The organism is Sphingobium aromaticiconvertens (assembly GCF_037154075.1).
Lineage (GTDB): Bacteria > Pseudomonadota > Alphaproteobacteria > Sphingomonadales > Sphingomonadaceae > Sphingobium > Sphingobium aromaticiconvertens.
In genome coordinates, this window is sequence record NZ_JBANRJ010000001.1 from 3,862,272 (window position 1) to 3,917,697 (window position 55,426).

Consider the following 55,426-nt stretch of genomic DNA (forward strand, 5'->3'; position numbering starts at 1 on the left):
GCAAGAAGTTGCTCAACCGGGCTCTGGTTGGTCGCTTGGAACGAAGCGTCGAATTCGCTTGCCTGCGCAGGCTGGAATGGTTCTGAGTCGTCAATCATTGCCTTCCAGACTTTAGCACGGATCGGTTCGCCAATTCCGACGTGAACTCGTTGTTTGCTCTCACCGCAGCTGACAGATTATGGCGCGGATAGAGGCTGTGGCGCAGATGTTGTGAGGAGCTAGGCCCTTTCAGCAGGGCTCCTCGGCCGACTTGTCGCCAGGGTTGAGGTCCGGATGGAGCTTCTTCGCGAGCTTGCGATACGCTTTCTGGATATCGTCCCCGCTCGCGGACGCGGCGACGCCGAGAACTTCATATGGATTGCTCACCTGCTACGCCTCCTGGTCGCGCTGAGGATCGGCGCGAACCCTTCCGCAGCATTCGCCGTCAGCCTCGGTATATCCATCTCCTGGCCGCATCCCCTCGTCACGCGGACTTCAGCCGCCTCAGGCCAAAGGCAAGTGAGATAAGGAAAACACCGCGGAAGAGAAAGCTGAAGCCGATGATCGCCGCCACGAAGGCAAGCCCTGCCAGCGGGCCGCTGATCACCAGATAAGTACCCAGCCCGATATCGATGACGCCGAGCAACAGCCTCCATCCCTCGTCATGCGTACCTTTCAGCCCAACCTTGGGAAGCACGCGTGCGATAAGCATGTTGAGACCAAGCTCCGTCACCGACATGGCCATCACCGAACAGTTCGTCCGTTTTAGTGCGCGCGCTGGCTTATATATCCCTTCAATCTCTGCCGCCATCGTCTCGCTTGCTCCCGCGCGAGGGAAATGACCATGTTTCGATTTCTTCCGCAAACATTTCCCCGGGCGCTCTGCCAAGAGAGACGATCAATCTTTCAAAGCGGATTATACCATCGCCGGCCATGATGTGGTGGATCGGGCGGGCATCTCTTATAACTCGGCATTCCGCCTCGCTCAGATCGCCATGGGCCAAACCACGGGTTACCCCGCCACCCTGATAGAATGCAGCACAAACCCCGCCGAATAGTCCCGCCAGGCCTTCAGCCCCTGGTCTCCGCCCAGTTTGGCGCCGGATACGAACGAGATCATGGGGCTATGGGCGAACCACGTCGTCACCATGCTGAATATGGTCCAGAAAAGGGCATCTGCATCGACGTCATCGCGAAAGATGCCAGCGTCCCGCCCGCGCGACACGATCTTTTCAAGGCCCTCGATCGCATTCTTTAAAACGTTCGCAAGCGAACTGCGTTTTCCCACATGGGCAAAACCATGCTGGGCCTCGTCCATCGTCATTTTGATGATCTGCGGTCGCCTAATATAGTCTGTGAAAATCCTGTCGATATACGCTTTGAGCGCGCATTCCGGGTCCAAGGCGTCCAGATCCCAATTTTCATTGAAAACCGTCGTTCCCACTGCGGCCTCTTCAAGGATCAGCGTGTACAGGTCCGCCTTGCTGCCGAAATAATAGTAGAGAAGTTGCTTTGATACCTTCGCTTTGCGCGCAATGCCGTCAACTGTAGCGCAGTCAAAGCCATGCGTGGCGAACTCCTCCTTGGCTGCGCGCTGAATATCGCCGATCGTATCTGCGGTTGATGGCCGACGTCCCAACGCCAGATCCTTTACCTCGTCGCCGCGGCCAACATCATCCGACTGAAAATTGCCCAACGCCTGTCTCCCACGGATCACGGCTCCCGCCCTGACCGAGCGGTGAATTATTGCCTTTGGCCATAATCCGCTCCGCTTCTAAGCACAACGGGCGCTCTTGGCGAGCGGCCTGGATTTCAACTGCTCGGCCATCGGCAAAATATGCCCGGGCCGCTCTGGGGGTGAAATTCCAAGCCTGTTCACAAGAGAACAAATGTTCGCGTGATGAGGATCTCTGATGTCCGAAATGACACTCTCCACCAAACCCAGGATTCCGCCGCTCGACGAAGCACGGTTTCTTGACGTCGACCTTTTCGGGCAGGAGCTGAAGGCCAACCCCGCTCCCTACTTCACCCAATGGGCAAAAAGTCCGCCCTTCTACGCGATGGTCCAGGGCCACGCCCATGTCGTCATCTCGCGGCACGCGCAAGTCCAATGGGCGCTGCGGACGCACGACATCATCAGCGCCGTGCCGCACAAGGGCTGGGGCACCGATCTGTTCGATTATTTCAACGGTTTGCCGCTGGTCGTCGATTATGATCCGCCAGAACATTCACGGGTGCGCAGGCTCATGCAGCCAGGGTTCACGCCGAGCCGGGTCGCCAAGATCCAGCCACTGATCGAGGGCATGGTCGACGAACTCGCCTTGGCCGTTGCCGAGAAAAAAACGTTCGACATGGTGACCGAGTTTGCCGGACCACTGATGTATCGCGTCTTGCTGGGCGGCGTGTTCGAATTCGATCCGGAAATCTGGCCGATCTTTATCAACCTGTCCAACGCCCTTGAACTGGTGGCAACGGTCCCGCCCGGTGCGCCCAAGCCGGCCGCATATATGGAGGCGTTCAACGCCGTCCATGACTTCTGTGGTCGACTGATCGAGGAGCGCCGGGTCGTGCCAAAGGACGACCTGGTTGGGACCGTCATCGCGGCGCACGATGAAAAAGGGTCGATCTCGATCGAAGAACTGTTTTCAACCTTGGTGCAGCTTTTCACCGCCGGTCTGGGCACGGTCACCGCCACCTCCAGCAACGCAGTGTTGCGCCTGCTGCGGCATCCCGATCAGCTGGCCCTGTTACGGGCCGACCCTTCGCTGCTGAACAAGGCGCTCGAAGAGTGCATGCGGATCGATTGCCTTGGCAATTTCCGCCATCGCTTCGTCGTCAAGGAACATGTGATCGACGGCACGCCAATCTACCCGGGGATGGTCGCGCACATGTCGCTCGGCGCGGCGAACTACGATCCGGACAAATATCCCGATCCTGCCCGGTTCGACATCACCCGCGACCCGCGCGACATCCTGACTTTCGGTTTTGGACCGCATCTGTGTCCCGGCAATATTCTGGCGCGGATGGTGACGCGTGCGATCGTCGGGCGTCTCGTCTTCGGGTTCCCCCATCTGCGCCTCGCCCATCCGGACGACGTCATCATTTATGGCGGGATGCCGACGGAACGCTTCCCGACGCACGTAAACCTGCGCGTCGATTGAATAGCGATCCGCAGCGGGTCGGGACGATCACCAAGAATAGTTCAATATTTGGGAGAGAAGCAGGATGTTGTTTGGAGATCTGAAAGGGCGCGTCGCGATCGTGACCGGCTCGGGCGCCAATATCGGCGAGGCATGCGCGCGCGCGCTCGCCGGAGCGGGCGCTGCCGTCGTGCTGGCCGACATCAATCTGACGGGCGCGCAGAAGGTGGCCGACGACATTGTCAGCGCGGGCGGAACGGCCATGGCGCACGTGCTCGACCTTGTCGACGAGGACAGCATCGCCGCCGTCATCGCCGCGACGGTGGCGCATTATGGCCGCATTGACATATTGCACAACAACGCCGCCGACACGCGCCCCGATTTCATGGCCCAGGACAAATCTTTCCTGGACATGACCTCCGAGGTCTGGGACCGGACCTTCGCCATCAACACGCGTGGACCGATGCTGATGATCAAGCATGTCGCGCCGCACATGATCGCGGGCGGCGGCGGATCCATCATCAACACAGGGTCTGGTACTGCGCTCCTAGGTGATTTGTTCCATCCGGCCTATGCGTCGTCCAAGGCTGCGCTTCACACGATGACCCGGAATGTCGCGACCCATTTCGGCCATCATAATATCCGCTGCAACGCCATCCTGCCGGGCCTTGTCCTGAGCAAGGGTGCCCGTGAGATGATGTCCGACGGTGAAATCGATTTCATCCAGCGCCATGTGTTGCTGCCGCGACAGAGCGTGCCCGAGGACATTGCAGGGCCGGTGCTGTTCCTTGCGTCCGATGCGGCCAGCTTCGTCACAGGCCAGGTGTTCAGCGCCGACGGCGGCATCGTCCACCATGTGCCGTTCTACGCCGACGTGATGGCGCAAATGAGCGCCAACTGAAACAGGATGGGAGAGCAGCTATGGCATCCTACATATTGAGCGTCATGCAGAAGCATGATCTCGAAAAATACGCCGAATATTCGGCTCAGGGCTTCGTGTCGCTCGACGGCATGGCGTTCGAGGTTACCGTCAGCGAAGGGATCGAGCCACTGGAGGGCACACCGCCGGGCAGCAGCGTCGTCATCATGAAGTTTCCCGACAATGACACGGCCATGCGCTGGTATCGCTCCGATGCGTACCAAAAGGCGATCCCCATGCGGCATGCGGCCGCCGATACCGCCTTCGTGGTTCATTTCACCGACGACAAATGATCAGAAACACGGGCTGCAACAGCAACAGGCTGGCGGCCGGGAGAGGAATGCGATGAGCAAATATACCCACATGTTCAGCCCCCTGAAGATTGGCGCGATGGAGATCAAGAACCGTGTCTTCATGTCGCCGCACGGCATGGTCGGCCTCGGCATCGGCACCGATCGGCAGGTCGGCTATTTCGAGGCGCGGGCCAAAGGCGGCGCGGGCCTGATGGTGATCGCAAGTTGCCAGGTCGTGCCTGCGCCATTGGTGCCGCCCGGCTGGTTCATCGAAGCCTATAATCCGGACCACATTCCTGCAATCCGCCGGATCGTCGATGCAGCGCACAAGCATGGTGCGAAGATCGCCGTGCAGGGCGTTTGGATGATGGCCGACGTCGATCAGGCGCAGGCATCGGGCATAGCCCCGCATACCGTCCTGTCGGACACGCAGCCACGTTCGATGACCACGATCGAGGTCGAGGCGCTGATCGAGGCCCATGCCGTGGCTGCAGCCCATGCGCAGGACGCCGGCGCCGACGGCTTCGAGTTTCCGATCAACGCGGGCGGCGGTCTGCAAAGCTTCACCTCCGAATTCTACAATGAGCGCACCGATCGCTTTGGCGGCAGTCTTGAAAACCGGATGCGCATCGTGGTCGAGATCCTTGCGGCCATCCGTCAGCGCGTCCGGCCGGACTTCGCCATCGGCATTGCGGTCAATGCCGATGAGTCCACGTTGGGCGCCAGGGGCATCGACGACGGCATCGCACAGTGCAAGATCCTGGAGGATACCGGCATGGTGGATTGGCTGCGCATCACTGCGCGCGGTCAGAAACCGCAAATGACGCAATATCACTATCCTTCTTCCTATGTGGTCAAGGAGGGGACGCATCTCGATGCCGCCGCTGCGGTGAAGAGGGCGGTTAAGCTGCCGGTCATCAGCGGAGGCCGCGTCCTGACCCCGGCCTTCGCGGACCAGGCGATTGCCGATAATCGATGCGATATGGTGTTCGTCGCCCGGTCCGTGATTGCCGACCCGGAATGGCCGAACAAATGCCGCGATGACCGTACGGCCGAAATTCGCGCATGTATCGGCGATCTGGAAGGATGCTTCCTGCGCTCCTGCTACGGTCAGCCCGTGGGCTGTACCGTCAATCCGGACATCGGCTTCGAGCACGAAGGCGATATTTTGCCTGCGGCCGTCGCAAAGCATGTCGTGATCGCCGGCGCCGGGCCTGCCGGCATGCAGGCGGCGATGGTCGCAGCGAAGCGCGGCCATACAGTCACACTGCTTGAGAAGTCGGATCAGCTTGGCGGCCATGTGACGCTTCAGGCGATGCTCCCTGGCCTTTCCGACCGAGCGGACATCATCCGCTGGCTCAAGCTCCAACTCGACAAGCTGGGTGTCGACATACGGATGAACACGGAGGCGACCATCGAGAGTGTCGCGGCGCTCAAGGCCGATGCCATCCTCGTGGCGACCGGCGCGCGCTATTCCAAGACGGGTTCCAGCAAGAATCAGCTACCGGGTGTTCCGGGCGCCGGACTCGATCATGTCTTCACGCCCGAGGAGGTGCTGCTCGAGCATGCCCGGCTGGGCAAGCGCATCATCGTCTACGACAATACGGCGTATGAGGTCGGTCCGGGCATTGCCGAATATCTTGCCGACCAGGGCAAGGACGTCACCTTCGTGACGATGGATTCGGCGATGGCCATGTCGGTGACAGAGCTTGGTCTCAACAAGCTTATCGCGCGCCGCGTCATTCCCAAGGTTCGATTTCTACCTTCGACCGAGATCGTGGAGATCGATCCCGCAAATGTCCGCCTGCGCGACTATTTCACCGGCGCTGAGACGATCCTCGAAGGCATCGACAACACCATCCTCATCACGTCCAAGCCGCCGCAGGAAAGCCTCTTCCATGCGCTGGTGGGAAGCGGGACGGATGTCCGCATCATCGGGGACGCGCGTGAGGCGCGCTGGAGCGTGTTTGCCACCGACGAGGCGATCAAGGACGGACGACGCGCAGGGATGGCGGTTTGATGGATTCTATGGATAGGAAGCCAACCGCCATTCTGGACATGGACGCTCTGCTGTGCGCGACTTTACAGGTGGCGTCAGCCCGCCGTGATTCCGTTGTCGGCACAATAGCAGACTCCATGCACCGACCGTGCCCGGTCGGAAGCCAGGAACATCAGTGGTTCGACAATGTCTTCGGGCTGGGAAGGTGGTCGTATGCCGATATAGCGCGCGATCAGACTCTGATCAGCAGCCGCGGGAAATTGCAGCGTCTGGACCATCTCGGTCAGCATGCCGCCGGGCGCCAGCGCGTTGATACGCACCGGTGCGTGCATAAATTCCATTGCGAGTGATTTGGTCAGGCTGAGCAGCGCTGCCTTCGTGGCCGCATAGGGCGCGGTATAGGCCTGCCCCAGGAACGCGGCCGTCGAAACGACGTTGACGACATTGCCCTTCGTTTCGATGAGATGGGGCATCGCCGCCTGAATCATGAAGAAGGGCGCAGTGACGTTGGCGGAGAACAGCCGGGCCCAGACATCGGCCGTGACGTCGGCGAGGGCATGGAACCGCAAGATGCCGGCAACATTGCACAGAACGTCCATACGTCCGAAAGCCTCGATCGCGGTCTCCACGGCCTTTGCGCAATTTGCCGCATCACCCAGATCACCCGCATAGATAACGCTTTCGCCGCCCGCTTCGGCAATGCGCCGCATCGTCTCAATCAGGCCGTCATTGTTGAGGTCGACCAGACACACTCTCGCGCCCTCCGCCGCAAAACGGATGCTTGCCGCACGGCCGAGGCCGGAGGCCGCTCCGGTCACTACAACGACCAGTCCCGCAAATTCGCCCTTGCTCATTTCATGCGCCCTTCGCTGCGGCGGCGACAATTGGCGTGATCGCCTCGTACATGTGGATGGCCATGTCCTCCATGGAGAAGGCCTCGCTCATTTCCATCTTTCCGGACTGAACGAGCGCGGTTAATTGCTCGACCGCAGCGCCGGGATCGTCGGTTTCCATTGTGTAGATGGCCATATAGCGCTGACGCGGTGCGCCCTCCACCGCGTCATCCATCAAACGGAAACGCTGCGCGGCAACGAAGCCAGGGACGGCGGTGACATCGGCCAGATGTCGGTTGCTGTACCAGTCGTTATATTCGTCTTCGCGGCCGGCGACGGGATTGCTGAGTACGACATAGGCAAATTGTGACATTGGCTTCTCTCTTGGCGATATATTGACTCAGGGATGCGTTGTTCGCTCTGACTTGGCGGCGAAGCGGTCCGATGCCATCCCTGCAGGCTGGTCAGCACCGGAGTCGCTTTCCCCGGCTAATATTCGGCAGGTGCCACGCGGACCACAAGGCCGTCCATCGTAGGATCGACGACGATCTGGCAGGACAGACGATAGCCTGACGGATCGTCTTCCAGCATCGAACCCTCGATAGCGCTCGCTGGCGAAATCTTGCCCTGATTGGCTTCATCGAGGATGATCTTGCAGGTGCCGCAGGAAGCTACGCCACCGCATTCGGCGCGTATGTCATCAATCCCGGATTCAATCGCCCCGCGCATCAATGTTGTGCCGACCGGAATGCTGGCGCGCATTTCGTCCCCGGAAGTCGTGATAAAGATAATCTCTGGCATGCAGACCCCTAATATGGCGGTTTTCGCCATGGCTCAGATGAGTGTTGGACGTGCGGGTAAAAATGGCCGGCACATGAGCTTTAAAGAAGCTTGGTCAGCGCCATGACCGACATGATGTCGCCCCTGACCTTGATCTTGCCTTTCACCATGGCAACCTGCGGATTCATTTCCTTGTTAAGGATCGCGACAAAGTCCTTGAGACGGGCACGGACAGTCACATCGATATTGCACGCGACAAGATCGACGAGCTTCGGCGGATTCACTGTTCCGTCGAGCAAAATCTGATCATCATCCAGATGCATCGCGATGACTTTGTTGAACGGCGCCAGCGAGCCCAATTTGGCCGAAAGAAACGACTTCACATCCTCGATCGACGGGCCGACACGTTTCTCGCCAGCCTGCGACACTTCGGCAGGCTGCGGCTTGGCGGCAGAAACCTCGCGACGCGAATTCCGCTCACCCCAGACGAGCGGCAGGTTTTTCGGCTGCAGGATTGGCCCCAACTCGGTGATAAGCTCTTCCCCCTCGGCGACGCGAAACTCAGGGATTGCCGCAAGCAGTTCTTCGATCGCCATGACCGATTCGCGCCGGGCCAGCGGCGCGCCGATACAGCGATGGATCCCGTAGGCGAACGTAATATGGCGAGGAGTCCGATCGAAATCGACGTCGAAGGGGCGTTCCCATGCCGCCGGATCGGTGTTGGCCAATGTCGTGGGCATGGCAATCTTGTCGCCCGGCATGATAGTGACACCGTGAAGGCTCGTTTGTTTGATACAGGTGCGGAAGGTCGTCACTGCGGCGTAGCGGCGGTACATTTCCTCAACCGCAGCGGGGATCAGGGAGGGATCGGCGCGCAGGCGGCGCTGGTCTGCGGGATGCTCGGCGAGATGACGGATCTGCCAGGCGATGTTGGTTGAAACGGTGTCGAGGCCGCCAATGAACAGGTTGAAACAGAGTCCGATCAGTTCGTCATCGTTGAGTTTGCGACCCTCGACCGTTGCAGTCACGGCGAAGCTGACCAGATCGTCGCCGGGATTTTTCCGGCGATCCTCGATCACTTCCCGCAGATAATCGACGGATAGTCGCGTTCCCCTGGCTACGTCTTCAATGTCCAGACTGTGGAGCAGCATGAACTCCCATTCGAGGAATTGCTCCATCCGCTCGCGCGGGAGCCCCATCAGATCGAGGAACACGATAATGGGAAACCGCAGCGCAAATGCGCCCATAAACTCGCATTCGTCGCCGTCCTTGAATTTCGCGATAGAGTCACGCGCCGCCTCGCGCACCCTGTCTTCCAGCGCGCGCATCCGGGCAGGCGTAAAAAGCGGGTTGAGCAGAGTCCGGTACATCGAATGCGCCGGCGGATCGATCTCGACCGGCACGAGACTCCAATTTTCACCGATCAGCATCGGGAAGGGAGAGAAGGCTTCACTCGAAAAATGTTCGGTGTCCATGTACAGGGCTTGCAGCGTTTCAAGACGCCGCGGGATCCAGGCCGGCTGGAAGCCCGGATAGAAGTTGGTGGAATAGATCAGGTCCGGGCCATCGTGCAGAGCGGGAACCATGGAGTTGAACGGATTTTGCGATGTCTGCCCCCCCATGATGAAAGGATAGGTCTCACGCACCAGTTCGCCTGGAACATGGGCGGGCACATCGCTGGCCATCATTTGGGTGTCACTCATGCAAATCCTCAATTCCGTCGACGCGATCGACCGTTCGCTGATAGGCACTGGTGCCCGGGGCGAAAATCCCCGTTCGTTGTAGTGTTGACCTAGCTAAGCGACGACGCAGTGGACGGCCCTCCACCGGGCGACATCAAAGGAAGTGTGCGATGGATGATGTGGCCCCGATTGACCGGCGGACACGACGCAAGTCGAAAAAGGAGGGTTTGAAACATATATTGACGGCAGCAACCAATGAGTTCTGCCGCGCGGGCCTTGCAGGCGCCAAGCTTGACGTGATCGCGATGGAGGCGGGCGTATCCAAGCAGCTGATCCACCATTATTTTCGGACAAAGGCCGAACTTTATGCGGCGGTCATGGAGGAGGTTTCGGCGCAGGCGATCCAGCAACTTTCAATTCCCGATTATGAATCGCTTGGCCCAGAAGATGCGATCAGGGTGTTTCTTGGCGGTGTGTTCGACCTTTTCGTTCGCTGGCCTTTTCTCTCCGGGCTTTTCAATGACCAAAGCCTTTATGGCGGAGAGCATATTCCCGAGTGCCGCGAACTCAAACGACGCAGTCCCCAATTGATGGCGCGTCTTTCAACCATCTTCCGCGCTGGCCAGAGCGCGGGGACCTTCCGCAAGGAACTGGAGCCGGATGCAGTCTTCGCCGTCGCAATCATGGCGATGATCGGCAATTTCACGGGTGGCAAAATCATCGCGGGCTTCATTCCAGCCGATTTTTCGGCTCCCGAGCGTCTTGGCTTCTGGCGAACGTTCGCAGCCGATTTCGCGTTGAGTGCGATAGTGCGGTAGCGTCGATCTGCGGTAAAGCCTGGTCCATCTGGATGGCCAACGACGAGTTCAGCGTGTGCCCCACAGCTATGCCTGTCACCGATCCGAGCGTTGGGCGATAGCGACCTCCAATTTCGGTTGCTGTCTGCGGAGCCGGTTTCTGATTCAACCGCCCACTGTAGCATTCGAGCCTGGGATGTCCGCTCTATGACAGCGATACGCGCGATTTCTACCGAATAGCCGAGCCCCGACCAGCTTTTGGTAGCGGACCACACTTGCGTCGCCATCAGCAGCGGTTTCGCCTATGTCGCAAATCTCCTCAATGCCCTGCTCCCGTCAAAGGCTATGCGATCGGCAAATCGAGCGGCGGCGTCCGCGGCCGGGACTTGTCCATCTAGCTAGGCCCTTTCAGCAGGACTCATGGCTCGGTTACGACTTGCGCCGCGGAGCCAGAATCGGACCCGGTTTGCGGCCTCGCGATCGCCGGATATCCCGGCGTCGCGCCGCCTGCGTTTCCGTTCGCATCTGTGCGAGCACCTGGCGAAGGCCATGCAATTGATCCACGAGGTGGAGCACGATGTCGACGCCTTCGTCGTTCACGCCGAAGTCTCGCTTCAGATCATGTATGAGGCGCGCGCGGGCCGCGTCCATGTCGGTCAGGACGATGGTCGTGGATCGGCGCTCGCCAAGGAGCCATTCGCGATCGATCCACTGCTCGAGCGAGTGGAGTTCGATCCCCGAGCGGGATAGAAATTCGTCCAAGTCTATCATCGCGAGGCCTCACGAGGATTGAAATTCTTGCCGGCTTCCCAAGTCGAAACGAATTGTATGAGTTCCGGATCGGCCGGCTTGGGCAGCACGATCCTGAGCTTCACGAATTGATCGCCACGACCGCCGCCCAGCCGAGGGGCACCCTTGCCTTTGAGGCGCAGCGTGCTGCCACTGTTCGAATTGGCCGGCACGGTCATCGTCACATCACCGGTTGGCGTGGGAACGCGGATCTTGCCGCCGAGGACGGCTTCCCTCAGCGAGATCGGAACGTCGATCGTGATGTCGTCGCCATTGCGGAGGAAGCGTGGGTCGGATCGAACCTCGATCTCGATATATGCGTCTCCTGGGCCGCCCTTGCCGGCGCCAGGTGCGCCCTTGCCCTTGAGGCGCAGCGATTGACCATCAACGACGCCCGCCGGGATCGTCACGTCGAGCGTGCCGCCCGCTGGCAGGGTTATCCGCTGTGAACCGCCGGTGATCGACTCCACGAAGCTGACCGAAAGGCGATAGTGCAGGTCCTGCCCGCGGCGATTGGCGCGCGCCTGTGCGCTGCGACGGAAGAGTTCGGCGAACGGATCGTCGCCTGCGGCAAAATCCGCAAAGCCAGCGCTACTCGAATAATGGCCGGGGTCCGACCCGGCATAGTCACGATAATATTGCTGTTGGGGCCGCTCTGCGCCGGTCTCGTCGATCTCGCCCGTGTCGTAACGCCTGCGTTTCTCCGGGTTGCTCAGCAGATCGTAGGCGCCTGCGACTTGCTTGAACTTGTCCTCGGCCGACTTGTCGCCAGGGTTGAGGTCCGGATGGAGCTTCTTCGCGAGCTTGCGATACGCTTTCTGGATATCGTCCCCGCTCGCGGACGCGGCGACGCCGAGAACTTCATATGGATTGCTCACCTGTTACGCCTCCTGGCCGCGCTGAGGATCGGCGCGAACCCTTCCGCAGCATTCGCCGTCAGCCTCGGTATATCCATCTCCTGGCCGCATCCCCTCGTCACGCGGACTTCAGCCGCCTCAGGCCAAAGGCAAGTGAGATAAGGAAAACACCGCGGAAGAGAAAGCTGAAGCCGATGATCGCCGCCACGAAGGCAAGCCCTGCCAGCGGGCCGCTGATCACCAGATAGGTACCCAGCCCGATATCGACGACGCCGAGCAACAGCCTCCATCCCTTGTCATGCGTACCTTTCAGTCCATAGAAAAGCTGGGAAAATCCTGAGACGAACAGCCACAGCCCGATCGCCCAAGCGAGCGATGCGGCACCCTGGAATGGATCGAACAGCACGAAGAGGCCTGCGAGTACCGCCACGACGCCGAGGAGCAACTCCAGCACCTTCGATCGGGTGGAAAAGGCTGACAGTCCAGCGACTATCGCGATGACGCCATAGGCAAGCAATATCGCTCCGAAGATCACGCCGGCGGCAAAGCCCGTCGCGAGCGGGTTCAGGAAAGCCAGGATCCCGCCCAGGATCAGGAGCACGCCATAGGTCAGAACCCATCCCCAACCGGTGGATGCCGGAAACGGCGAACCCCAGACCCCCTTATTTGCTTCGTGCGCGCTCATAAGCTTTCTCCCTAATTCGTTCGGGCAATCCTTCGTCAACTGCTGCTGTCGCCCAATTCAGTCCCACGCTATTCCAGGCGGCCATCGTAACTCTTAGCCTAGATTCAGCACGAGTGCTCCGTCACCCTCATCGATATGGACGGTCGATCCGTCGCGGATCTCGCCCTGGAGGATCAAGTCGGCGAGCGGATCCTGGAGAAAGCGTTGCACCGCGCGTTTCAATGGCCGCGCGCCGTAGACCGGATCATAGCCGGCGCGGCCGAGCCAGGCGCGGGCCGCATCGGTGAGGTCGAGCGTGATCTTGCGGTCCTGGAGCAGCTTGCCGACGCGGGCGACCTGAATATCGACGATGGGCGCCATATGGTCGGCGCCCAGCCTGTGGAACAGAATAATCTCGTCGAGGCGGTTGAGGAATTCCGGTCGGAAATGGCCGCGGACGATTTCCATCACCTGGTCCTCGACCTTCTCGACCGATTCGTCGTCGGCGAGGCCCGCAATATACTGGCTGCCCAGATTGCTGGTCAGCACGATGATGGTGTTGGTGAAGTCGACCGTGCGGCCCTGGCCGTCGGTCAGCCGCCCGTCGTCGAGCACCTGCAGGAGAATGTTGAACACGTCGCCATGCGCCTTCTCGACCTCGTCGAAGAGGACGACCTGATAGGGGCGGCGGCGAACCGCTTCAGTCAGCACGCCGCCCTCTTCATAGCCCACGTAGCCCGGAGGGGCGCCGATCAGCCTGGCGACCGAGTGTTTCTCCATGAACTCGCTCATATCGATGCGAACCATCGCGTTGTCGTCGTCGAACAGGAAGCCGGCGAGCGCCTTGGTGAGCTCGGTCTTGCCGACGCCTGTGGGCCCTAGGAACAGGAATGAGCCCAGGGGCCGATTGGGGTCCTGCAGACCGGCACGCGCGCGGCGCACGGCGGTCGACACGGCGCGGACCGCATCGGCCTGGCCGATGACGCGCTTGCCGATCGTCTCTTCCATGGCGAGCAGCTTCTCGCGTTCGCCGGTCATCATTCGCTCGACCGGAATGCCGGTCCAGCGCGCGACGACGCCGGCGATGTCCTCCGCTGTCACCTCCTCGCGCAGCATTGCGCCTTCGGCTGCGCCCGCCGCATCGGCCAGCTGCTTTTCGAGCGTGGGAATGGTGCCGTATTGCAGTTCGCCTGCCTTGGCGAGGTCGCCCGAGCGCTGCGCCTGGTCGAGCTCGATGCGTGCAGCGTCGAGCTGTTCCTTGATACGGCTCTCACCCGCGATCTTTTCCTTCTCGGCCTGCCAGCGCGAGGTGAGTTCATCCGATTGCTGCTCGAGATTGGCGAGATCCTGCTCCAGCGTCTCCAGTCGGTCCTTCGACGCCTTGTCGGTCTCCTTTTTCAGCGCCTCCCGCTCGATCTTGAGCTGGATGATGCGCCGATCGAGATTCTCGATCTCCTCGGGCTTGGATTCGACTTCCATACGCAGGCGCGAGGCCGCCTCATCCATGAGGTCGATCGCCTTGTCCGGCAGGAAGCGGTCGGTGATGTAGCGGTGGGACAAGGTCGCCGCCGAGACCAGCGCGCCATCGGTGATGCGCACGCCATGGTGCAGCTCATATTTTTCCTTCAGGCCGCGCAGGATCGAGATGGTATCTTCGACCGTGGGCTCACCGACGAAGACGGGCTGGAAGCGCCGCTGGAGGGCTGGATCCTTCTCGACATGCTTGCGATATTCATCGAGCGTGGTCGCGCCGATGCAATGGAGTTCGCCGCGCGCGAGCGCGGGCTTGAGCAGGTTGGATGCGTCCATCGCGCCTTCGCCCTTGCCGGCGCCGATTAGCGTATGCATCTCGTCGATGAACAGGACGATATGGCCCTCGGCGGCCTTCACCTCATCGAGCACACCCTTCAGCCGCTCCTCGAACTCGCCGCGATATTTGGCCCCGGCGATCAGGCTGCCCATGTCGAGCGCCATCAGCGCGCGGTCCTTGAGCGTATCGGGCACGTCGCCATTGGCGATGCGCAGGGCGAGCCCTTCGGCGATCGCGGTCTTGCCGACGCCGGGTTCGCCGATGAGGACGGGATTGTTCTTCGTGCGCCTGGCAAGGATCTGGATGGTCCGACGGATCTCCTCATCGCGGCCGATGACCGGATCGAGCTTGCCTTCGCGGGCCGCTTCGGTGAGGTCGCGTGCGAACTTCTTGAGCGCGTCGTAGCGATCCTCGGCCGAGGCCGTGTCCGCGGTCTTTCCCTTGCGCAGCGCGCTGATCGCCGCATTCAGCGCTTCTGCCTTCAAGCCCGCTGAGGCCAGGGACTTGCCGGCCGCGGTGTTTGAGGCCAGCGCTAGCGCAAGAAGCAGCCGCTCGACGGTGACATAGCTGTCGCCCGCCTTCTGCGCGACCTGCTCGGCCTGATCGAGCACCCGCACAGCATCATTATCGAGGCTCGGGGCCGATTGCGCGCCGCTGCCTGAAACCGATGGCACCTTGGCGAGCGCGGCGTCGGTCTGCCGCGTCGCCACGGCGGGATCGCCGCCTGCCGCGCGGATGAGGCCGCTTGCCATGCCCTGCTCATCCTCGAGCAAAGCTTTCAGAAGATGTTCCGGGCTTATCCGCTGATGGCTCATGCGGATCGCGACGGTTTGCGCGCTCTGGAGGAAGCCCTTGGCGCGATCGGTGAATTTTTCGAGATTCATTGATTCCTCGTTTTTCCGTTTGGCGTGAGTACCGATCGCGTCTCACCCCATTGTCGGTTCGACGTCGCACGTGATGGCCAAGGGTTATCGAACCGATTCCAACACGGCCGATGAAGGCCCTATCGATTGGTTCGGCAAAGTCGGAGATTTCTTGGCATAGCGTGTTCCCCCTCTCTCGTTCGCTCAGAATTCTTGGCGCTTATCTTTCAAGCCGAAGCCCAGAAATATACGGGATGTTCCGATGGGCGCGGAATTCAGCCAAGTCCGGACCGGCGATGTTCATGGCTATCTGCCGATCGGCTGCCGCCGGACATGGCTGGAGAGAAGAGCGCTTGTGCTGCCCACCTCTGGCGAAATGGCTGCGACATGGCCGTGCCTCCTTTCTATGTCGCTCCTTTCCCATTGATGCGGACGCGCCGCAGGTGAAACCGGCCCGGCCCGGCCCGATCTGATCGTCGTTCCGATTATGGCGACTCGCAGCATCGCCCGGGGGACGGGGGGCAAATCCAGCGTCCGGCTGGCGGGAATAGAACAGCCATAAGGCGCCAGACCCGGCGTTCTGGCCCAATTGCGGGCCTCACGCTATCGATCGTGACGTCAGGTCGTTCGCGGCATCGCGCTTGGCGGTCTCGGACTTGCGCTCAGAATATCGATCGACAAGCTGCTCGGCATGGCCTCGGATCAGAATGGTGAACCGGATCAACTCTTCCATCACGTCGACAATGCGGTCGTAGTAGCTGGAAGGTCTCAAGCGGCCTGCCTCATCGAACTCCTTGAATGCCATTGCGATGCTCGATTGGTTCGGGATCGTGAACATCCTCATCCAGCGGCCGAGCAGACGCAGCGTGTTGACCGCGTTGAAAGACTGCGAGCCGCCTGAGACCTGCATCACCGCGAGCGTCCTTCCCTGGGTCGGGCGCATACCGCCAAACTCCAGCGGCAGATGGTCGACCTGCGCCTTCATGATGCCAGTGATCTGGCCATGACGCTCGGGACTGCACCACACCATGCCCTCGGACCAGAGCGCGTGCTGACGAAGTTCATGGACCGCCGGATGGTCGTCCCCCCTGATCTGATCCGGCAGCGGCAGGTCGCTCGGATCGAAGATCCGCACCTCGGCGCCGAACAGGATCAACAGGCGCGCCGCCTCCTCGACCACGAGTCGACTGAATGATCGCTCCCGCAGGGATCCGTAAAGCAGCAAGATGCGGGGCGGATGTTCGAGCGAACCGAGGCCGACGGCGGGACTAGGTCTAACGAGCGACCGATCGAGCGCCGGCAGGTCATCAGGGTCGGCAAGGGAACGAAGGCGCGACATCAGGCTACCCGACGCTCATACCAAGGGCGTGTCGCCTTCACGATTCTGACCACGGACAGCATGACCGGAACTTCGACCAGCACGCCGACGACGGTAGCAAGCGCTGCGCCGGAGTTGAGACCGAACAGACTGATCGCGGCAGCGACCGCCAGCTCGAAGAAGTTGGACGCGCCGATCAATGCGGCGGGGGCGGCAACGCACCATGCCACGCCGAACCGACGGCTCAGCCAATAGGCGAGCCCTGCGTTGAAATAGACCTGGATGAGAATCGGCACGGCGATCAGCGCGATCACCAGCGGATGAGCTATGATCGCCTGCCCCTGGAATCCGAACAGCAGCACCAGAGTCGTCAGCAACGCGACCAAAGATACTGGGCCAAGACGGCTGAGCAGCCGGTCAAGCGCGGGCTGTCCGCCCGACGAGAGCACGGCACCCCGAATGACCTGCGCGACGATCACCGGCACGACGATGTAGAGTAGGACCGAGATCAGCAGCGTGTCCCAGGGTACGGTGATCGATGCGACGCCGAGGAGAAGGCCGACCAGCGGGGCGAACGCGAACACCATGATGGTGTCGTTGAGCGCGACCTGGCTCAGCGTGTAGGTCGGGTCACCATCGCAGAGATTGGACCAGACGAACACCATCGCCGTGCAGGGCGCTGCGGCAAGCAGGATCAGTCCGGCGATATAGGAGCTGATCTCAGCCTCCGGCAACAGCGGCCGAAACAGCCAGCCCAGGAACAGGGTGCCGAGCAGCGCCATCGAGAAGGGCTTTACCGCCCAGTTGATGAACAGCGTTATGCCGACACCCTTCCAATGCTGCCTGACCGAACCAAGCGCGCCAAGATCGATCTTGAGCAGCATCGGGACGATCATCAGCCAGATCAGAACCGCAACGATGAGGTTGACCCGCGCAACCTCGGTTGACGCAATCACGCCGAACAGGCCGGGCAGTGCATAGCCGAGTGCGATGCCGACGATGATGCAAAGCGCTACCCAGACGCTGAGATAGCGTTCGAATGTGCTGATCGCCGGCCTGGCCGGCGCCAACGTTCCAGCAGTGGTGGCGTTCATGATGCGACCCGCTGGCCGCGGTCATCGACAATGCGTTCGCCATCTTCCTTCGCGAAGGCGCCACGCTGATCGCTCGGCAGCAGATCGAGCACCTCCTCGGAAGGGCGGCAGAGCTTGACGCCGAGCGGTGACACTACGATCGGGCGGTTGATCAAGATTGGATGCGCCATCATCGAATCGACAAGCTGCCCATCACTCAGCGACGGGTTATCGAGCCCCAACTCAGCGAAAGGCGTGCCCTTCTCGCGCAGCAAAGAGCGCGTGGTAATACCCATGCGCTCGATCAGCCACATAAGCATCGACCGCGACGGAGGAGTCTTCAGATAGTCGATCACACGCGGTTCGATTCCAGCATTGCGGATCATCGCCAGCGTGTTGCGGGAGGTGCCGCAATCGGGATTGTGGTAGATTATGATATCGACCGGCATCAGGCTGCGTCCCCGCGACGGCTGCTCGCGCCTTCGCCATGCCCGATCTCACGGACACGGGCCCGCAAAGCCATGGCGTCGAGCCTATCGAAGGGCAACGCCGCGAAGAGCTTGATGCGGTTCTCAAGATAGCGCAGCGCTGTCACGAACGCGCGCTCCCGCTCGATCTGCGAACCCTGGACGTGGCTTGGATCCTCGATCCCCCAATGGGCGGTGACAGGATGACCTGGCCAGATCGGGCAGACCTCGCCCGCCGCGTCGTCGCACACGGTGAACACGAAATCCATCACGGGCGCGCCAGGCACGGCGAACTCGTCCCAGCTCTTCGAACGGAGACCTTCTGTAGGATATTCAATCCGCTCGAGCAGAGCGAGCGCGTCAGGGTTGATCGCGCCCTTGGGGTAGCTCCCCGCCGAAAAGGCACGGAAGCGGCCGCCGCCCAGCTTGGTGAGCGCACTCTCCGCAAGGATCGAACGGGCCGAGTTGCCGGTGCACAGGAAGAGGACGTTGAAGATGCGGTCAGACATGGCAAACTCCATCAGCAGCAGGGGGCGAGTTCGGCGATCAGCGGCGCGCACAGCGCCGCGTTGCCGCCACAGCAATCCTTCACGAGAAACAGGGTCAGCGTCTTCAGCTGGTCCAGCTCGACGCGATAGTTGACGACCCGGCTGCGCCGCTCGGATCGGATCAATCCGGCTCGTGAGAGCGTGGCCAGGTGAACCGACATGGTGTTCTGGGGAACGCCCAGCGCCTTGGCGATCTCGCCGACAGCGAGCCCATCGGGCTCGTGCCGGACCAGAAGCCGGAAGGCGTCAAGGCGGGTACCCTGCGCGAGAGCGCCCAAGGCGGCGATGGCTGAATCATTATCCATATATCTACACTAACGGACATATGGATAATGATCAACGACGACATTCACAGCGATTTACATGCTTTTCCAACATCCCCAGCCGGATCGCGGCCCCGCCGGGAGAGCCGCTCGGGTCGCTCAAGCGGCGCGAATCTCTTCGGCAGCGGCCTTCCCGACGGTACGGTCGTCCGCAACCGTCTCGAAGGAGACCTTCTTTAGGATCGGTCGCCGCGACGTCCAGCCTCTTGAGGACGCGTTCCCGGCGCCTCAGAGCGGCGGACGGCAGCCTCTTGCCTGGTGGATGCCGCGCAGGAAGCCCCGTCGCGCAAAACCCGCATCGATCGCGGTGTTGAGGCGACGCTGCGCCGGCGCCGCGCCGGTCGCCTCCCGCACCAGTCCCCGGAAGGGAATGAGCGAGTTCACCACCATCTGGCCGCCGGCCTCTGCAAATTTTCCGGCGCTGTTCTCTTGCTGTTTCGCACCGACAATGAAGTCCGGTCCAAGCACCGCGCTCAGTTCGGTTACCGCACGGGCCAGTTCGGTGCAGGCTCTAAGGCCGTCGAGGTTGTAGGGGTTCTCGCTCGCTCTTTCCAACACCGGCGGAATATTGGTCGCGGCCACACCGACGTCGCGAACCGGCTGGGTCACGATCTCGCCCGCCCTCCTGCCCGTCTGGTCTACCTTGCTTTCCGGCTGCGCGACGGGTGGCGCGGCTGCGCCGGTCTTGGGCGGCGGGCTATGGGGAATGCAGCCGGCCAGCAGAAGCGAAGCGATCAGCAGGGCGCAGAGCGGAACCCCGGCGGCTGCCGTCGACTTGCGTGGGCTGTAAGTGGGCAAGACCGTCATATCCGAAATATAGGGTTTTAGATGCGTCAGGCAGGTCCCTCTGTAAGGAATTCCCCTAAGTCCCAAGCGATGGGAGATTTCTGCCCACGATGAGGACCGGGCCATCGGTCCTTGCCAGAACTGCTTCGTACAGGACGTCATGTGGCGTTGGATGAAGCCCTCGGCAGCGCCTTCCTGCCGCGGCTGGCCACCGGCTTTGCTGCATCGGGATCATCGGCTATTCCGAGTTCCTCCTATATGTGCGGTACGGTTGACCAAATCGTTGGGCATGCTGCCGGTCCCCAAGCGCTTCCACCGCGGCAAGGAACCTTCCGCGTCGGCACCTGGGCTTCTGGCCGAAGGACGACCGCTGCGACAAGATTGTCGCTTCGCTTCCAGTGGAAGGACTATGAGGGACGGTGATCGCCGGGACCTACGTATGTATACGAATTCGTCCGGTTAAGAGCATGAGGCAGGCTCGGATCAGCCACAGATTTTCATATGGCTCGTGCAGAGTCGGCTCAAGCCGAGCGAAAGGCACGGCTCGATTTGCCATGGCGGCAGGAAAATACGGGAACGATCATGCGCGGCAGCTTCTTCTGGGGAATGGTGGTCGGAGCGGGTGGCGCCCTGGTGGCGTCGATCCCGTGGGAAACGACGAGGCCTGCGGCCAAACGGGCGCTGCGGGCCGGTCTTGCCGGCTATGCAGCAGTTCGCGGCGCGGCCGCGCGTTTCGCTGAAGATGTCGAGGATCTGGTCGCCGAGGTCGCCCATGAGATGAAGCAAACACCCGCGCCAGAGGCCGCTTCCGCAACCGCGGCCACGCAAGGAGCAGCCAGCCAGGAGAAGGACGCCGTCGATGGATCGCAGTCCAAAAGCTGAAACGACGCGAGGTCATCTCAAGCACCGTATGCCCGGACGCGTCCGGATCGTGCTCGATCGTCCCCTGCCCCACCGCGAGCGGCTTGAGTCGCTTGCTACGGCATTGGCCGCGATTCCGGGCATAGACTCCGCCGAGATCAGGCCGACAAGCGGCAGCATCGTTATCAGACACCGAGGCGATTTTGATGAGTTGCGGGAGTCGATCGCCAGGGAAGGCATCCAGTTTGCTTCGTCCATCACGCATCTTCAGCCGATTGATCCGATGGGCGCCGCCGCACGGCAGCTTGGTACGGTCGACGGAGCGATAGCGCGCCTGACGGACGGCCGTGCGGATCTGTGGAGCCTGGCTTTCGCGGGGCTTGTGGCCGGGGGTGTGATCCAGCTCGCAAGAGGCAGGGTTGCCGGACCGGCGCTGACCCTCCTCGGTCAGGCCGCCACCCTGACGATGGCCCGGCCACTGCGAACGTTCATTCGCTGAGTCCGTCGCAGTTCGCCGATGCCGAAAGAGGTCGCCGCCAGCCCGGCGGAGAGCGCCAAGTCGCCCGGACCGGGCACACCCAGCCCGAGCAGCGTTCGCAGTGGCCGGATCAGGAAAGGCGCGGCAAGCAGTCCGCAAGCCGCTGCCAATGCGCCGCCAAGCCGTGTCTCCGATACCACTCGACCTGCGACCGATCCGGGCGTCCGGTCACGCAGCCCCCAGGCGTGGGCAAACTGCGCCAGCGACAATGTTATGAAGGTCGCCGCGCGTGCCTGTGGTCCGGCGCCCTTGCGCGCCAACAGGATGAGATGGGCGGTCAACGCCGACGCAGCGAGGTGCGCGCCGTCGAATCCAAGATCCCGAAGCTCGTCGTGGCCGAACAGCGGCGCATCCGCAGTGCGCGGGGGGCGTGTCATCACGTCGCCTCGCGGCTCGGCCATCGCCAGCCCCAGACCTGGCATGATGTCCGTCACCAGATTGAGCCAGAACAACTCCATCGGCGTTTCGAGCCCGCCCCGGCCATGCAGGGTTTCGCCGAGCATGAGGAGCACCTCCGACAGGTTCGTCGACAGGAAATAGCGGGTGGCCGCGCCGATGCTGTCATCGGTCGCGCGCCCGCGGGCGATCGCCCGTGCCAACGCCCGTAAATCATCGTCGGCGATCACGATGTCCGCCACCTCGCGCGCGACATCGGTTCCCTGCCTTCCCATGGCGACGCCTACCGCAGCAGCCCTGAGCGCGGGACCGTCGTTGACGCCATCCCCGATCATCGCCACGCGCCGGCCCGCGCCCTGAAGCGCGCGGACGATGCGCAGCTTGTCACCAGGGCTGATACGGGCGAAGACCGACGTCCGGAGCGCCAAAGCGCCAAGCGCCTGATCGTCGAGATCCGCAAGGTTCGCGCCGTCCACGACGGGGATGATGCCGGTCCGTGACACGGCGACCGCTTCGGCGACCGAAAGCGCGGTGGCCGGCTGGTCTCCGGTGATAATGATCGTTCGAATGCCGGCGCGGTGAAAGATCTCGACCGCTTCCTGCGCCTCCGCGCGGACAGGGTCAGCGAGCGCCACGAGGCCCAGCCAGACGAGGTCGTCCGGCAATCCGTCGCGAAGATCACCTTCCTTCCTCGCAACGCCGAGCACCCGCAAGCCTTCCCGGGCGAGCGTCTCATTGGTGGCAAGGATCCGGTGACGCCGTTCCTCGTCGAGCGGCCGAAGCCCATCCTCCGTCAGTTCGTGGGCGGCAAGCGCGAGCAATTCGTCCGGCGCGCCCTTGACCGCGACATAATCCGCGCCGTTGCGGCGATGCGCTGTCGCCATCCATCGATGCGCCTGATCCCGGCTCTGGAGGCCCACTATCGGCGACTGTTGTTGGACGGCATCGGGGTCGATGCCGACGTCGCTGGAAAAGCGAAGAAGCGCCAGCTCGGTGGAGGATCCCGTCTGCATAGCCAGATTTGCCTCATTGCACAGCGCCACGGCCTCGGCGATGGCGCGCAGCAAATCTGTGTCCGAGCCATGGCCATGTCCGTCCGCCGAAGTCCGCCGAACCTCTTCTCCGATGGCGACCGCCACGACCGCCATCCTGTTCTCGGTCAAGGTTCCCGTCTTGTCGAGGCAGATGGTGTCGATGGTGCCCAGGGCCTCGACCGCGGGCAGCGCCCGAACAAAAGCCTGCTCGCGCTCCATCGCCCTTGCGCCCAGCGCAAGTGTCGTGGTCGCGATGGCCGGAAGACCCTCGGGAATGGCAGCGACGGCGAGCGCGACCGCGCTTCGCGCCATGGCCAGCAGTGGCTCGCCGCGCAGCAGCCCGACCAGGAACACAACGCTCGATGCGCCGACGCAGAGCAATGCGAGACGGCCGCTGAGGGACGAAAGCTCCTCCTCGATGACGGGTCGGGGCGGACGCGCCAGATCGATCAAGGCGCGGGTTCGTGCGGCCTCCGTGCCGCTGCCTGTACGAAAGACGACTGCGCGCCCGTCTCCACCGCTGACGATCGTTCCATCGTGGACGATATTGTGCCGGTCGGCGACTCCGGCCGGCGCCTGGTCCAGCACCTTGGCGTGCTTTCGAACTGGCAGGCTCTCGCCCGTCAGCGTCGATTCATCCACCGTCAGATCCCCGCATTCGAGAATTCGGGCATCGGCGGGCACGAACTGGCCCGGCGCGAGGACGAGGATATCGCCGGGCACGATCGTCGCGGCGAGCACCGTAAGGCGATTGCCGTCACGCTGGACCTCCGCCATATGCTCCGTCGGCCGCGACAGGCGGCGGATAAGGCGCTCCGTGGCATTTTCCGAAGAGAAGCCGATGGCGGCGTTGGCGAGTACGACGCCGATCGTCAAAGCGGCGTCCAGCAGGCCACCGGTGGCGAAGGAAAGAACCGCCGATCCGAACAGCAGCGCCACCGGCAAGCCCGTGAACTGCGCCGCGACCATATCCCGCTGCGAGCGGCCGAGCGGCGGCGGAGTCTGGTTCGGCCCGTAGACGGCGAGCCGGCGGCGCGCCTCGTTCGCAGAAAGACCGTCCGCCCCGCTACGCAACAGCTCGAGGATATCCTCACCCCGCGAACGGAAAATGGCGTCACTCTCCAGTGGCGGTTCGTCCAAAAGCCTCGGTCGCCGCGGACCGGAGCGGGAAAGCCGGTCATCTGGCTCGGCGGCCGCCTCGATCGGCGCCGATTCCTCCAACCAGGAGACGATGGCGGCAATGGTCACTGCGGGATCATGTTCGACAAGCATGCTGCCCAAGAAGGCATTGCCCTCCCCTACACGGCAACCGCGAGCCACCAATCTGCTTCGGAAACGCCGTAACGCGTCATCGGCAGGCCATGGAGAAAACCGCAATCGCGTTCGACCCGGAATGTGATGATGTATCGAAATCGCCACTGGTATTCGCGATCCTTTCATTCTTCCGGACGCTGCCCGGGAAGCATGACCAATCATATGTCCGCAGGCGTTACATCATCGAGAGACCGCAGCAGATTGGTATGTTCCCTCAACGTCGTCGCTTTGCGAGCCAGAGTTCACTGGTCCGCAGCCCCCGGCACCGCGCGGCAGAGTGGCGTGAGCAGATCGCCGCGGTCACATCCCCGGGGACGTGACCGCGGCACAAATTCCGACACAAGCGAGGCGGTCGCGGGCCATCACGAACTGAGCGTCTTGCGCCTCTCCGAAGTGGTGCGCGGGACTGATGACGCCCCATCCGGGGCTTTACGTAACGCACCGCGCAGTAGTGCCCGGTATCGGGAGCGATGCAATATCTCCTCTCCGAACGGAACGACATGACATACCGAAACACTGTTTCGGATTCAGGACAGCCGAAGATCCTGCTTGCAGAGGACGATCCCGCGGTCAGGCGATCGCTTCAGCTGGCCTTGCAGGCGCGGGGCTATGACGTCAGGGCGCACGCGACCGGAAAGACGCTGCTCGACGATCCGTTTTGCACAAGCGCTGCCTGCCTGGTGGCAGACTATCGGCTCGACGAACTCGACGGCTTCGAGATTTTGTCGCGCCTGCGTTCGCGGGATTGGAATGGACCCGCCATACTGATTACCGCCTACGCCGCCCTAGGCCTTCAGGAGCGAGCTGCCAGCCTCGGCTTTGGGGCGGTGATCGAGAAGCCGTTCCGCGAAGGAGCCGTCGGTGACACTATCGACCGTCTCTTGCATGCGCACCGTCAGTCAGGCGGAGCGCGTCACGATGGTCAGTGAAAGGGAGCCAATCACCAACCGCCTTTTGCTCTCGCTGCCTCCGGCAACGCTCGCACGGCTGACACCCGAGATGGAGCTTATTCGGACGGAGTCGGGGGCCGTCATCGATCATGTTAATGGGTTGATCCAGCATCTCTATTTCGTAAACCGGGGCATCATCTCGATGGTTAAGGTGATGCGCGACGGCCGCTCCGTCGAAGTGGGCGCGATCGGTCTCGAGGGCATCACCGATTCCAATGCGCTGTTCGGCGTCGATGTGGCGATCACCGAGACGATGGTGCAGGTGCCGGGCAGCGCGCTCAAGATCAGCCGAACTTTCCTTTCGCGCGAGCTCGAGCGGGATCGCGATCTGAGGCGGATGATGGAGCGGTACTGGCGCTTCGCCTTTGGCCAGCTCGCACAGACTGCGGCTTGTAACCGACTGCATACGCTCGAGGAGCGCTGCTGTCGTTGGCTGCTGACGAGCCATGACAGCGCGCTTGCCGACAGCTTTCCGCTCACGCACGAGTTCCTCGCGACGATGCTTGGAACAACCCGCTCCAGCGTCTCGCTGACCGCCAAGGTGCTCCATAGGGCGGGATACATCGACTATGTGCGTGGGATCATTACGATCGTCGACCGGGCGGGTCTCGAGGAGACCTCATGCGAATGCTACGCCGAGACCACCGCAGAGATGAATCGATTGTTCGGTCCGGAAACGCAGCCGAGCGGCTGATTTTTCGGGAAAGGTTCGGACACGCTCATGCTATGTTCGACATCGAACAGACGCGTGCGCGAACGGTCATCACTCTGTGCACTCCGACACGCTGAGTCGATAGGATAGCCGCCAGCGGCGCTCCGCTCACCCGTAGGCAGGTCGCTAGCGGGAGCGTTACAAATGGCGCGTGAGGGCGGGAACGGTCGGAGCGACTTCGAGAAGCAATCCTGGGCGCACAACCAAAATATCCTGCGCTTCCAGTCCCTTCTCCATAATGCCACCCATCTCGACAGGCATGATGAGATCCGCAAACTTCTTCGCGATGAGGAAGAGAAGCTGCGGTCGCTTGAGAAAGATGGGTGACTGCAAAAAGGGCAACGCGCAATGCCCAACGTCTGGGAGATAGCAGCGCCGAGCCTGACGATGTTCATCGCTTCGACGCGGTCCATTTCGGCGTCAATGAAGATTTTCCGGAACCGGTCGCGATCCAGTCTGGGTGACGTTCTGGATGCGGATCGGGCGGGAAGCATGACGGCCCGCTGGCGCCATGATGATGATGAGCGCCGACTTTGCGTCCTTTCGATCAGGCGCGGCCACGAATGACTGTCCAAGGCTATTCTGCCCGATCATGCTCGAACCCTCGTTCAAGCAGCTTCAAACGATCAACGATGGAAAAGAAGAAGGCGGTGGACCAGCCGATCAGAATTATTCCGCTGGCGCCCTCGATCGCGCCCAAGATGCGACTGCCCGGGGGAAGAACCAGATCTCCGTAGCCTATTGTCACATAGGTCGAGGTGGAGAAGTAAAGCGCCTGCTCGAAATCAGGAAAAGCGTTGAGCCACCGGTATACGCCCGCCCAGATCCAGATCTCGACCGAATGCAGCGCAAAGAGGCCGAACGCCGCTAAAAGGATCGCCGCTGTGTTGAACATCGCCGCCAGCATTCGGCTCGATGCGTGACGGTGTCGGCGCAGAATTGCAAGCAAGGCCCCAAGCCCCACGAGGTGCACCAGCACCGTCAGGGCGACGACCGCTGTTGCGATACCCAGTTGCGTGGACAATGTCATGGCAGTCGGATTGGCATGGACGGCCCGTCCCGCCCACGACAATCCATTCGATGGAGGCACGTTGGTCGGCGTAAGCCGGGCTTGCACCGGCATCCGTTTCTACGCCAGCGATGAGAGCCGGAACTATCGGTCATCGCCAGAACCGCTTCGTGTCGATCAGCGCGTCATGCGCGACCGCCGCAGCCTTCAACAGCGCCTTCTTCCGGGCGTTGACCAACAACATTGACGCATCGTGATCGTCAGCGATTCCTAGCGTTTCCAGCAGGCGCGGCGCCGTCGCCAGGTCGTTGAGCAGACCGAGCTGGTCCTGAAGCTCTTCCAGCGCCACGAGGAATCGCTCGTACCGCCGCCTCTCGTGCTTGCGCTCGAACAAGGTGGCGAAGAACTCGGCCCCATAGCGCAATTTCTTGACGTTCTTGCGGACCCGGTGCCGGGCGGCATCGGCCGCATGAGCGAGATCACCTCCCCCCTTCTTCACTTTGCGGCGAAAGCGGCCGAGCGCGGCGACCGCGAATTCTCGCGCCGGCTGATGGCGATCCGCCTCGGTGGCGGACACATGTAGCCAGTCGCCGTTCACAGTCCACTCCGCAAGATCGAGCATCAGCTTCCGCGCGCGCGATGACGCCAATGCATCCGCGACCTCGCCATAGGCCGCTTGGCGCGCCGCCTCGATGCGATCGTATAGTGGACCCGATCGGGCGCTTTCGAGCAACACATCAAGGTTGCGGGCGTCGCCAAGCTTCGAAGCGACCCACCGCAGCTCCTCGCCCAGCTTCACTTTCATGTCTCCGCCGATCAGCGGCTTGAAGATTGAGAAGCTTGATCGCAGGCGGCGCAACGCCACGCGCGCCTGATGCAGCGCCTCGGTGTCCCCGCCCGTCAGCAGCAGCGTCTCGTTCAGCCGGAACTGCCGCACGCAGCTCTGGACAATATGCTGGAACGCCTGGGCCGCCGTCATGTCGCTGGTTAGCGCTATCGGCTCGGCCTTGACCATCGTCGTGACCGGTCCGGTGAGCCGGTAGCCCCGCTCGGCCTTGGTCTGTACACTGAGCCGGACGGGCGCGACCGCATCGATGCGCCGGGCAAGCGTGAACAATGCGGCCGGATCGCCGGCCTTCAACTCCAGCTCGATCTCGCAGATCGGCGATGTTCGGTCCCCCGCCGCCGCCTCGCCGCGGTCCAGAACCACTTCGATCGTCGCGCCCTCCTGCCTCAGTATCCACGTGCGCCGCGCGATCCGCACCTCGAAGACCGAACCGACGCTATCGACCGCGCCGCCGATCATGGCCCGGACCGGCGTCGTATCATCGAGGATTGGCTTGTCGTCCTTGACGGCGCGTTCCCATTCGGAGCGCACGAACAGGCCCGCGGCACTGGCGCCATCCGCCTTCACGGTCTGCGTGCGCTTCCTGCCCGAACGGCGGATGCGAAGCGAAAACCCCTTCTTCGCCAGAGCATGATCCGGAGTGTCGAAATAGACCGACCCTTGCTCGATCTTTTCAGGATTGGCCGGCAGCAAAGCGGAAGCTTCGAACGCATCGGCGGCGTCCGGCGTCAGTTCGAGCTTCAGTTCGATTTCGTCCGCCATGCATGCCTTCTCTCACCGTTTCGTGATGTCATCTAGGAGCCGTCTGAACGCTAGGCCGCCTCGCGCAGATTCGGCCGATGGGCGTGGTCGATGTTCCCGCTGGGCACCGCAATTTGCAAAGGTCATCGGGGACAATTCTCCTCGCCCGGCACCGGCATGCCGCGGTCCCGATGGTAAACGTCGGGAAAATAGCGGATACCGCCTTCGCCGTCCGGTTCGGCCGTGAAATAGGCGACATAGACGGGAACCGGAGCAGCCATCGGTACGGTAGCCGTCCGCCCTGCCGCGACCATGGCATCCGTGCGCGCCCGGTCCCAGCCCGGCTCGGTCGCAAGAAGCGCCGTGGCGAGGCCGAGCGCGTCCCCGACCCGGACGCAGCCATGGCTGAAGGCGCGTACATCCTGCTCGAACAGGCCCTTGCTCGGTGTGTCGTGAAGATAAACGCTGTAAGGATTGGGCATGACGAGTTTCATCCGCCCGAGTGCATTGGTTGCGCCCGGGCGCTGTCGATACCGGCCACCCTGCACGACATAGCCCTTGCGCGCCGCCTCGGCAGGACGGTTGCGCACCAAAGCGCCGACGCTTTCCGCGACGATGCTCGACGGAATCTCCCACCAGGGGTTGAACGTCACACCTGTCACTGTTGCGGCGAATACCGGTGTCGGCGAGCCGGTCTTGCCGACGATTACCGCCCAGCGGCCGATTTGCTTCCGGCCGTCCCACAGCGTCGCTTCGAAGGCCGCGGTGTTAACCAGCAGGTAGCGGGCTCCGAGCACGCGCGGCATCCAGCGCCAACGATCGAGATTGGCGGCGATTGTCGCGCGCCGCGCAGGATCCTGCTCGTGCGAATAGGCTTTGCGAAGCGAATAATAAAAGGGATGCGAGGGGCGCGCCGTGCCGAACAGCCGGTCGAGGTCGTCTCGCGCCAACGACGCCGCCACCGCAGCAGCCGGTTCGGCCCCAAGCGGCTCCCCCGCGATGCGCCAACCGGTGCGCAGGGACGCATTGCAGCAACCCGTCCGGTGAGCCTGCAACAGCCGGATCGCTGCCGCCGTCGCCACCGTATCAAGGCGCACCTCTTCACCGGCCGCAATCGCCGCGCGGACCACGTGCGCTTCCTTGCTGACGGGCGCGAGGCCGTCGTCGGCAGCTGCGTCGAGCCATTCGACGAGGCGTTCGGCCTGCGCCTTGTGCCAATGCGGCGGGTTGGGGACGGATGCCGCGGGCAGGAAGCAGGCAAAGGCGAGAAGCAGGAATTTCTTCATGGCTTTTCCTGTCGAAAGCCGGGGCGTGACAACATAGGGAACAATACGGAGCCGTGTCCGCACCGAAGCCCACTCGATAGCTGCACAGGGGTATGGCGGTGACAGAGCCGTCGCGGTGGCCATGGCAGTCAAGCGAGCCGAACTGCGGAGCATCTCGGGACATATACTTATTCCGACGTCAAGGCTCGCGATGATAACCTCCCGGACATGAAGAGAATTGCGACCCTTACGATGAACCCGGCCATAGATGTGGCCTATGAGGCGGACCGCGTCTTTCACACTCACAAGATCCGGGCCCGCCAGGAACATTATGACCCGGGCGGCGGCGGCATCAATGTGGCGCGTGTCATCGCCCGGCTGGGTGGCACCGCGCGCGCGCACTATCTCGCGGGCGGCGCCACCGGCGCTACGCTCGATAGTCTTCTCGATCTTCACCAGATGGTTCGCTCCCGCATCCCGATCCAAGGCAACACCCGCATAAGCACGGCGGTCTATGAGCGGGAAACAGGCAAGGAATTCCGGTTCGTGCCGCGCGGCCCCGTCGTCACCGAGCAGGAATGGCAAGCATGCCTTGACCATCTCGACGGTATCGAATGTGATTATCTCGTCGCGAGCGGATCGCTGCCGCCGGGCGTGCCCGACGATTTCTACAGCCGCCTGCAGACGAAGACGCGGGCTCGCGGGATCGAGTTCATTCTAGACAGTTCGGGGGCCGCACTCCAGCAGGGCCTCGCCGCCGGCGGCATATTGCTGGTCAAGCCCAGTCTTGGCGAGCTTCAGCAGCTTGTAGGCCGTTCACTGGCAGATCGCAGCGACATCGCGACGGCAGCGTCGGACATCGTCCACAAGGACCAGGCCCAATATGTGGCTGTGACCATGGGCCATGAAGGCGGCCTCCTCGCGCAGCGCTCCGGTGTCCTCTGGCTGCCCGCAGTGCCCGTTGAAGCGAAGAGCGCAGTCGGCGCCGGCGATAGCTTTCTGGCGGCAATGACATTCGCGCTGGCTTGCGGCCGGGATCCGATGGACGCCTTTCGATATGGAATCGCGGCAGGCGCCGCCGCCGTCCTGACGCCGGGTACTGATCTTTGCCATCGGGATGAGGTGGAACGGCTGTACGTCCTTGTCGATCCGGGCGAAACGCTGGCGGAAGCTTCGACCAATATGGCAGCGCATAGCAGCCGGGCAGCGGAGGCACAGCGCGCGTGAGAGACAAGCGCCCTGCCTTGCTGCAACGGCAGGCAAATGATCGAGCGGACGGAGAGAGAAGATGAAAGCAAGCGATGTTATGAGCCTCGGGGCGGCGACGATCACGCATGATGCTTCGCTTGCGCAGGCGATACGAACCATGGCCAACCACCACATCAGCGCCCTGCCCGTGGTCGATCGGGGCGGGCAACTCCAGGGCATTATCTCCGAGGGGGATTTCTTCCGGCGTGAAGAGCGGCCGGCTCGGCTGACCGCGCTCTTCGGCGCAGATGCCAACGCGCGCATCAACGCGCTAGAATCCCGGACCGTCGGCGAGATTATGTCGCGCGACCCGATCACGATCGGATCCGATGCATCCATGGAGGAAGCGATCGAGCTCATGGAATGCCATGCTGTCAAACGGCTTCCTGTAGTGACGGACGGTCGGGTTGTAGGCCTGATCAGCCGTGCCGACGTGCTGCATGCCTTGGTCGCATAAGCAAAGCCCTCCAGCTCGCAAATTCCTGCCGCGTACATCCGTGCCAACCTTGATCCTCTTGGCGCGGTGCTCAGGCCTCGGGCTGACACGCTGAACGGCAGATCATGCCGTTACCTCTCGCGGCCGGCTACCGCCCGGCGCGAAAAATGCCTTTACGCCGGGTCGTTCTCTCGGCCCGGATAATCCTGGTCGGGAACGTCTGGAATGATCTCCGGCGGCTCGGAAAAAGGATCTTCCGCCGGACCGGGCCCAGGCGGAGCCTCCGGTGGCGACTGGGGTTCGATGGTGTCTGGCGGCGGGAATTCCGGCTGGGTCGCCATGCTGTTTCTCCTCATTTCGATCTTTGCCCGCAACTCGGGATTGGGGTCAGAAGTGCCGGGCGCCATCAGCCTGTGCCGGAATAGATTCGCACGACCTCGTCCAGCATCGCCAGAGCCTCGGAGCGAGGCCGCTGGAAGCTGTTGCGGCCGATGATCGAGCCGCTGCCGCCGCCATCACGTATCGCGCGGGCGTCCCGATACAGCGACTCTGCGTCCCTAGCCGCGCCTCCCGAGAAGAGCACGAGGCGACGCCCGGAAAAAGCGGCCTGGACGACGTGCCTTATCCTCTCGACCGGGTCGGACCATTGCCGGTCGGCATAGGCAGGCCTGGAGGCGTCCTGTTCGATATGCTCGCTGGGCAGCTTCACCTTCACGATATGGGCGCCCAGCGCGACAGCGATGTGTGCGGCATAGGCGATGATATCGAGCGCGGTCTCGCCCTGTTCGGAAATCAGCCCGCCACGCGGATAGGACCAGACAAGCAATGGAAGGCCGGCGGCGCGGGCCTCCTGGCCCACGATGCGCAACTCCTCGGCCTGGTCGATAAAGGCATCCGAACCAGGGTAGAGCGTGAATCCTACAGCGGCGCAGTTGAGGCGCACCGCGTCGTCCACGGTCGCGACGACCGCTTGATCCTTGATCACCGTGAGGCTGTTGGCGGCGTTCAGCTTGAGGATCGTGGGGATCTGTCCGGCGAACGAGTCAGCCCCGGCCGCGAGCATGCCGGCCGGTGCTGCAAAGGCAGACAGGCCCGCATCGATCGCGAGCCGAAAATGGTAGTGGGGATCGTAGGCGGCTGGATTGGCGGCAAAGCTTCGCGCCGGGCCGTGCTCGATCCCCTGGTCGACGGGAAGGATGATCAGACGGCCGCTGCCTCCTACCCGGCCATGCATGAGAATGCGCGCCAGGTTCAGCTTGATCTCGGCCGGTTCTCCTTCGTAGCGCGCGAGGATCTTGTGGACCGTGTCGGAAATATGCATCCGCACAGGGTGTTCACACTGAATATCCGGCTCGGGGAGGTCGTCGCCGTCTTGCGTATCCGTGACACTGGCTGTGATCACCGCACCCTCCAGCGCCGGCCGCCGGCGTCCGTCCTGGCGCTCTCGTGATCTGCGTACGGCGCGGTCACCTACGGGGTCGCCCGGCTGACGACGTTGGCGGTCCCGTCCGGCAGAACCTGGATGAGGTGCGCGACGCCGTCCTCGCATTGAGCGCGCCACATCGGCGCCTTTTCGCCAGTCGCGATCTGCTCGGCGCCGGTCACATTCTGGCACGGCAGACCCGCGTCCCGGATCGCGCGGAAGAAGACCGCATTCCGCTGACGTTCGGGTAGAGCCACGACCTCTGCGACATAATTGGTCACATTTCCGGCTACTTCCCTCGGCTCTGTTACAATTTTTTCGGCCGCATCGCAGGCGCAGAGCGCGAGGAGCGCTATACTTGTCAGGATCGTGCGCATCATGCTTCTCCGTTGTTGGACGCAGGATGATCGTTCGCCAGCTGTGCGCCTATGCGTAATTGACCGGATCGGAACATCGCGCAGGTTACGGGTCCGGCGAGCGTCGCGGGACAGATCGATATCAGCTGCGAACCGGCGCAATCTGGTGCGCAGCGACGCCTGTCCCCTCGAAGCTGGAAAGGTTCTCAATCGTCGCCGCCGCAATCGCGGTCAGAGCCTCGCCCGTGAAGAAGCCCTGGTGCCCGGTGACGAGAACGTTGGGGAATGTCAGCAGGCGCGCGAAAATATCGTCCTGGATCACGTCTTGCGACAGGTTCTCGAAGAAGAGCCCGTCCTCCTCCTCGTAGACGTCGAGCCCTAGATAGCCGATCACACCCGTCTTCAACCCATCGATCATCGCCTGCGTATCGATGACCCCGCCCCGGCTTGTGTTGATCAGCATGACGCCGCGCTTCATCCGGGCGACGGCGCGGCTATCGATGATATGCCGGGTTTCCGGCAGGAGCGGACAGTGCAGCGTGATGATGTCGGATGCAGCCAGCAACGCATCCAGCTCCACATAAATGCCACCCATGGCGACAATTTCGGCGTTCGCGGTGGGGTCACAGGCGAGAATATGGCAACCGAAACCGTTGAGAATGCGCGCTACGACTGCCCCGATTTTTCCGGTTCCGACGATGCCGACCTTCCGCCCGTTCAGATCGAACCCCAGCAGTCCTTCGAGCGAGAAATTGCCTTCGCGCACTCGGGCATAGGCCTTGTGGATCTTGCGGTCGAGGGACAGGATGAGGGCGAGCGTATGTTCCGCGATCGCTTGGGGCGAATAGGCCGGAACCCTTGCTACCGGGAGTTTCAGCGCATCTGCGGCGAGAAGATCGACATTGTTGAATCCCGCGCTGCGTAGCACGACGAGCTTAATCCCGAGCACGGCAAGACGTTCCAGCACCAGGCGATCAAGGCAATCATTCACGAAGGCGCAGACGGCGCCGGATCCGGCGGCAAGCGGCGCAGTCTCGACGCTGAGCCGCGCTTCCAGGAAAGCGAGATCGTGCGGAAAGCCGGCCGCAGCGTTGCCAACCTCGAGGAACTGCCGGTCATAGGGCTTGGTACTGAAAACGGCCACCCGCATCATGTGACTCCCTGAAAAGCATGCGCCCGTCCTCTCGACATGCCGGATTTCAGTGCGTCGGCCACTACGTATCATCCCCGACAGACAAGCCACCATGGGCGAACATATCGTCCTCCATCTCTACAGAGGTGGACCAGACAATGACCGAGAGCCCGATACTTTGGTTCGACAAGATCGGGATCGGCGATATCGCGTCGGTAGGCGGCAAGAATGCTTCACTCGGTGAAATGGTGCGCACGCTTTCGGGCAAGGGCGTGCGTGTTCCCAATGGCTTCGCCACGAGCGCCGACGCCTATCGGAGCTTCATTGCGGCCAACAGAATAGAAGCCGCGATCCGGGCGCAGCTCGCCACCTACGAGGAAGGCAAGGCGACGCTCCAGGAAGCCGGCCATGCGATCCGGTCTCTATTCCTTGACAGCGAGGTTCCCCCTGCCCTCGCCGACGCCATCCAGACGGCCTATGACGAACTCAAGACCAGGGCTGGCGCCCCCAATCTCGCCGTGGCGGTCCGCAGCAGCGCAACGGCAGAGGATCTGCCGGACGCCAGCTTCGCTGGTCAGCAGGAGACCTTCCTCAACGTGCGGGGCCACCGCGCCCTGCTCGATGCTTGCCGTCGCTGTTTTGCATCACTCTTCACAGATCGGGCGATCAGCTACCGCCAGACCAAGGGGTTTGACCATTTCGATGTCGCACTATCGATCGGCGTCCAACAGATGGTGCGATCCGATCTTGCCGGATCGGGCGTGATGTTCTCGATCGACACCGAAAGCGGCTTCCCTAACGTGGCGGTGATCAGCGCCGCCTGGGGTCTGGGCGAAACGGTTGTGCAGGGCAGCGTCGACCCGGACAAATATCTTGTCTTCAAGCCGCTGCTCGAACAGGCGAACGCGCGTCCCATCATCGAGAAAAGTCTTGGCAAGAAGGCCTTGAAGATGCGCTATGCCGAAGGAGGCAGCAAGCGCACCCGCATCGTGGAGACCAGCCCCGCCGAACGCGAAGCCTTCGTGCTCGATGACGACGACATCCTCGAACTCGGTCGATGGGCCGTCATCGTCGAGGCCCATTACGGCCGGCCGATGGACATGGAATGGGCCAAGGACGGCGAGACCGGCCTGCTCTACCTCGTCCAGGCACGTCCAGAAACCGTCCAGGCCGGGCTAAGCCGCTCGTCCTTCCAGCGCTATCAGCTCAAGACCAAGGGCGGCACTCCGCTGGTGACCGGCGCCGCCATCGGCAGCGCGATCGCATCAGGGCAGGCCTGCGTAATCCACAACGCCGCCGACATCGGCCAGTTTCGCGACGGCGCGATCCTCGTCACCGGCACGACCGATCCCGACTGGGTGCCGATCATGAAGCGCGCGGCCGGCATCATCACCGATCATGGCGGCGCCACCAGCCATGCCGCGATCGTCAGCCGCGAGTTGGGCGTTCCCGCAGTCGTGGGGACCGGCAACGCCACGACGGTACTCGGCCAGGAGAAGGCCATCACGCTCTGCTGCGCGGAGGGCGATGTCGGCAGCGTCTATGACGGTCTTCTCGCTTTCGACCGGGAAGAGATTGATCTGGGCGCCATTCCCACGACCAGGACGGACGTGATGGTCAACATTGCCAATCCGGCCGCCGCCTTTCAGTGGTGGCGCCTCCCGGCCAAGGGTGTCGGTCTTGCCCGCATGGAGTTCATCATCAACGCGCTGATCAAGGCGCATCCGATGGCCCTGCTCCATCCCGAGCGGGTTAGCGCGGAGGACAACCGCCTGATCCGAGAGCTGACTCGAGGGCATGCCAGTCCGGCAGACTATTTCGTGGAAATCCTGTCGCGCGGGATCGCCAAACTGGCGGCCCCCTATCATCCGTATCCGGCAATTGTGCGGCTGAGCGATTTCAAGACGAACGAATATTCCCACCTTCTGGGTGGTCGAGCCTTCGAGCCGGAGGAGGAAAATCCGATGCTCGGATTTCGCGGCGCCTCGCGCTATTATGACGAGCGCTATCGCGAGGGTTTCGCGCTTGAATGTCGCGCACTCAAGCACGTCCGCGAAACGCTCGGCTTTACCAATGTGATCATCATGGTCCCCTTCTGCCGCACGCCGGCCGAAGCCGATCGGGTGCTCGCGGTGATGGCGGAGAACGGCCTGCGCCGCGGGGACAACGGGCTCCAAGTTTATATGATGTGCGAGATCCCTTCGAACGTGATCCTCGCCGAAGAGTTCGCCAAGCGCTTCGACGGCTTCTCGATCGGGTCGAATGATCTCACCCAGCTTGTGCTCGGTGTCGATCGCGATTCCGATCTGCTCGCGACGCTGTTCGACGAGCGGGACGAAGCCGTAATGCGGATGGTGTCGGAAGCGATCCGAAAGGCGCATGCCGCCGGCATCAAGATCGGCATCTGTGGCCAGGCGCCCAGCAACTATCCCGATTTCGCGGCATTCCTGGTGACCGAGTGCATCGATTCGATCTCGCTCAATCCCGACAGCTTCGTTCGGACGATGGCCCATATCAGCCAGGCGGAACAGTCCCCTCGTGCAGAGCCGACGCCGGCTCCCGTACTGGCCGCGTGAACGGAATGAATCGCCTGCGCCCGCGTGGCTATCTCCGTTTATGTCCGTATCCTTGATAAACCAGATGCGATGGCGCCGGTCGCAGTTATTCGCCAAGGTCAGCGCCGCTGTTGTCTGTCAGGTGCGACGCTCCGCCCAGAAAGGGGCCCGGGACCCGATCGCGGAGCCGAATAGATAAATCCTACTCGCGGCCTTTCACTTAAATTGAAGCTGGACCGCGGCAGCGAAGACGCCAAAGATCGCCGCATCACGCTTGTGTATGACACAGGAAGCGCTTGTCAGGGGTCCGCGCCCCTTTTCGGGGAATGACGACATGTGCTTTTCAGCCAGTTCCAGCTTTATCGCCAGCGCCGTGATTGGATCGATCGGCGTGGCGACATTGCGGCATGTCCGGGAGCCGCGCGCCCTCCTGTTCGCTTCCGTGCCGATGCTGTTCGCGGTTCACCAATTCTCCGAAGGGTTCGTCTGGCTCGGCCTTGACAGGCATATCGACAAGCTTGCGCTTGATCATGTCGCCTTCCTGTTCATGCTCTATGCGCAGGGGATACTGCCCCTGCTGATGCCAGCCGCTGTCGTGTTGATGGAGCCACCCGGCTGGCGCAGAAAGGCCATTCTCGGCCTGACCGCCGTCGGCGCGCTCGTATGTGTGTGGGACGTTTACGGGTTGATATTCTTTCCGAGCCAGGTCTTTGTCGAGCAGAACTCGATCGCCTACCGCAATCCGCTGACCGGCGATTTCTGGATATCCTGCCTGTATATTATAGCGACGTGCGGCGCTCTGCTGCTGTCCACCCATCGCGTCGTCAAAGCCTACGGCGTGGTGAACGTCATTGCGCTGACGGTCGCACAGATCGTCAAAGAATACGCATTTGCTTCTGTCTGGTGTTTTTACGCCGCGATCATGAGCGTGATGATCTATTGGCAATTCAAGCGTCTGAACATTGATATCGAGACGCCCAACGGCGCTTCACCAAACCTCAGGCCGTTCCTTCTCGCCTGGTTACGTCCGGGCAGGTCAGCTCTTGTGGGGACCGATTGAACACCAGAGGCTGGTTGATTGGGATCTCTGCAATCGACCCGCTGGCCTCGCCCTTATCGCCGCCCTGAGGAACCGGGCAATGTTGAGACCGCCGGCTCAGGGGAAGCGTCTACCTCTGACGTCCGCGCCTGGAGCAAGCCATCGAAAATTGCCGGTGCGTCCCGTCAGCCAAGACGCGAAATACCTGATCGAGATTGTTCGCATGAATGACCCACGATGCATCGGAATTTTCTAGCTGAAGTTGCGTTGTGCGCGCGTGCCGCGCGGCGGCGGGGCATCCGCCCCGTCACCCCGCCCGGACTTTTGATGATCGGGTAGAGCGCGAAACGTTCGGGTTGTCTCGTGGGAAAGTTGCTGTAGCGACAAAGCCGCCTTTGGGCTGGTTCGCAAAGCGGATGGCAGCACCTTCGCGATCGGCCAATGCGCGGACGATTGCCAGGCCAAGCCCGGCGCCCCCGGTCTCACGGTTGCGCGAAGGGTCGAGCCGCCCGAACGGCTCGCCCAGCCGCTCCAGCGTCTCGGGCGGAACGCCGGGTCCGTCATCGGCGACCGAAATCGTGACGGTCTGATCATCTGCGCTTGCCTCGATCGACACGTGGCCGCCATGGCGCACGCCGTTGTCGATCAGATTGGCGAGCATGCGGCGAAGCGAGATCGGCGTCGCTTCGATCGCGAGATCGGAAGGTATGGCGCCGAGCGTGACGGCATCGCCCATGTCGACGCGCAGCGCAGCGATCGCGGCGAGTTCTGTCGCCAGATCGATGCGTTGGGGCTGCGGTGTCGCTCGGCCATCCCGCTTCGCGAGCAGCAGCGTGTCGTCGAGCAGTTCCGCCATTTCGTCGAGATCGGCGGAGGCCTTCGCACGCTGCTCGCTGTCGTCGATAAACTCGGCGCGCAGCCGCAGCCGGGTCAGATAGGTACGCATGTCGTGAGCGATTCCCGCCAGCATGCGCGTGCGCTCCGCCATCAGCCCACCGATCCTGGCCTTCATCTCGTTGAAGGCGGCCGAGAGATCGCGCATCTCGCGCGATCCGGCGACGGGGAGGTCGGGCGTGTCGAGATCGGACGTAAAGCGGCGGACGCCCGCCGATAGCCGGACCAGCGGCCGTGTCGTCTGGCGAACCGCGAGCGCCAGTACACCAAGCACCAGCAGTCCGCCGACGGCGCCGAGGAACGCGCGCTGGCGCAGATAGGCCCGCACCACCATCGAGGGCCGACTGTCGACCGCAAGCAGATCGCCACCGCGCATCGGCACGGTAAGCGTGATCGGCGCGAAGAAGCGGCTGGTCCAGGGGCGTGTCCCCGCCATGCGGCCAAGCAGCGGCCGTCGTCCGGTAAGGCCGATATCACGACCGGGCAGCGCCGCTGCATAGTCGATGCGCAGACGATCCAGCCCCTCGCGCTGCGTGGCTGGCGCCGGCGGCGGCTCGCGTAGAATCCGCACGGTATAGAGCGAGCCATTGAACATCGTGACGAGCGATGCGCGGCGGGCCGGCGGTGCGGCCTCCAGCGTGTCGACCATCGTCCGCGCCTCGGTCGGCAGCGGCAGATTATAGGGGCGCTGATCGTCCCCGCGCGAGGGGAGCGCCATCACCACCCAGATCAGCATCTGGAGCAGCACGAAGCCCCCGAGCAGGATGGCGGTGATGCGCAGCGAGAGATTGGACCCGATCGTCATCGGCTCAGGACCGTGGGCGTGAAGATATAGCCGCCGCCACGCACGGTCTTGATCAGCGCCTCGCCGGTCGGATGCTCGGCGAGCTTGCGGCGCAGGCGGCTGAGCTGGACATCGACCGCCCGGTCATAAGGGCCGGCGCTGCGCCCGCGCGTCCAGTCGAGCAACTGATCGCGGTTGAGCACGCGCTGCGCGTGGGTGACGAGGCTCAGCAGCAGGTCATATTCGCCGCCAGTCAGATCGATCAGGCTGCCGTCGGGATCGGTGAGCGCGCGCGAACCCGCGTCGAGCATCCAACCGGCGAAGACGTACCGCTCGGACCGCAATGCCGGCACGACCCGCTGGGCGTCCCGCGTGCGCCGCAGGATGGCCCGCACGCGGGCCACAAGCTCGCGCGGATTGAATGGCTTGGGCAGATAGTCGTCGGCGCCGATCTCGAGCCCGACGATGCGATCGACGTCGTCGCCCTTGGCGGTGACCATTAGTACCGGCACATCCCCGCGAGCGCGCAATCGCCGACACAGCGACAGGCCGTCCTCGCCCGGCAGCATGATATCGAGGATCGCGAGATCGATCCGCTGACGCTCGATCAACCGGTCGAACTCCACCGCGGTGCGGCAACCGATCGCTTCGAAACCTTCGCGCACGAGCAGCCCGGTCACCAAGGACCGGATCTCGTTGTCGTCCTCGACGACGGCAATGAAACTTGTCTCCATGAAGTGTTTGTGCCGCGTTGCGACGGAGGATGGAATAAGCGTGCGGCAGTGCGTTACAATTCGTCACCGTCCGTTACCGTGGTGCAGCACCAGGCTTACGCAACACACCCATACCGATTGAAGGCGGTCAGACCGTCGGACAATCAAGGAGCGTATCCATGTACAAGCAACTCTTCCTGATCGCAGCCGCGACGGCAGCGGTCGCCAGCGCCACCGTCGCCACGTCTGCGGAAGCCCGCCAGCGTGGTCGCGTGGTGAGCGTCCAGGGCTCGGGCGGCCGCGGCTATGTCAAGCAGCGCTCGGTCTCACGCCAGCCCGGCAGCACCTCGATCAACCGCAGCCTTCAGACCAACAATGGGCGCGGCTACAACAGCAACCGCAGCGCCAACTGGGGCGACGGCAGCTATAATGGCGGCCGCACGACCACGCTCAACGACGGCACGAGCTTCGGCCGCAGCACGACCGCGACCAACAATGGCGACGGCACCGCGAGCTATGCTTCGACCCGCACCCGCCGCGACGGCACCAGCACCTCGGTGTCGGGCACGGTCAATCGCGATCCCTATTGATTGCCCCCGGCCGCGCTCTTCTCCCGGGGCGCGGCCACCCAGTCGAAGGAATTCCCGATGACCCGATTTTTCATCCTGATCGCTGCAACCGCGGCTGTCGCCACGCCCGCCTGCGCCCAGCGCTTCGGGGGCGGCGACGGCGCTGCGGCGTTAGACAAGGCCGATGCCAATCATGACGGCATCATCACCCGCGCCGAATTCTCCGCTGCGCGCACGGCTCGCTTCGACACGATGGACCGCAACCATGACGGCGCGATCAGCAAGGCCGATTTCGCACGCCTCGCCAAATTCCGCCCGCAGGCGGTGGACCGCCTGGAGGCCATGATCGCGCAGGCCGACGCCAATCGGGACGGCCGGCTGACCAGAGCCGAGATGGCATCGGCTCCGGCACCCATCTTCGAGCGTGCCGATAGCAACAATGATGGCGCTATCGACAGCGCAGAGCTCGCCGCAGCCCGCACCGCCATGGCCCAGATGCGGGACGGAGCGAACTGACATGAGCCCCGAGCGCTCGCCCGTCTGGTTGGCAATGATGCTGGCGCTGGTGCTGGCCGAGGTGGCCTGGCGTATGCGCAAGGGGCATGGCTATGATGCCCGTACGGCGCTCACGACGCTCGGTATCGTTGCCGGCAACATCCCGTTTGCCGCGCTCAACGCGCTGCTGCTGGGCGGCCTATTCACGGCGGCGTGGACGATCGCGCCAATCCGCTTGCCGCTCGACGACTGGCGAACCTGGGCGGCGGGCTTCCCCGCGGTCGAATTCGCCTATTACTGGTTTCACCGCGCCAGCCACCGCGTGCGCTGGCTATGGGCGTCGCATTCGGTGCATCATTCGGCCACACAGATGACCTTGCTGTCGTCCTTGCGGCTCGGCTGGACCAATCTCTTCTCGGCCGGCTGGATCTTCTATGTTCCCTTGGTGTTCGCAGGGTTCGATCCGCGGCTGGTGTTCGGGCTGCTTGCGCTCAACCTGCGCTACCAGTTTTTTCTGCACACCGAAGCGGTGGGCAGGCTCGGCCCGGTGGAATGGATCTTCAATACGCCCGCGCACCACCGGCTGCATCATGCGTCGAACCCTGCCTATATCGACCGCAACTATGGCGGCGTGCTGATCGTCTTCGACCGTCTGTTCGGGACACTTGCGACCGAACGGCCCGATGAACCGATCCGCTACGGCCTGGCCCATCGCGAGGCGACGGCCAATCCGATCCGGCTGGCGCTGCGCGAGTGGAGCTACATTGCCCGGGACGCCGCCGTGGCCAGGGGACCGCGCCAGCTAGCGCGCGCCCTGTTCGGCGCGCCCTGAGGAAAAGTTCATGAAAATCATTCTGATCCTGATAGCCGCACTGAGCCTCACCCCATCGTCAACCGCCTGGGCGACAACGTCGCCCGGCCCAGTGTGCGAGGCCAGCTGGGTGGATAGCGCCCGCACCCGCACGGTGCCCGTCCGCATCCGCATGCCGGAAGGGTCGGGCAAGGTGCCCGTCATCCTGTTCAGCCATGGCCTCGGCGGCTCGGTGGATTCGGGCATGCTCTGGGCGCTGGCTTGGGCCAGCGCCGGATTTGCGGTCGTCAACCTCCAGCACCCCGGCAGCGACCGGAGCATCCTGCGCGGCGGCGCGGTGCGCGGCGCGATGTCGCCGCAGCAGCTCGTTTCCCGCATTACGGATGTCCACTTCGTCATCGACGAACTCGGCCGCAAGGGGCGCGAGGGTAGATGCGATCTCAGCCGCCTCGATCTCTCGCGGATCGGCATGTCGGGTCACAGCTTCGGCGCGCATACCACCCAGGCGATCGCAGGCCAGCATTTCCCGATGGCTGGCAGCAATGCCTACACGGACCATCGCGTGAAGGCAGCGATCGCTTTCAGTCCTTCGCCGCCGTTCCGGGGCTCGACGGAAGCGGCGTTCGCCGACGTGCAGATTCCCTTCTTCTCGATCACCGGAACGGACGACAGCGTTCCACTGACCCCGCAGATCAGGCCCGCTGACCGCGAGCGCCCGTATCGCGCCATGCCGCCCGGCGGCAAATATCTGCTGGTGCTCGACGGCGCCACCCACATGGACTTCAACGGCCGGGGTGATGGCCGTCCCGCACCGAACGCCCATATCCAGGCGGTGGTCATCGACGCGACGATCGCCTTCTGGCGCTGGACCTTGCTGGGCGATGAAGCGGCGAAGCGCCAGCTCGACGCGGATGACGTGGGCTTGGTCGCTGGCGATCGGCTCGAACATCGCTGAACCTCGACCCAGTTCCGGGGATTGGAGCACCCATCAAGCTCAAGCGGTCGGCTTCCCCCAGACCTAATGTCGCGCAGGTGCGAAAAAGCCACTGCACACCCGCAGTTAGGATTTACCTGTCGGGTGCCGGGTGCCGGGTGCCGGGTGCCGGGTGCACGTCGGCGCCGGAGTTAAAACCGCCCGCAGAACCAGCCAGGACCCACCCAGAATCATGGGTACGCAGAGCCACTGACCCATGTGAAGCCCTGAATGGACGGCAAAGGCGACGAGTTGCTGATCAGGCTCGCGGACAAACTCAACGAGGAAGCGGAAAACGCCATAGCCGAGCACAAACGCGCCACACAGAAGGCCGGGGCGCCGCCGTGCTCCGGTAAACCGGAACAAACACCATAGCATCGCGAACAGGAGCGGTCCCTCGAGCATCGCTTCATAAAGCTGGCTTGGGTGGCGCGGCAGAGGGCCGGCACCGGGAAATACGATCCCCCAGGGCAGGGTGGTCGGTCGCCCCCACAGTTCTCCGTTTACGAAGTTTGCAAGCCGGCCGAGAAACAGTCCGATCGGTGCGGACATCGCTACATAGTCGATGATCCGCAGCCAATCGAGGCGATGGCGACGGGCGAAGAGGAAGATGGCGATGGCGACACCCAGCGCGCCACCATGAAAGGACATTCCGCCCGCCCAGAGACGCAGGACATTCAGTGGATGAGCCAGATAGGTGGCAAAATCGTAGAAGAGCACATAGGCAAGGCGCCCGCCGATCACTATGCCCGCCGTCGCCCATGTGACGAGCGCGTTGGCATGCTCTCGAGTCATCGGCGCCGCATTCTCGTCCAAAAGGCGGACGAGATATAACCAGCCGAGCAGGATGCCGGCGATATAGGCGAGACTGTACCAGCGCAGCGCGAACGGACCGACCTGGACGAGCACGGGATTGAGATGAAGCGACGAAAAATAGATCGCGTTTGGGACATAGCCCGCGAGACTCATGACGCTGGTCCGATCTAAGGGGGGATCTAGCCTCTTTCCAATATTCGGACTCGCGCTCAACGGTAATCCTTTCCATGTTTCCAATCATTTCCGTCACATTTGGTGCCGAAAGCGCAGCCAGTTTCCCATGAGTGAACGCCTGCTGCGCCCCACCGCACTTCTTTCGCTCGCGCGCCGCCTTTTCCGCTTGAGCGAAGCAGGCTTCATTTTGCTTTCGATCGGTGTCGGCATCGCTGCCGGGCTGCTCGCGGCAATCCTCGGCACTGTCGCGCATTTCCTGCAGTCGACATTCTATCATTTCGACGTCGAGGATCGACTGAGCGGCCTTGCAACGATTTCGCCAGGGCGATTGCTGGCTCTGCCCCTGGGAGGACTGCTGCTCGGGGCGATCATTCTCACCGTCCGCTACCACAAGCGCACGGCGATAGACGTAGTCGAAGCCAACGCCCTCCATGGCGGCCGCATTCCGTTCCGCGACACCATGCTCGTATCCGGCCAGACGTTGATCTCGAACGGCTGCGGCGCGTCCGTCGGGCTCGAAGCTGCCTATGCGCAGGCCGGCGGCGGCGTTGCCTCGCTCATCGGCCAATGGCTCAACCTGCGCCGCAACGACCTGCGCGTGCTGGTCGGCGCGGGAGCCGGCGCCGCGATTGGCGCGGCATTCGGTGCGCCTCTCACCGGGGCCTTCTACGCCTTCGAGATCGTCATCGGAGCCTACACACCCGCCAGCATCGCACCTGTCGTCGCCGCCACGCTCGCCGCTGTGATCACGGCTCGCACACTAGGCACCGCTGCTTATCTCATCGCCGCAACGAGCAGCCAGAATCTCGCCACCGTCGATTATCTGCTCTATGCCGGGCTCGGCCTGATCTCGGCGGTTGTCGGTATCGCGCTCATGCGCCTGGTCTCGCTCGTCGAGGCGGTCGTTAGGCGCAGTGTACTTCCCGAATGGTCGCGTCCAGCCATTGGCGGTTTGATCCTGATTCCGATCGCGATGATCTCGCCGCACGCACTCTCGGCCGGACATGGGGCCCTGCACCTGACCATCGGTGGCGAACTGGCCCTGGGTGCGCTGGCGCTTGTCTTCGCGCTGAAGTGCCTGGCGTCGATCGTGTCGCTCGGCTTCGGATTTCGCGGTGGCCTGTTCTTTGCTTCCCTGTTTCTCGGTGCATTGCTCGGCCAGATTTTCGCAGAACTGTGGGCGCTCATCCCCGGCGTGATCCCTTTATCACCGGTGGATGCGGCGCTTGTCGGCATGGCGGGCCTCGCGGTCGCGGTTGTCGGTGGCCCGATGACGATGTCGCTCCTCGTCCTGGAGGCAACCCATGATTTCGAGATCACGGCGATCGTCCTCACAGCGACCCTGTGCTCGAGCGCACTCGTCCGCGAGCGGTTCGGCTATTCTTTCTCAACCTGGCGCCTCCACCTTAGGGGCGAAGTGATCAGAAGCGCGCGCGACATCGGCTGGATGCGTTCTCTGACCGCACGGCGGATGATGCGCGCTGCGCCGGCCACAGCCTTGTCGACGCTGCCCATGGCAGAGTTCAAGGCGCAGTTCCCCCTGGGTTCGACGAGTCGCGTCCTGCTCGAGGACGAAGCCAGCCATTATGCGGGGCTGGTTCCCACAGCTGCGGTCTTTGCCGACACCGACGCAGGCGAGCGTCCGGTGTCGGAACTCGCGATCCTGAAGGACGTGACCTTGTCGCCCGAACTGACGATCGGCGCGATTATGGAGCGCTTCGACGACAGCGGTGCCGACGATCTCGCCGTTATCGATCCGGAAGGTCGTATCCTCGGCATGTTGACCGAAAAATATGTGCGCAAGCGCTATGCCGACGAGATCGACCGCGTGCAGCGCGACCTCTATGGGGAGGACTAGGCAAGCCGCGAAGCCGACAGAGTCCGCCCTCGGCCATGCCTATCCAGACAGCGCAATGCCAGTCCGCTGTTATGAATCGGTTGCCGCTGTCGGAACACGAGTGCCGCTTCGGTCCGATCTTCACGCCAAGCCTTCGACGGGCGTATCTTGAGTGACCCTGCCAAAGGCCAACCCTTTCAGGAGATTTTTGCTGAACTTCCCGCACGCTACCCTTCGGTCCCCAATTCACCGCTCAGGAAGATGGGCGATTACGATCTGCCCAGGCAATGATGGACTGACGATCCATTGCACCCGCCGTGCGCTTGATTTCGTGACCATTGGCAAAGAGAATCATCGTCGGAATGGAGCGGATGGCGAATCGCGCGGCAACGGCCTCCTCTGCCTGGGTATCAATCTTGAGCAACCGCATGCCGGGCTCGAGTTCCTGGGCAGCGGCGGCAAAGGCGGGTGCCATCGCGCGGCAAGGCCCGCACCAGGGCGCCCAGAAATCAACCAGCACCGGCAATGAGCCGGCTTCGACGTGGCGCGCAAACGCGTGCGAGTCCGCGACGATCGGCTCACCCCGAAAGAGCGGCTGCTTGCAGCGGCCGCACTGAGGATGTTGGTCAAGTCTTCGCACCGGAACCCGATTAACCGAAACGCATCGCGGACACACCACAAGGGCCGGATCGGACTGGATTGCTGTCATGCGGCTTTACTCCGGCCATTTAGTTGATTACATGACTTATGTAATCAAGAGATCACGATTGCCAAGATGGCTATGGAACGGAAGACGTGAATGAACGATGCGACGGCCACCGCCCAGACGCCAGATATCTTGCAGATCGGAGACGCGGCACCCAATTTCCAGGCGCGTAGCACGATGGGCACGGTCAGCCTGTCGGATTTCCGGGGTCGCTGGCTGATACTGTTCTCGCATCCGGCGGATTTCACGCCGGTGTGTACGAGCGAGTTCGTCGCGCTCTCACGGGCGTCAGAGCGGTTCGAGGCGCTCGGTTGCAAGCTGCTCGCGGTGTCTGTCGATAGCCTTTACGCGCATCTGGGCTGGATCAGGGCGATTCGCGATGCTTTCGACGTGAGGGTCGCCTTTCCGATCGTCGAGGATCCCTCGCTGATCATCGGCCGGGCCTATGGCATGATCTCGGACCGTTCCCCCGACGCAGCGACGATGCGCTCGACCTATTTCATCGATCCCGATGGCATCATCCGAGCGATGATCTGCTATCCCGCGACGGTCGGTCGGTCGGTTGATGAGATGCTGCGCGTGCTTGCCGCGTTGCAGCGGGTCGATGCCGATAATGTAGTGACGCCCGAAGGCTGGCGTCCGGGCGACGATGTGCTTTTGCCGCCCCATGCCGATCAGGCCGCGCTTCTTGCCGGCGCAGCCGATCCGCTCTGGTTTCACAGATCTCGTCCCGATCGGAAGGACGCATCGACGTGACGGCTAAGCCCTTGTCGGAAATCGAGCTGGAGACAGTTGCCGAGGTGATGCGCATCCTGGGCCACGAAACACGGCTAAGGCTGATCGACGCGTTGCGCATACGGGGTGAGCAATCGGTGGGCGAACTCGAAGCATTGACTGGGATCGGCCAGCCCGGTCTCTCGCAGCAGCTGGCGATCCTGCGCAAGGCGGAACTCGTCAGGACGCGCCGCGCCGCAAAACAGGTCTATTACGACCTCGCGCCGACGGCACTGGCCGGCACGGCCGCCTTCATGGCAGATCTGGCCGGGATGAAGACCTCGGGAGCCGAACCCATCAAGGCCATCCCCGCGCGCGGTTCGGCGGCCACGTTCGCGAAGATCCTTTAATCGGGCAGCTCCAGGAAGCGATGTGCAAGTGGCAGCATCGCGGAACGGTGGGTGACCAGAACCAGTCCGTTTCCAGTATCCCGCAGCCAGGAATCCAGGTTGCCGCAGAGCGCCGCCTCCGTGGCAGGATCAAGCCCCTCACTCGGCTCGTCGAGGAGCAGCCAGGGTCGCCCAGCCAGCAGTGCGCGCGCCAGGGACAGCCGTTTGCGCTGTCCTCCCGACAGGCGGGCACCGCCGTCGCCAATCCAGGTCAACAGTCTCTCGGGCATGACGCGAACGTCATCTGCCAGACAGGCTATGCCGAGCGCGTGCCAGAGGGCCTCGTCTGCAAGGCCAGGCCGCGCCAGCCTCAAATTGTCGGCAATGGTGCCGGCGATCATTCCTCCATCCTGCGGCGAGAGCGCGAATAGGCGCCGTCGCGCCTCGGGCGGACATTCGGCAAGTGGCCGCTGATCGATCCGCAAGCTATGGCCACCTGTGGTGCGCCAGCCGGCGAGACACTCCAGCAGACTAGTCTTGCCCGCCCCGGACCGGCCCGTGATCGCGAGCCGATCACCCTTTGCAAGAATGACCGAGCGCGGATCGTCGCCCAGCGCAATGCTCTCACCGACCAAAGGGACAGGCGCCGCCGTGGGCCCAGGAATACCGGCGAGTTGCGCCAGCCGCTCCAGGCCTGCCGCGACGACGGCGTCGCGGCCGAGGGACCTGATCGTGGCGCCGAGCGCTTCGAGCGCCCCTGCGGCTGCGAGGGCGGCAAGCAGGGTGAGGGGAAGGCTTGCCTGCGACAGGGCAATCATCGTCGCAATGGCGAGGCCGCCCAGCGCGGATACCCCCGCGCCGAGCAGCGCCTCATTCCGAGCGAAGCTGACACGGGCGTCATCGAGCCGGGCGGCCTGCCGCGCCAGCAGCGCCTCGATCGAGGGACCAAATCCATAAGCGGCGATCTCGGGCGACGCCGCTGCATACTCGACGAAATCCTGCTTCAGCCGCGCGATCTGCTCCTGGATGTCGAGCGCCCGGCGCGGCAGCACACGCCGGGCGAACGATCGCGCGGCCAGGACTCCCGCAGCCATGATGACGAACAACGCAAGAAAAGCGTGCGGTCCGGCGGGCAGCGCCAGCGCCAACGCCGTGGCTGCACCGAACATCCCGGCGAAATAGGCTGGCGCGCGGACGAAGCGATCCTCGAGCGCGTCAACGTCCTGCAGCAGCAACGCGCCAGCCTCGCCAGCAGACCGGGTGTATTCTGGCGACGACGCGTTGATCAGGCGCCCGAACAGTCGGGCCCGGAGGGCAGCAAGAGCGAACAGCGCAGCCTTGTGCCCATAGAGTCTTTCGCCGTAGCGCGTGACGGTCCGTACGATCGCGAGCAGGCGGATCGCGGCGCTGGGGATCAGATAGTTGAACGCCTGGATCGCGGCTATTCCCGCCGCCCCGGCAAGGGCCGCGGCGGTGATGAACCAGCCTGCAAGCCCCAGCAGCAAGATCGCCGCGGTCGCGGCAGTCGCCGCGCAACACAGCGCGACGCGGCTTGCACGCTGCTGTGGCTTTGACACATCCGCCAGGAGCGCCGCCAGTTCGCGATTCATGAGATCACCACGCGATGATCGGCCAATGCGGCGATCGCGGCGCTATGGGTGACGAGGAGAACCGTGCGCCCCCTGCCCGCCTCGACTATGTGCCGGGCCAGTTCCATCGCGGAGCCTTCGTCGAGATCGGCGGTGGGTTCGTCGAGGAGCCACAGCGGGGCGTCGCGGAGCATCGCCCGGGCAATGCCGACGCGCCGGCGCTCGCCGCCCGAGAGGCCCGATCCGCGTGGGCCGATGAGGGTTGCAAGGCCCGCCCTTCGGGTCTGCGCGACCTCGATCAGTCCCGCGCGCCGTGCGACATCCTCGACCTCCGCGTCGCTCGCATGGGGACGTGCGAGGCGGATATTGTCGGCTAGGCTTCCCGGCACGAGCGCCGTCGCCTGACCGGCCCAGCTGACCTCCCCGCGAAGCGCCTCCGGCGAGAGTGGGCGTCCGTCGAGAAGAATATCGCCAGCGACCACCGGCGCCAGCCCCAACAGCGCGTGGAGCAGGCTCGACTTGCCCGTTCCGGTCGGACCCGAGAGCGCCGTCACGCAGCAACCGGCAATGTGCATCGAAATCGGTCCCACTCTTCGTTCGCCATAATCGATAACGACTGACTTGAACCTGATGGCGGGCGGAGCCGCCAGCATATGGGCCGGCGACGTGGCGACCACCGTCCCCGGAGTCAGGGCGGCCGGACGCTCGATCGCCGCCTCGCCGACCTGCTTGTCGTGATAGGCTGCGGCTAGGCGGCGCATCGGCAGATAGAATTCAGGCGCAAGGATGAGGACATAGAGGGCGCGGCTCAGGTCGAGCGTCTCGGGCACGGGAAAGGGCAGCAGCCCGAGCAGATTGAAACCGCAATAGACCGCGACCATTGCAACCGACAGCGCGGCAAAGAACTCGATGATCGCCCCGGAGAGAAAGGCGATGCGCAGAACCGCGACGGTGCGCCGGGCGACCTCCTGTGTCGCCTCGGCAAGCTGGCGCGTAATCCGATCCTGCGCGCCAAAGCCAAGGATCAAGGGGAGCGCCCTGATGCGATCGATAAACAGTCCCGAGAGCCGCCCCAGTACGTCGAGCTGCCGAGCGGCTGCCCGGCTCGCCACGGATCCCGCCAGCGCCATGCCCAGGGCAAAGGGGATCAGCGTCGCCAGGAGAATGGCCGCTGCAATCCAACTCGCCAGCGCTGCGGATGCCGCGATCAGCAAGGGCGTCGCCACCGCCGCAAAACGCAACGGTAAGAAGCGCGCATGATAGCCGTCAATGTCCTCTATCCGGTCGATAGCATCGGCGACCTGCTCCCCGAGCATCCGTCGCGAGCCGGCAGCAGCGCGCAGCACCGCGCCGAATGCAGGCGATCGCCATGCGCGCTTTGCACGAGCCGCGTCCCGGTGCCCCTGAGAGAAGGCCGTTATCTGGAGAGCTGCGCGCGTTGCGGCAGCGGCGGCGAGCAGGAGGAGCGCGACTACGTAATGTTCACGATTTCCGGCCCGCGTCGAAATGGCGATAGCGACTGCTGCGGCCACACAGACGGCCAACACTCCGTCCACCAGCCATAACAGGGAAGCGCGCCTCGTTCGCATCAGTTTCGCACCAAAGGGTGCTTGTTCATATACATACTTACGCCTAATGACTAATCAATATCGCGACTGACTCGGTGGGCAGGATGCCGCAACCGACCGCACAGGAGTTCCGCCAATGGTGGATATGGCAGTAATCGAGCTTTCGCGCCTGCAGTTTGCGCTGACCGCGCTCTATCACTTCCTGTTCGTGCCGCTGACGCTCGGCTTGTCCTTCATGCTGGTGATCATGGAGAGCATCTATGTGATGACCGGCCGGCCAATCTGGCGGACGGTCACTCGTTTCTGGGCCAAGCTGTTCGGGATCAACTTCGTACTCGGCGTCGCCACGGGCCTCACCATGGAATTCGAGTTCGGCACCAATTGGTCCTATTTCTCCCATTATGTCGGCGATATCTTTGGTACGCCGCTGGCGATCGAAGGCCTAATGGCCTTCTTCCTCGAAGCCACCTTTGTGGGCCTGATGTTCTTCGGCTGGGACAAGCTGTCGAAGCGCCAGCACCTCTTCACCACCTTCATGGTGGCGCTCGGATCGAATCTTTCCGCGCTGTGGATCCTGATCGCCAATGGCTGGATGCAGCATCCGGTCGGCTCGCGCTTCAACCCGGACACGATGCGCATGGAAGTAACCGACTTCATGGCGGTGCTGTTCAATCCGGTGGCGCAGGCGAAGTTCGTTCACACGGTAAGCGCCGGCTATGTAACGGCGTCGGTCTTCGTGCTCGGGGTTTCGGCCTGGTATCTGCTGAAAGGCAAATGGGTCGCCGTCGCCAAGCGCTCCTTCACCGTCGCCGCCGCTTTCGGTCTTGCATCGTCGCTCTCGGTCGTCGTGCTGGGCGATGAGTCTGGCTACGCACTTACGGACAACCAGAAGATGAAATTGGCCTCGCTCGAGGCCATGTGGCACACCGAACCCGCGCCTGCCGGCATCGCCATCTTCGGCATACCCAGCCTCGAAGGGCGCGACACACGCTATGAGATCAAGATCCCCTATGTGCTGGGCCTGATCTCGACGCGCAGCCTGACCGGCCAGGTTGAGGGTATCACGGAACTTGTCGCCAAGGCGCAGGGCCGGATCGAAAATGGCATCCAGGCCTATGACGCGGTCGAGAAGCTGAAGGTCAATCGCACCGACATGGTCGCGCGCGAGCAGTTCGAGCGGCACAAGCTCGATCTCGGCTATGCCATGCTGCTCAAGCGCTTTGTCGCCGATCCGCGCAATGCCACGCCGGACCAGGTCGTCCAGGCCGCATGGTCCACGGTGCCAAACGTGCCCGTCATGTTCTGGGTGTTCCGGGTGATGGCCGGCCTTGGTTTCTTCTTCATCGCCTTCTTCGGCGCCGCCTTCTACATGGCCTCGATCCGGCGCTTTGGATGCGTCAACGGCTTCTGCCGCCTGTTCATGCGGGCTGCGGTCTGGATCATTCCGCTTCCCTGGCTCGCCGCCGAGTTCGGCTGGGTGCTTGCAGAGATCGGACGCCAGCCTTGGGCGATCGAGGGTGTGCTGCCGACTTTCCTGGGCGCTTCCAGCCTGACGGTCGGCCAACTCTGGACGACGATCATCGGGTTCACGCTGCTCTATGGCACGCTGGCGATGATCGAGGTGCGGCTCATGCTGGCGGCGATCCGCAAGGGACCGCTCGACCATGAAAATGAGCAATCCGATGCTGCTGTAGCGGGGCACGGCTACACGCCGCTGCCCGCTGAATAAGGAGAGCGATCATGGTGCCTCCCATCGACTATGAAACCCTCCGCCTGATCTGGTGGGCTCTGATGGGCCTATTGCTGATCGGCTTCGCCTTGACGGACGGGTTCGATCTCGGCGTCGCCGCCCTGCTGCCCTTCGTCGCCAAAACCGACGCGGAGCGGCGCATGGTCATCAACTCCATCGGCGCGACCTGGGAGGGCAACCAGGTGTGGTTCATTCTGGGTGGCGGCGCGATCTTCGCGGCCTGGCCGTTCGTCTATGCGGTGAGCTTTTCCGGCTTCTACCTTGCCATGTTCCTGGTGCTCGCCGCGCTGATCCTGCGCCCCGTCGGCTTCAAATATCGCTCGAAGAGGCCCGACGCGGCATGGCGCAGCCGGTGGGATTGGGCGCTGTTCGTTGGCGGGTTCGTGCCGGCTTTGGTCTTCGGCGTGGCCGTGGGCAATGTGCTGACCGGCATCCCTTTCCGTCTGGATGGCGACCTGCGCTCCTTCTATGAGGGCTCGCTGCTGGGCCTGTTCCACCCGTTCTCGCTGCTGGCCGGCCTGCTCTCGGTCGCGATGCTGGTCCTGCATGGCGCAAGCTGGCTGGCGATCAAAATCGAACGCGGCACAGTTCATGACCGTGCCCGGCGTTTCGGGCAGATCGCGGCAATCCTTTCGATCCTGCTCTTTGCCATCGGGGGCTTAATGGTGGCGCGCGGCGGCATGGGATTCCGCATGACAGGCGTGGTGGACCCGATGGGCCCCTCCAACCCGCATCTGATGACCATGATTGCCGCGCCCGGCGCATGGATGAGCAATTACACCCTCCATCCCTGGATGCTGGTCGCGCCGGTGCTTGGTTTTGCAGGCCCGCTGATTGCGCTGGCTGGGATCCGGACCGGCCGCGAAGCGCTGGCGTTCGGCGGCTCGTCGCTCGGCACGCTCGGCATCATCGCCACGGTGGGCCTATCGATGTTCCCCTTCATCCTGCCCAGCTCGATCGACCCGGCCTCCAGCCTGACCGTCTGGAACGCATCCTCCAGCCATTTGACGCTGTTCGTCATGCTGCTGGTCACGCTGGTCTTCCTGCCGGTCGTGCTGCTCTACTCCGCTTGGGTCTACAAGGTGCTGTTCGGGCGCATCACGCTCAAGGACGTCGGCACCAACCCGGACTTCTACTGATCTCGAGGACATCGACCATGTGGTATTTTACTTGGGTATTGGGCCTTGGCCTGGCCGTCGCCTTCGGCATCCTCAACGGGCTCTGGCATGAATTCCATACCGACCCAGACGAAGACATGACGCTTTAGCGTGGGCAAGACCCACGAACAACATTCCCAGTGAAGATTGGAAGACAGCCATGAGCCTCAACATCGGCATCAGTGATACGGATCGTGCAGCGATCAGCGACGGCCTCAGCCACCTGCTCGCGGACACCTATACGCTGTACCTGACCACGCATAATTTCCACTGGAACGTCACCGGGCCGATGTTCAACAGCCTGCACACGATGTTCATGGCGCAATATACCGAACTGTGGAATGCGGTGGACCCGATCGCCGAGCGCATCCGGTCACTGGGCCATCCCGCCCCGGGCTCCTACGGCCAATATGCCAAGCTGAGTTCGCTTCCCGACGCTCCGGCGACGCCCCCCAAGGCGCTCGAGATGGTCGCCATCCTGGCGCAAGGCCATGAAGCGACGGCGCGAACCGCGCGAGGCCTCTATGCAGTGGTCGAGGCCGCCAGCGACGAACCTACAGCCGACCTCCTGACCCAGCGGATCGGCGTGCATGAGCAGTCGGCGTGGATGTTGCGCGCCCTGCTCGAAGATTGAGGCACATCTCGTAACTGATTCTGCATATGCCGATCCGGCACGCGGTAGCAGGCAGAGTCGCCGCAATCCAGTGGGGATCGTGGACGGCCGTGACACCCGGTCGGGATCAAAAACATTTGTCGACCGCACGTTTCTTCACCGAAGCCGGCTCGGCGTCTAACGAAAATCCCAAGGACGATTTGAGCGATCCGAACGATGTCTATGCGAAGAAGAGGCTCACCAGAGTCGCGACAAGCGGATCGAGCCACAGCCAGCCCGTTGCGAGAAGACCTCCGGAGCGATCGCGACGCCCGCCGATGCCCCGGTGTCGGCTGCCATGTGCAGGAAGGCACCTTTGCATTGAAATCGTTCTTCCGTCTTTTTGGAAGAGCAGCACCGTTCCGGTATTGATAGCGATGCCAATGGCGAAAATGATTAGGGTAGGCAGGGCCAGCGGTTCAACCGGCGTCGAAAAGCGCTCGAAGGCTTCCAGGGCCACCGCACCCACGCCTATCAGAATCGCGATTGCGTTGCCGAGCGCAGCAAGGATGGCGGAGCGGCCCAACCCATTAGGTAAGCGCTCCGATTGCCGCTTTCGGACGGCAGTCGCTGCCCCTCATGCGATCAGCAGCCCAGCAACGTCGATCAGGTTATGCCCGGCATCGGCAAGAAGCACGAGTGAACCGATCTTGAGTCCTGCGGTCGCCTCGATCAAAATATGGGCGACATTGAATATGACCGCTCATTTGAACGCCGGCGCCGATATCGTGAAGCACAATGCGTTCGTGGGCATGAATATGCACTATGGTTGGTGCCGACCGGCGTGATCAAGTGGCTTACCGAAGATGGAGTGGCCAGTTCATACTTTTCCTCCGGATCACCTATTCTAAGCTTGATGGCGAGCAGGTTGCGCGTTGAGTTCGTCCCGCAAAGGAAAAAAGGCGCTGGACCGGCCTCACGCCCCCAGCCACTTACCGATGTCTTCTTGCTTGGGCAGCCCGCCAGCATGCACAACCTTCCCGTCGATCACGACGGCGGGCGTCGACATCACGCCAAATTGCGCCATTGCGGCATAGTCGGTGACTTTCTCGATCGTCA

General features: G+C 62.8%; 58 protein-coding genes and 1 pseudogene (2 of these 59 only partly in view). 24 read left to right on the plus strand and 35 right to left on the minus strand.

From position 1 onward, the window contains the following. The 4 genes from WFR25_RS18525 to WFR25_RS18540 form a co-directional block, all read right to left on the minus strand. A protein-coding gene (locus WFR25_RS18525; RefSeq protein ID WP_169575445.1) for an RNA polymerase sigma factor crosses the window boundary here: on the minus strand, positions 1–98 show its beginning. It extends 484 nt beyond the left edge of the window; only the first 98 of its 582 coding nucleotides appear in the window; its start codon is at positions 96–98; its stop codon lies off the left edge, out of view. A 130-nt stretch (positions 99–228) separates the two neighbouring features. Beyond that, positions 229–366, minus strand: coding sequence for a DnaJ domain-containing protein (locus tag WFR25_RS18530; RefSeq protein ID WP_408021805.1), 138 nt, complete (start codon positions 364–366; stop codon positions 229–231). A gap of 97 nt (positions 367–463) precedes the next feature. Next, entirely contained in the window at positions 464–790 is a 327-nt protein-coding gene (locus WFR25_RS18535) for a hypothetical protein (protein ID WP_169575446.1), read from the minus strand. A 201-nt stretch (positions 791–991) separates the two neighbouring features. After that, complete coding sequence (locus WFR25_RS18540; RefSeq protein ID WP_336972877.1) at positions 992–1,696, minus strand: TetR/AcrR family transcriptional regulator; 705 nt, start codon at positions 1,694–1,696, stop codon at positions 992–994. A 196-nt stretch (positions 1,697–1,892) separates the two neighbouring features. On the opposite strand from WFR25_RS18540, the gene WFR25_RS18545 reads away from it, so the two are divergent. The 4 genes from WFR25_RS18545 to WFR25_RS18560 all read left to right on the plus strand — a co-directional run bounded on the left by WFR25_RS18545 (position 1,893) and on the right by WFR25_RS18560 (position 6,351). Continuing rightward, entirely contained in the window at positions 1,893–3,140 is a 1,248-nt protein-coding gene (locus WFR25_RS18545; RefSeq protein WP_336972879.1) for a cytochrome P450, read from the plus strand. 64 nt (positions 3,141–3,204) lie between these two features. Further along, a complete protein-coding gene (locus WFR25_RS18550; RefSeq protein WP_169575449.1) occupies positions 3,205–4,020 on the plus strand; it encodes an SDR family NAD(P)-dependent oxidoreductase in 816 nt (271 codons plus the stop codon). A 20-nt stretch (positions 4,021–4,040) separates the two neighbouring features. Beyond that, complete coding sequence (locus tag WFR25_RS18555) at positions 4,041–4,331, plus strand: DUF1330 domain-containing protein (RefSeq protein WP_169575450.1); 291 nt, start codon at positions 4,041–4,043, stop codon at positions 4,329–4,331. Positions 4,332–4,383: 52 nt separating this feature from the next. Further along, positions 4,384–6,351, plus strand: coding sequence for an oxidoreductase (locus WFR25_RS18560; RefSeq protein ID WP_336972880.1), 1,968 nt, complete (start codon positions 4,384–4,386; stop codon positions 6,349–6,351). 74 nt (positions 6,352–6,425) lie between these two features. On the opposite strand, the gene WFR25_RS18565 is transcribed toward WFR25_RS18560, so the two are convergent. The 4 genes from WFR25_RS18565 to WFR25_RS18580 all read right to left on the minus strand — a co-directional run bounded on the left by WFR25_RS18565 (position 6,426) and on the right by WFR25_RS18580 (position 9,646). Further along, positions 6,426–7,184: an SDR family NAD(P)-dependent oxidoreductase gene (locus tag WFR25_RS18565; protein WP_169575452.1), complete on the minus strand. Its 759-nt coding sequence runs from the start codon at positions 7,182–7,184 to the stop codon at positions 6,426–6,428. Position 7,185: 1 nt separating this feature from the next. Further along, on the minus strand, positions 7,186–7,536 hold the full coding sequence (locus WFR25_RS18570; RefSeq protein ID WP_169575453.1) for a DUF4286 family protein: 351 nt from the start codon (positions 7,534–7,536) through the stop codon (positions 7,186–7,188). Positions 7,537–7,652: 116 nt separating this feature from the next. After that, complete coding sequence (locus WFR25_RS18575) at positions 7,653–7,964, minus strand: 2Fe-2S iron-sulfur cluster-binding protein (RefSeq protein WP_169575454.1); 312 nt, start codon at positions 7,962–7,964, stop codon at positions 7,653–7,655. An 80-nt stretch (positions 7,965–8,044) separates the two neighbouring features. Next, a complete protein-coding gene (locus WFR25_RS18580; protein ID WP_336972883.1) occupies positions 8,045–9,646 on the minus strand; it encodes a cytochrome P450 in 1,602 nt (533 codons plus the stop codon). Positions 9,647–9,795: 149 nt separating this feature from the next. Between WFR25_RS18580 and WFR25_RS18585 the strand changes: the two genes are divergently transcribed. Next, on the plus strand, positions 9,796–10,443 hold the full coding sequence (locus WFR25_RS18585) for a TetR/AcrR family transcriptional regulator (RefSeq protein WP_169572621.1): 648 nt from the start codon (positions 9,796–9,798) through the stop codon (positions 10,441–10,443). Positions 10,444–10,851: 408 nt separating this feature from the next. Here WFR25_RS18585 and WFR25_RS18590 read toward each other — a convergent pair whose 3' ends face one another. From WFR25_RS18590 to WFR25_RS18635, 10 genes are all read right to left on the minus strand, one after another. Beyond that, positions 10,852–11,193, minus strand: coding sequence for a chaperone modulator CbpM (locus WFR25_RS18590; protein ID WP_169572619.1), 342 nt, complete (start codon positions 11,191–11,193; stop codon positions 10,852–10,854). Further along, complete coding sequence (locus tag WFR25_RS18595; RefSeq protein ID WP_169572617.1) at positions 11,190–12,089, minus strand: DnaJ C-terminal domain-containing protein; 900 nt, start codon at positions 12,087–12,089, stop codon at positions 11,190–11,192. Before WFR25_RS18595 ends, WFR25_RS18590 begins: the two co-directional genes overlap by 4 nt. Positions 12,090–12,186: 97 nt before the next feature. Then, positions 12,187–12,753, minus strand: coding sequence for an HdeD family acid-resistance protein (locus WFR25_RS18600; protein ID WP_043152247.1), 567 nt, complete (start codon positions 12,751–12,753; stop codon positions 12,187–12,189). Positions 12,754–12,846: 93 nt separating this feature from the next. Then, positions 12,847–15,426 carry an ATP-dependent chaperone ClpB gene (clpB, locus tag WFR25_RS18605; protein WP_169572615.1) on the minus strand — a complete coding sequence of 860 codons (2,580 nt, stop codon included), beginning with the start codon at positions 15,424–15,426 and terminating at the stop codon, positions 12,847–12,849. Positions 15,427–16,003: 577 nt separating this feature from the next. After that, a complete protein-coding gene (gene arsH, locus WFR25_RS18610) occupies positions 16,004–16,744 on the minus strand; it encodes an arsenical resistance protein ArsH (protein WP_048577517.1) in 741 nt (246 codons plus the stop codon). Continuing rightward, entirely contained in the window at positions 16,744–17,817 is a 1,074-nt protein-coding gene (gene arsB, locus WFR25_RS18615; protein WP_048577518.1) for an ACR3 family arsenite efflux transporter, read from the minus strand. Before arsB ends, arsH begins: the two co-directional genes overlap by 1 nt. Further along, a complete protein-coding gene (gene arsC / locus WFR25_RS18620; protein WP_048577519.1) occupies positions 17,814–18,245 on the minus strand; it encodes an arsenate reductase (glutaredoxin) in 432 nt (143 codons plus the stop codon). Before arsC ends, arsB begins: the two co-directional genes overlap by 4 nt. Next, positions 18,245–18,772 carry an arsenate reductase ArsC gene (locus tag WFR25_RS18625; RefSeq protein ID WP_043152291.1) on the minus strand — a complete coding sequence of 176 codons (528 nt, stop codon included), beginning with the start codon at positions 18,770–18,772 and terminating at the stop codon, positions 18,245–18,247. The genes arsC and WFR25_RS18625 overlap by 1 nt, the downstream gene beginning before the upstream one ends. A gap of 11 nt (positions 18,773–18,783) precedes the next feature. Beyond that, on the minus strand, positions 18,784–19,116 hold the full coding sequence (locus tag WFR25_RS18630; protein WP_048577520.1) for an ArsR/SmtB family transcription factor: 333 nt from the start codon (positions 19,114–19,116) through the stop codon (positions 18,784–18,786). Between the two features lie 246 nt (positions 19,117–19,362). Further along, positions 19,363–19,932, minus strand: a complete 570-nt coding sequence (locus WFR25_RS18635) for a hypothetical protein (RefSeq protein WP_336972886.1) — start codon at positions 19,930–19,932, stop codon at positions 19,363–19,365. Between the two features lie 489 nt (positions 19,933–20,421). Here WFR25_RS18635 and WFR25_RS18640 point away from each other — a divergent pair, with 489 nt between their 5' ends. Both WFR25_RS18640 and WFR25_RS18645 read left to right on the plus strand, forming a co-directional pair. Then, positions 20,422–20,802, plus strand: coding sequence for a DUF5132 domain-containing protein (locus tag WFR25_RS18640; RefSeq protein WP_082166232.1), 381 nt, complete (start codon positions 20,422–20,424; stop codon positions 20,800–20,802). Next, entirely contained in the window at positions 20,780–21,280 is a 501-nt protein-coding gene (locus tag WFR25_RS18645; RefSeq protein WP_148564770.1) for a hypothetical protein, read from the plus strand. Before WFR25_RS18640 ends, WFR25_RS18645 begins: the two co-directional genes overlap by 23 nt. Here the strand turns inward: WFR25_RS18645 and WFR25_RS18650 are convergent. After that, a complete protein-coding gene (locus WFR25_RS18650; RefSeq protein ID WP_336974974.1) occupies positions 21,229–24,021 on the minus strand; it encodes a cation-translocating P-type ATPase in 2,793 nt (930 codons plus the stop codon). The two genes, WFR25_RS18645 and WFR25_RS18650, sit on opposite strands and share 52 nt — an antisense overlap. Positions 24,022–24,533: 512 nt before the next feature. Between WFR25_RS18650 and WFR25_RS18655 the strand changes: the two genes are divergently transcribed. Beyond that, the gene (locus WFR25_RS18655; protein ID WP_328804629.1) at positions 24,534–24,992 is read left to right on the plus strand and encodes a response regulator; all 459 of its coding nucleotides are present in this window, start codon (positions 24,534–24,536) and stop codon (positions 24,990–24,992) included. After that, positions 24,925–25,707, plus strand: coding sequence for a Crp/Fnr family transcriptional regulator (locus WFR25_RS18660; RefSeq protein WP_139181770.1), 783 nt, complete (start codon positions 24,925–24,927; stop codon positions 25,705–25,707). The genes WFR25_RS18655 and WFR25_RS18660 overlap by 68 nt, the downstream gene beginning before the upstream one ends. Before the next feature lie 156 nt (positions 25,708–25,863). Here WFR25_RS18660 and WFR25_RS18665 read toward each other — a convergent pair whose 3' ends face one another. The 4 genes from WFR25_RS18665 to WFR25_RS18680 form a co-directional block, all read right to left on the minus strand. Continuing rightward, complete coding sequence (locus tag WFR25_RS18665; protein WP_336972888.1) at positions 25,864–26,067, minus strand: hypothetical protein; 204 nt, start codon at positions 26,065–26,067, stop codon at positions 25,864–25,866. A gap of 235 nt (positions 26,068–26,302) precedes the next feature. Further along, positions 26,303–26,755 (minus strand): potassium channel family protein, encoded by a 453-nt coding sequence (locus WFR25_RS18670; protein ID WP_048577527.1) that lies wholly within the window; start codon positions 26,753–26,755, stop codon positions 26,303–26,305. Between the two features lie 130 nt (positions 26,756–26,885). Continuing rightward, positions 26,886–28,343 (minus strand): CYTH and CHAD domain-containing protein, encoded by a 1,458-nt coding sequence (locus WFR25_RS18675; protein WP_048577528.1) that lies wholly within the window; start codon positions 28,341–28,343, stop codon positions 26,886–26,888. Positions 28,344–28,465: 122 nt separating this feature from the next. Continuing rightward, positions 28,466–29,608: a L,D-transpeptidase family protein gene (locus WFR25_RS18680; RefSeq protein ID WP_169572609.1), complete on the minus strand. Its 1,143-nt coding sequence runs from the start codon at positions 29,606–29,608 to the stop codon at positions 28,466–28,468. A 207-nt stretch (positions 29,609–29,815) separates the two neighbouring features. On the opposite strand from WFR25_RS18680, the gene WFR25_RS18685 reads away from it, so the two are divergent. Then, positions 29,816–30,814 carry a 1-phosphofructokinase family hexose kinase gene (locus WFR25_RS18685; protein WP_048577529.1) on the plus strand — a complete coding sequence of 333 codons (999 nt, stop codon included), beginning with the start codon at positions 29,816–29,818 and terminating at the stop codon, positions 30,812–30,814. A gap of 61 nt (positions 30,815–30,875) precedes the next feature. Then, positions 30,876–31,292 (plus strand): CBS domain-containing protein, encoded by a 417-nt coding sequence (locus WFR25_RS18690; RefSeq protein WP_043152282.1) that lies wholly within the window; start codon positions 30,876–30,878, stop codon positions 31,290–31,292. 152 nt (positions 31,293–31,444) lie between these two features. On the opposite strand, the gene WFR25_RS18695 is transcribed toward WFR25_RS18690, so the two are convergent. From WFR25_RS18695 to WFR25_RS18710, 4 genes are all read right to left on the minus strand, one after another. Beyond that, a complete protein-coding gene (locus WFR25_RS18695; RefSeq protein ID WP_169572607.1) occupies positions 31,445–31,612 on the minus strand; it encodes a hypothetical protein in 168 nt (55 codons plus the stop codon). A gap of 65 nt (positions 31,613–31,677) precedes the next feature. After that, positions 31,678–32,592 carry a class I fructose-bisphosphate aldolase gene (locus tag WFR25_RS18700; RefSeq protein ID WP_048577531.1) on the minus strand — a complete coding sequence of 305 codons (915 nt, stop codon included), beginning with the start codon at positions 32,590–32,592 and terminating at the stop codon, positions 31,678–31,680. 149 nt (positions 32,593–32,741) lie between these two features. Next, positions 32,742–33,074, minus strand: coding sequence for a hypothetical protein (locus tag WFR25_RS18705; RefSeq protein WP_148564772.1), 333 nt, complete (start codon positions 33,072–33,074; stop codon positions 32,742–32,744). Positions 33,075–33,192: 118 nt separating this feature from the next. After that, positions 33,193–34,200, minus strand: coding sequence for a 2-hydroxyacid dehydrogenase (locus WFR25_RS18710; protein WP_169572674.1), 1,008 nt, complete (start codon positions 34,198–34,200; stop codon positions 33,193–33,195). Positions 34,201–34,340: 140 nt separating this feature from the next. On the opposite strand from WFR25_RS18710, the gene ppsA reads away from it, so the two are divergent. Beyond that, positions 34,341–36,758, plus strand: a complete 2,418-nt coding sequence (gene ppsA / locus WFR25_RS18715; RefSeq protein WP_336972893.1) for a phosphoenolpyruvate synthase — start codon at positions 34,341–34,343, stop codon at positions 36,756–36,758. A 313-nt stretch (positions 36,759–37,071) separates the two neighbouring features. After that, the gene (locus tag WFR25_RS18720) at positions 37,072–37,797 is read left to right on the plus strand and encodes a DUF6629 family protein (RefSeq protein WP_048576667.1); all 726 of its coding nucleotides are present in this window, start codon (positions 37,072–37,074) and stop codon (positions 37,795–37,797) included. Between the two features lie 286 nt (positions 37,798–38,083). Here the strand turns inward: WFR25_RS18720 and WFR25_RS18725 are convergent, their stop codons facing one another. Both WFR25_RS18725 and WFR25_RS18730 read right to left on the minus strand, forming a co-directional pair. Then, positions 38,084–39,475 (minus strand): ATP-binding protein, encoded by a 1,392-nt coding sequence (locus WFR25_RS18725; RefSeq protein WP_336972895.1) that lies wholly within the window; start codon positions 39,473–39,475, stop codon positions 38,084–38,086. Beyond that, entirely contained in the window at positions 39,472–40,188 is a 717-nt protein-coding gene (locus tag WFR25_RS18730) for a response regulator (RefSeq protein ID WP_043151026.1), read from the minus strand. The genes WFR25_RS18725 and WFR25_RS18730 overlap by 4 nt, the downstream gene beginning before the upstream one ends. 158 nt (positions 40,189–40,346) lie before the next feature. On the opposite strand from WFR25_RS18730, the gene WFR25_RS18735 reads away from it, so the two are divergent. Genes WFR25_RS18735 through WFR25_RS18750 form a run of 4 tightly spaced genes read left to right on the plus strand, consistent with a single transcriptional unit; the run spans position 40,347 to position 42,997 of the window. Next, the gene (locus WFR25_RS18735; RefSeq protein WP_043151028.1) at positions 40,347–40,757 is read left to right on the plus strand and encodes a hypothetical protein; all 411 of its coding nucleotides are present in this window, start codon (positions 40,347–40,349) and stop codon (positions 40,755–40,757) included. Positions 40,758–40,814: 57 nt separating this feature from the next. Further along, complete coding sequence (locus tag WFR25_RS18740) at positions 40,815–41,252, plus strand: EF-hand domain-containing protein (protein WP_169572601.1); 438 nt, start codon at positions 40,815–40,817, stop codon at positions 41,250–41,252. Between the two features lies 1 nt (position 41,253). Beyond that, the gene (locus WFR25_RS18745) at positions 41,254–42,063 is read left to right on the plus strand and encodes a sterol desaturase family protein (protein WP_169572599.1); all 810 of its coding nucleotides are present in this window, start codon (positions 41,254–41,256) and stop codon (positions 42,061–42,063) included. A 10-nt stretch (positions 42,064–42,073) separates the two neighbouring features. Further along, positions 42,074–42,997 carry an alpha/beta hydrolase family protein gene (locus WFR25_RS18750; RefSeq protein WP_169572597.1) on the plus strand — a complete coding sequence of 308 codons (924 nt, stop codon included), beginning with the start codon at positions 42,074–42,076 and terminating at the stop codon, positions 42,995–42,997. Positions 42,998–43,102: 105 nt separating this feature from the next. Here WFR25_RS18750 and lgt read toward each other — a convergent pair whose 3' ends face one another. After that, a complete protein-coding gene (gene lgt, locus WFR25_RS18755) occupies positions 43,103–43,984 on the minus strand; it encodes a prolipoprotein diacylglyceryl transferase (protein ID WP_419723214.1) in 882 nt (293 codons plus the stop codon). 127 nt (positions 43,985–44,111) lie between these two features. On the opposite strand from lgt, the gene WFR25_RS18760 reads away from it, so the two are divergent. Next, a complete protein-coding gene (locus WFR25_RS18760; RefSeq protein ID WP_336972900.1) occupies positions 44,112–45,863 on the plus strand; it encodes a chloride channel protein in 1,752 nt (583 codons plus the stop codon). 232 nt (positions 45,864–46,095) lie between these two features. Here WFR25_RS18760 and trxC read toward each other — a convergent pair whose 3' ends face one another. Beyond that, a complete protein-coding gene (gene trxC, locus WFR25_RS18765) occupies positions 46,096–46,551 on the minus strand; it encodes a thioredoxin TrxC (protein WP_169572593.1) in 456 nt (151 codons plus the stop codon). A 90-nt stretch (positions 46,552–46,641) separates the two neighbouring features. Between trxC and WFR25_RS18770 the strand changes: the two genes are divergently transcribed. Both WFR25_RS18770 and WFR25_RS18775 read left to right on the plus strand, forming a co-directional pair. Further along, a complete protein-coding gene (locus tag WFR25_RS18770; RefSeq protein WP_169572591.1) occupies positions 46,642–47,304 on the plus strand; it encodes a peroxiredoxin in 663 nt (220 codons plus the stop codon). Further along, complete coding sequence (locus WFR25_RS18775) at positions 47,301–47,672, plus strand: ArsR/SmtB family transcription factor (RefSeq protein WP_319024291.1); 372 nt, start codon at positions 47,301–47,303, stop codon at positions 47,670–47,672. The genes WFR25_RS18770 and WFR25_RS18775 overlap by 4 nt, the downstream gene beginning before the upstream one ends. Here WFR25_RS18775 and WFR25_RS18780 read toward each other — a convergent pair. Both WFR25_RS18780 and cydD read right to left on the minus strand, forming a co-directional pair. Next, positions 47,669–49,261 carry an ATP-binding cassette domain-containing protein gene (locus tag WFR25_RS18780; RefSeq protein ID WP_169572589.1) on the minus strand — a complete coding sequence of 531 codons (1,593 nt, stop codon included), beginning with the start codon at positions 49,259–49,261 and terminating at the stop codon, positions 47,669–47,671. The genes WFR25_RS18775 and WFR25_RS18780 overlap by 4 nt on opposite strands. Continuing rightward, positions 49,258–50,829, minus strand: coding sequence for a thiol reductant ABC exporter subunit CydD (gene cydD, locus WFR25_RS18785; protein ID WP_336972905.1), 1,572 nt, complete (start codon positions 50,827–50,829; stop codon positions 49,258–49,260). Before cydD ends, WFR25_RS18780 begins: the two co-directional genes overlap by 4 nt. A 118-nt stretch (positions 50,830–50,947) precedes the next feature. Between cydD and WFR25_RS18790 the strand changes: the two genes are divergently transcribed. Genes WFR25_RS18790 through WFR25_RS18805 form a run of 4 tightly spaced genes read left to right on the plus strand, consistent with a single transcriptional unit; the run spans position 50,948 to position 54,349 of the window. Continuing rightward, positions 50,948–52,537: a cytochrome ubiquinol oxidase subunit I gene (locus WFR25_RS18790; RefSeq protein ID WP_169572671.1), complete on the plus strand. Its 1,590-nt coding sequence runs from the start codon at positions 50,948–50,950 to the stop codon at positions 52,535–52,537. Positions 52,538–52,548: 11 nt separating this feature from the next. Next, on the plus strand, positions 52,549–53,697 hold the full coding sequence (gene cydB, locus WFR25_RS18795) for a cytochrome d ubiquinol oxidase subunit II (protein WP_169572585.1): 1,149 nt from the start codon (positions 52,549–52,551) through the stop codon (positions 53,695–53,697). A 17-nt stretch (positions 53,698–53,714) separates the two neighbouring features. Continuing rightward, positions 53,715–53,825 carry a cytochrome bd-I oxidase subunit CydX gene (gene cydX / locus WFR25_RS18800; protein WP_169572583.1) on the plus strand — a complete coding sequence of 37 codons (111 nt, stop codon included), beginning with the start codon at positions 53,715–53,717 and terminating at the stop codon, positions 53,823–53,825. A 50-nt stretch (positions 53,826–53,875) separates the two neighbouring features. Further along, a complete protein-coding gene (locus tag WFR25_RS18805) occupies positions 53,876–54,349 on the plus strand; it encodes a Dps family protein (RefSeq protein ID WP_169572581.1) in 474 nt (157 codons plus the stop codon). 199 nt (positions 54,350–54,548) lie between these two features. Here the strand turns inward: WFR25_RS18805 and WFR25_RS18810 are convergent. Together WFR25_RS18810 and WFR25_RS18815 are read right to left on the minus strand one after the other, a co-directional pair. Next, positions 54,549–55,064: pseudogene (locus WFR25_RS18810) on the minus strand (cation efflux transmembrane domain-containing protein). A gap of 219 nt (positions 55,065–55,283) precedes the next feature. Beyond that, positions 55,284–55,426: the 3' portion of a thioredoxin family protein gene (locus WFR25_RS18815; RefSeq protein ID WP_336972906.1), read on the minus strand. Its footprint extends 94 nt past the window's final position; only the last 143 of its 237 coding nucleotides appear in the window; the start codon falls outside the window, past its right edge; the stop codon is at positions 55,284–55,286.

Bases quoted from the DNA above. Each gene is read 5' to 3' on its own strand.
- WFR25_RS18535 (WP_169575446.1), bottom strand. From the start codon at position 790: ATGGCGGCAGAGATTGAAGGGATATATAAGCCAGCGCGCGCACTAAAA.
- WFR25_RS18545 (WP_336972879.1), top strand. From the start codon at position 1,893: ATGTCCGAAATGACACTCTCCACCAAACCCAGGATTCCGCCGCTCGAC.
- WFR25_RS18550 (WP_169575449.1), top strand. From the start codon at position 3,205: ATGTTGTTTGGAGATCTGAAAGGGCGCGTCGCGATCGTGACCGGCTCG.
- WFR25_RS18555 (WP_169575450.1), top strand. From the start codon at position 4,041: ATGGCATCCTACATATTGAGCGTCATGCAGAAGCATGATCTCGAAAAA.
- WFR25_RS18560 (WP_336972880.1), top strand. From the start codon at position 4,384: ATGAGCAAATATACCCACATGTTCAGCCCCCTGAAGATTGGCGCGATG.
- WFR25_RS18565 (WP_169575452.1), bottom strand. From the start codon at position 7,184: ATGAGCAAGGGCGAATTTGCGGGACTGGTCGTTGTAGTGACCGGAGCG.
- WFR25_RS18570 (WP_169575453.1), bottom strand. From the start codon at position 7,536: ATGTCACAATTTGCCTATGTCGTACTCAGCAATCCCGTCGCCGGCCGC.
- WFR25_RS18575 (WP_169575454.1), bottom strand. From the start codon at position 7,964: ATGCCAGAGATTATCTTTATCACGACTTCCGGGGACGAAATGCGCGCC.
- WFR25_RS18580 (WP_336972883.1), bottom strand. From the start codon at position 9,646: ATGAGTGACACCCAAATGATGGCCAGCGATGTGCCCGCCCATGTTCCA.
- WFR25_RS18585 (WP_169572621.1), top strand. From the start codon at position 9,796: ATGGATGATGTGGCCCCGATTGACCGGCGGACACGACGCAAGTCGAAA.
- WFR25_RS18590 (WP_169572619.1), bottom strand. From the start codon at position 11,193: ATGATAGACTTGGACGAATTTCTATCCCGCTCGGGGATCGAACTCCAC.
- WFR25_RS18600 (WP_043152247.1), bottom strand. From the start codon at position 12,753: ATGAGCGCGCACGAAGCAAATAAGGGGGTCTGGGGTTCGCCGTTTCCG.
- clpB (WP_169572615.1), bottom strand. From the start codon at position 15,426: ATGAATCTCGAAAAATTCACCGATCGCGCCAAGGGCTTCCTCCAGAGC.
- arsH (WP_048577517.1), bottom strand. From the start codon at position 16,744: ATGTCGCGCCTTCGTTCCCTTGCCGACCCTGATGACCTGCCGGCGCTC.
- arsB (WP_048577518.1), bottom strand. From the start codon at position 17,817: ATGAACGCCACCACTGCTGGAACGTTGGCGCCGGCCAGGCCGGCGATC.
- arsC (WP_048577519.1), bottom strand. From the start codon at position 18,245: ATGCCGGTCGATATCATAATCTACCACAATCCCGATTGCGGCACCTCC.
- WFR25_RS18625 (WP_043152291.1), bottom strand. From the start codon at position 18,772: ATGTCTGACCGCATCTTCAACGTCCTCTTCCTGTGCACCGGCAACTCG.
- WFR25_RS18630 (WP_048577520.1), bottom strand. From the start codon at position 19,116: ATGGATAATGATTCAGCCATCGCCGCCTTGGGCGCTCTCGCGCAGGGT.
- WFR25_RS18640 (WP_082166232.1), top strand. From the start codon at position 20,422: ATGGCTCGTGCAGAGTCGGCTCAAGCCGAGCGAAAGGCACGGCTCGAT.
- WFR25_RS18645 (WP_148564770.1), top strand. From the start codon at position 20,780: ATGGATCGCAGTCCAAAAGCTGAAACGACGCGAGGTCATCTCAAGCAC.
- WFR25_RS18650 (WP_336974974.1), bottom strand. From the start codon at position 24,021: ATGCTTGTCGAACATGATCCCGCAGTGACCATTGCCGCCATCGTCTCC.
- WFR25_RS18655 (WP_328804629.1), top strand. From the start codon at position 24,534: ATGCAATATCTCCTCTCCGAACGGAACGACATGACATACCGAAACACT.
- WFR25_RS18670 (WP_048577527.1), bottom strand. From the start codon at position 26,755: ATGACATTGTCCACGCAACTGGGTATCGCAACAGCGGTCGTCGCCCTG.
- WFR25_RS18675 (WP_048577528.1), bottom strand. From the start codon at position 28,343: ATGGCGGACGAAATCGAACTGAAGCTCGAACTGACGCCGGACGCCGCC.
- WFR25_RS18680 (WP_169572609.1), bottom strand. From the start codon at position 29,608: ATGAAGAAATTCCTGCTTCTCGCCTTTGCCTGCTTCCTGCCCGCGGCA.
- WFR25_RS18685 (WP_048577529.1), top strand. From the start codon at position 29,816: ATGAAGAGAATTGCGACCCTTACGATGAACCCGGCCATAGATGTGGCC.
- WFR25_RS18690 (WP_043152282.1), top strand. From the start codon at position 30,876: ATGAAAGCAAGCGATGTTATGAGCCTCGGGGCGGCGACGATCACGCAT.
- WFR25_RS18695 (WP_169572607.1), bottom strand. From the start codon at position 31,612: ATGGCGACCCAGCCGGAATTCCCGCCGCCAGACACCATCGAACCCCAG.
- WFR25_RS18700 (WP_048577531.1), bottom strand. From the start codon at position 32,592: ATGCATATTTCCGACACGGTCCACAAGATCCTCGCGCGCTACGAAGGA.
- WFR25_RS18705 (WP_148564772.1), bottom strand. From the start codon at position 33,074: ATGATGCGCACGATCCTGACAAGTATAGCGCTCCTCGCGCTCTGCGCC.
- WFR25_RS18710 (WP_169572674.1), bottom strand. From the start codon at position 34,200: ATGCGGGTGGCCGTTTTCAGTACCAAGCCCTATGACCGGCAGTTCCTC.
- ppsA (WP_336972893.1), top strand. From the start codon at position 34,341: ATGACCGAGAGCCCGATACTTTGGTTCGACAAGATCGGGATCGGCGAT.
- WFR25_RS18720 (WP_048576667.1), top strand. From the start codon at position 37,072: ATGTGCTTTTCAGCCAGTTCCAGCTTTATCGCCAGCGCCGTGATTGGA.
- WFR25_RS18725 (WP_336972895.1), bottom strand. From the start codon at position 39,475: ATGACGATCGGGTCCAATCTCTCGCTGCGCATCACCGCCATCCTGCTC.
- WFR25_RS18730 (WP_043151026.1), bottom strand. From the start codon at position 40,188: ATGGAGACAAGTTTCATTGCCGTCGTCGAGGACGACAACGAGATCCGG.
- WFR25_RS18735 (WP_043151028.1), top strand. From the start codon at position 40,347: ATGTACAAGCAACTCTTCCTGATCGCAGCCGCGACGGCAGCGGTCGCC.
- WFR25_RS18740 (WP_169572601.1), top strand. From the start codon at position 40,815: ATGACCCGATTTTTCATCCTGATCGCTGCAACCGCGGCTGTCGCCACG.
- WFR25_RS18745 (WP_169572599.1), top strand. From the start codon at position 41,254: ATGAGCCCCGAGCGCTCGCCCGTCTGGTTGGCAATGATGCTGGCGCTG.
- WFR25_RS18750 (WP_169572597.1), top strand. From the start codon at position 42,074: ATGAAAATCATTCTGATCCTGATAGCCGCACTGAGCCTCACCCCATCG.
- lgt (WP_419723214.1), bottom strand. From the start codon at position 43,984: ATGAGTCTCGCGGGCTATGTCCCAAACGCGATCTATTTTTCGTCGCTT.
- WFR25_RS18760 (WP_336972900.1), top strand. From the start codon at position 44,112: ATGAGTGAACGCCTGCTGCGCCCCACCGCACTTCTTTCGCTCGCGCGC.
- trxC (WP_169572593.1), bottom strand. From the start codon at position 46,551: ATGACAGCAATCCAGTCCGATCCGGCCCTTGTGGTGTGTCCGCGATGC.
- WFR25_RS18770 (WP_169572591.1), top strand. From the start codon at position 46,642: ATGAACGATGCGACGGCCACCGCCCAGACGCCAGATATCTTGCAGATC.
- WFR25_RS18780 (WP_169572589.1), bottom strand. From the start codon at position 49,261: ATGAATCGCGAACTGGCGGCGCTCCTGGCGGATGTGTCAAAGCCACAG.
- cydD (WP_336972905.1), bottom strand. From the start codon at position 50,829: ATGCGAACGAGGCGCGCTTCCCTGTTATGGCTGGTGGACGGAGTGTTG.
- cydB (WP_169572585.1), top strand. From the start codon at position 52,549: ATGGTGCCTCCCATCGACTATGAAACCCTCCGCCTGATCTGGTGGGCT.
- cydX (WP_169572583.1), top strand. From the start codon at position 53,715: ATGTGGTATTTTACTTGGGTATTGGGCCTTGGCCTGGCCGTCGCCTTC.
- WFR25_RS18805 (WP_169572581.1), top strand. From the start codon at position 53,876: ATGAGCCTCAACATCGGCATCAGTGATACGGATCGTGCAGCGATCAGC.